Consider the following 57,671-nt stretch of genomic DNA (forward strand, 5'->3'; position numbering starts at 1 on the left):
TCCTCTTGCCAGTTCTGGAAGGGAATCCGTATGGCGCGGTAACCCGAGAGCAGTCCCAGTTCAGCTGCCAGTATTGATCGGCCACTGTGCTCTTGTCCGCGCAGAATCAGAAACTCGCTCGAAGTAAGTTTCTTGCACAAATCAGGCAATATTTTTCGCGTTGCAGCTGGGAGTAATTCCCGCTCATGAGAGTCGAGTTCCTGGACGCCTTGCCAGCGATTGTGCTTGCTCTTGAGGATCGACCAGAGTGGAACAGAGATTGCCAATCCCTGGAGGCTGAGTGGGCCATTACCTGATACGGTGACCACGGACTCATTAAACAGAGGTGTGTTGATGAGGTCGAGAACATCCCAGTCTGTCGTATCCGGAAACAGAAACTGAACCATATCAAGCACCAGGTGTACACTCAGCCGGGCCTGTTCGGAAGGCTGTTGCAATTCATTGATGGCAAAGGCAATTCTGGGCTGCGTCTCCATCATGCCGGTAATAAACAGAACGAAGGCTTCGGCGGGAGATAAATTAAGGGTTTGGATCAGACGCGAAGTTCGCCCGTTAAGATTTTTCCACTGCGCTTCAATATCACGAGTCAGTGTCTGAAATTGAACGCCTGAAGGAAGTGGAGCAGTAGCTTCTTGGGTTAGCGATTCTGTATAGAACACCAGACCAGCCTCAGTCCATTGTTGAAGCGGATTGAAACAGTCTGCCTGAGGCTTTATTACAGCGAGATCATTCATGCTGCCCTCTCTTAACAGGCGTAGGTCGAAAGCCATGTTCGAATTGGAACTGGACGGCATATCCAAGCCATGGAAGCCAGCCAGGATTAATGTCCAGGCCGTGTAGCCGGGCATTGATATTGGCCTCAGATAGATCAGCACGTACGACAATGCGGTCCTGAGAAATACCAATGTCAGACGAAAGAGACAGCAATTCGGTATTCCATAAATGGCGTGGATACAGAGTCTCTGAAACTTGCCGTAGCTCACAGATCAGTTCTGGGCTTAAACAAGTTGTGTTGATAGGGTGTGTACCGGCCTTTGTGCGCGCTGGATGTGTGCGGTGAATTATGTAGTCATATAAAGGGTCATTCTTTAGTACTGAGTTGTTGTCGAAAGTCTCTACTGCGCCTGATAGCCAGGTCCAAACGCCAGGAACACTTCGCCAATGTTTACGGATGATTGCCTGTACTGGTTGGCGATTTAAGAAGTTAAGCAGGTAGAGTATTCCCCCGAATTGGCTACCAAAGCTCCTATCGGCATCCTGATCTTTATTGAAGCTATTAAGAAGGTCTGAAACAGGTGTGACTTCCGTGTCATCTTTTACTGAACGAACTGCCTGTCTTATTAATGACTCTCTACCTGATGATTCACTCTCAGAAGAGATATGTAGTGATATGGACTCGTCGGCGATCGTCGTGTCTTTGTCGGCGGATTTATCCGAGCCATGGTCTGTAGTCATGGTCGATTTTTCTGAATCTACTACTGGCTGTCGGTATTTATTTTCGTGCTCTCCCGAAAAGTCTGACTGCGGTTGATAGCTCTTGTTCGTATACTCCTGATTTTCAGGTCGTTCAACCGATATACCCGTATCAAAAACAGATCTATTGAGTTTTTCTGCGACCACAGATAACACCTCTTCTGTTCGATTATGTAGTGGAAGAGGTAGGTGTTCCTGAGAAATCAAAAAGGCGGCAAGCGCCAGGTGTGCTCGTGATACGGTATTGGCCAATGCCGTTTGCCAGATACGAAAGTGATGTTCGGGGATTTGATTTAATGAGTATCCCTTATCGAAGGTAAAATCATCCGAGTCTGTATCAGATATTCGATTCGGAAATGCGGATGCTGGATCATTTGATTCTTCGTCCAGCCGAGGGTTGTCTTCTTCTGGCGTGTTCCTGATAGCATGACTGCCACGCCCCGTTGCTGTAAGGCTATTTAAGTAACTTGCATTCAGAGGGTATCCCGAGTGAGAGCTCAACAGAATGAGTAGTTCGCCAGCTTCTCTTTCTGACAACGCTTCCATGATTACCGCAGCTTTGTTTTGTTTTGCCAGAAATGTCAGTGCAGAGCTTATGGTCGGAATATGCTCTGATAATATGCTCATCACAGGACTATGCGCAGAGCGAAGCACGGTTTCATTCCATTTTCGCCAATACCAGTGATGACCCAGCTCGCCTTTTGCGGCATCCATCAGTAACTGAGCAAGCATTTGATGAGTATTGGGAAAAATACGCACATTATCGCCAGGTTGCTCACGGATCTGACGAAGTGTTTCTTCACGAAGAGAATGAGCGATCTCGTCGGCTGATCCCGTAGCGGTAATCTTCCTGATGAATATGATCCTCTCATCATCCGTAGACGGCCAGTCAGCTGTGGTTACGTCCCTTTCGATCTTCGAATGCAAAGCTTCCGGGGCTTTAATAGTCAAAGCCCGTATGCGAGTCGTCTCTGCTCCCTGATAATCAAACATCATGCTCAGCGAACCCGGCCAATGACGGTGATGTTGTCTTCAAAGTCGATGTCTTCCCGCAGAACCTTGGTAATTTTTACTCGGGTACTGGATTCATCGTGCTCTTCAATGGTCAGTTCAGCCGCAACTTCCTGTTCTCTATTGAGTAATTGCAGCGTCTTACCTATGCGCACAATCTGGTTAAGGCTGACGCTGAAGCGCTCGCCGTAAGCGATACGGCGTGGTGGGCTGAAGATACTGCCTTTCACTATTTCCTGTGGGTTACCGAGTGAGGCATAGATGACTGCCGCACGAACCATGTCCCGCATGGCCTGACGACTGTCACTGTCTGCATTTTCGCCGAGTTGCTTAAACCACCACTCAATCAGTTCTGCTAATGTGCGGGTAGTGTTGAAGTCGAGTTCCTCTGCTTTTTTAAGCCCGGGCCAGCGACTGATCGCTTCAACGGGTAAGCGGTTGTCCTCTGCGAGTTGTCCCCAGCGTAGCCGGATTGACCCCGGCAGTGACCCAAGTACTTTCTGAAGGCAAAGCTGGCACTGCTCCAGCTTTTCCTGGAGCGTGCGGCTCGCTCTCCTGAGTATCCGATGACTGTGGTTATTGAGATCTTCCAGCGAAAGTACTTCAGCTACTTTATGGGCTGGAATAAAATCAGTCATCGGAAGTGGAAGTGACGCCCAACGTTGAACTCTTTTCTTGCTATTCGCTGCCAGCTCGACGAAGGCGGGGCTGTCCTCAATAGACCGCATGGCGGCATTCGCATAAGCGGTTGCGGCTTTTGCTTTCAGAACCGGCAACTCAGGGTACGCCTTAGTCATCCGTACCTGTCTTAGCTGTGCGAGATAGTCGATATTCGGTTGGGTATTAAGACGTGCAGCGAAAGGCGATATTGCGCGCCAGTGTCCTGCAGGAATTTCCAGTGTTGCCTGCCAGAAGGGAAGAAGGGCCTCAGCAAGGTCGGCATCGTCGTCAGCCGAACAGCCGGGAACAAGATCTTCAGCATTATCACGGCGTAACGGCAATGGGTCTGGTAATGGTCTGCTGATTTCAACCTGCCGTACCCGAACGTAGTAAAGTCCTTCAACCTGAGTGGTGAGGATGTGCGCGCGCTCCCTATATTCTTCGTATACGCGCTGCCAGTCTTCATTAATCAGTTGCTGAGCAACGGTGTAATCACCGAGTGCCTCATCGGCAATACTGTCGAGGTGGCGAAGAGTCTGGCGGGTACGTACAATTTCAGCCTTACGTTTTTCTTGCGTCGCAATCAGTTCTTTCTGAGTTCTTAACAGGGCCTGAAGCGCCTGTTCGCTGCCGTTATATTGATTTTCAACCACGCTGATCCAACGAGTGAGAATCTTGCCTGCGGTAAAGATTGCTTCGTATCTTCGCTGGTTGGCGATCAGATTACCGAAATGCGCTTTAGTTGGCTTACCCTCTGTCGGTAAGGCTGCATATTCTCTATCGGTTTCAGAAGTAATCTCAGTCTCCAGATCCGACGGTGATATCAGCTCCGTACTCAGGTCGGTTAACTTGGTATGTAGATCGGTTGCATCGGGTTCTTCGAAAATATCCAGAACGGTCGTCAGGAGGTCTCGCATCCCCGAGTAGATTTTTTTGTACTCGTTAATGTCCGGGCTGATGTGATCCATGACACCAAAGCTGAATTCTTTGGCGTTAAACGCAGGCTTGCTGACGGATGCTGTAGGAATCTGCAACCGGTCTATCCGGTCTTTATTCAGCGTCAGTTCGAACGCAGAATATTTATCGGGCTCTATTTTTGTATACGTAGTACCTTTAATTGCTTCCGTATATTGATAATTGCGGGTACCGAGTAGTTCGAGTTTTTTCTGCTCTTCGAGTGATAACATCTCTCTCTCAGCAACCCGATACTGAGTATCAGCTGTCTTCTTTGACTCTGTCGCTACCTTAACGGACGACGTCGAACTGGTCGCCACTGACGTCGCAATACTACTTGTTTCGGTCGGCAGCTTATCCGTATTCAGACTGGCGTAAGGTAACCAGCGAGCCACCTGCATGCCTTTACCGTCGCCTGCTACGCCACCGGCCAGCGCCGCCAGCGCGACGGTTTGAGAGTCCAATTGCTGACGTTTTAAAAGAAGAATATCCCGTGTCGCTTCCAGCTTTTTACGCTCATCACGTATTTTCTCTTCGGTGGTATCGAGATCTTTTTCCGTGATGGCGTACTGACCAATAAGACCGTGCTTATCCGGGCGCTCAGGTATCGGAGGCATACGTTCTTCATCAATCTCTGGCGCCCACTTATCGAAAAATTCAGGAATTTCGAACTCGGTTCTGTCGTATGGGTAAGGGGCGTTTTCGGAATCTACCAACGCAAAGCGATTCATAGCCGCAGCGATCAGGCGGTTGAACAATGCATCAGGGAGCAGAGGTGATTTCGCGGGCTCAGGAAGATTAAGACTTTTAACGTCTTCTGCGCTCAATTCGTTGTCGTACTTCGAATCTGATTTCGGAGCGATGTAGTACAGGCTGTAGAATACTTCTTTCCAGTCGTACCAGCGCATGTAGGCTTTCTGGCAGTAGCGGTAAAGGTCTGTCTCGAGCTGTTTGTCTAGGCCTGGAATATCCAGTAGATCCGGCTTATAGACTGAGCGCTTCATGGCTAATAAGAGGCGAATACGATCTCCCGCTGGTTGCGTCAGGTCAATCACACGACGCGGAAGGTGCCTGAAGACTAATTCATCAATACCATCTGCCGCGACGGGTATGACGTCGACGCCCAGGTAAGCAGGAAGACCATGCATTTTCGGTTTTTTGCTGGCTATGTCCTCCAGCCAGGAAAGCGGTAACTGGCCCGACGCTGGTAAATAGTCCAGCTGCAGGTGCTTATCGAGAAACTTCTTCAGAGTTAATTGATGGTTCGAGCCTTCATTGCGCAGAGTGACCAGCTGACGCAATGCTGCCTGTGTCTGATTTAATAGCGTCAGGTAACCCGAAGCACTATTTGATTCGTAACGCCCGGCCTCTTCTGACACCCAAAGTAGGGTGGTTTTATTCTGATCATTAATAGCAACGAGTGCGAGCGGAACAGAATTCGGAAACTGACGTGCAAAATCAAGGTCGACGCGATCAGCACAGATCGTATTCTGTAGCCGATGAGGGTGTTCTGTTTTTATCTTTTGACTATCGATATCTAAGCGGCGCAGCCTTAGCGACGCGAGCGTGACCAGGCGTGTATCCCGTGTCGGGTCGAAAGCTGTGCGCTGGCATGGGTCGACGTTGGGTGGGTCAATATGTAATTGACTCTGGTGTAAGGTCAGATAGAAAACACCGCTGGCATCACTCACTTGTTTGCGGTCGCGATACTCTTCGACTAAATCTTGCCAGGTACAGTAGAGAGGGGATTCCAGTGTGAGGGCTGCACCCTTGGGAGTGATAGCACTGCCTGGACTGACTGCCAGCTGGATATCATCCACTGGCCCACGCTCACCTCGGGATCGCACATGCAAGCCTGAAACTACACCCGGCAACTGCTGTTTTAATATGGGTGCAAGACGAGCTTCAGCATAGTTCTGTCGTTGGTCGAACTCGTCTTCTCCCAGATGTCGTCCCGCGAACAGATGCAGTCGTTCAAGGTCTGGGTGGCTTGCAACGGGACGGTGCAGCAGGATAGTCGTCATGATCGTCTCCTTACGCTTTTTCCAGTTTCATGGCTAACTCTTCCCACTGTTTGAGTAGAGTTTTACTGACGCCCTGACTGGCCATGAGCTTAACGAGTAATTTTGCCGTCATCACCGGGTGACCCGTTTCATTGTCGGACAGAATTTCCTGCGCTTTTTCAATCAGGTTTTTCTGAAAGAGTGCTCTGATCGTGCGCCACAGTACCGGGTCATACCAAGGGCTGATTCTTAACAACAGAAACAGTATTTGCTGTAATGCTTGCGCTTCCTGCCCCGGTTTTTCTTCTACCCAGGTGAAGGCCTTTTTCTCGACCTCAGTTCTTGGCATGCGTAGTTCACCAATGGCACGCAGGCTCAGGAAGCGTTTTATAACGTCGTCTTCATCAACAATAACGCCACCCCGATCGGTTGGTGAGTTGGCAATGGTGAGAATGTTATTATCTGACGTGCTGACCGTGGTATTGCTGCTTGTCGGTTTCTTGACTGGTGGGAAATCAAACCCGTTCGCTAAAACAATACCGCTTACCTGGGTTTCGGCAGCACGTAACGGACGTCGAACATAAAGCAGGGTGTCTTCTTCAGTCGCATCAAAAATAGAGCGCCATACGGCTTCATCGGTATCCAGCTGGTGTGGCGCTGGTCGTGGGTAAATAGTCAGACGCAATGGATCAAAGGCTCTTAGCTTGCGCTCGACGATATTGGGGTCACGCTCAAGCTGAGACGCATAGCGTCCGTAGTTCTGATTGCTGAGTGGTACCAGAATCATAATATCGACCACTTCACTTGAGGTCAGATCGACTGCGGGAAGTGGCAATGATTCCTGCAGAAGCAGATCGACCTCGGCCATTCTGACCGGGGCAATATGAATCTGATAATTATCCGGAAAGTAACTTTGAACAGCGCGTTCAGGATCAATGCAGGCTTTTGGCATCGAGCCGGCTGCGGGCATCAGGCTGAAGTAGTCAGTTGCAGAGAACTCCAATGGCAAGCCGCCAGACTCGCGGTGCTCCAGCACGTCATAGAACAGATTTTCGTGTTGCCGGTACAGGTCTTGTTTCATCGAAAAAGCGCTGTCATCGCGGCGATTCGGGTGGCGCAATAATTCAGAGTCGAGCCACAGCGGTGTGTCGTCGCGCACCGCTAAAATACCTAATGGCAAACTATCACCAGGAATCATATCTGCCACTAGCTTATTATCCTGAAGCGCTCGGATAAGACTGGCCCGGGTATGAAGTTCACTCTGTTGTGCAAGTGGTACCGGAAGCGGAACAAGTCCAAGCTGAACCGCTTCAGTCACTGAGGCATATTCGGCGCCGCGTTTACTCGCAAGATCGGTAGGGAAAACTTCCGCAAGATCCGTCGCGACTTCGACGTAATTGAGAACCACGGCGTACAGCCCGCGGTTAAAGCGGCGGTACTTGCCTTTATTCAGCTGAGATATCAGAGCGGAGTCTGTGACGTTGACGGTTAGTTGTTCATCAAGCTGAAGAATCCGCCCGTGTCGGGTCACTCCATAACCGGCTTCCAGAGTAAGCAGACCGGAGTAGCGGTCGAAGCTGAGTTCGAGGCCCGAGGCAACACCTTCACCAAGCACCTTACCGGCCTCGCGGAGACGTTCATCCAGGTATATCTGATCGCGCTCAAGATCTTCAGCCGTCAGCAGGCGTCCATCGAAGTAATGCGTTCGTGTCAGACGCGAATCTATGTCAGCAATTTTTTCCATCGGGCGACTGGCGGCCAACGGATTACCCAGTGGTTGGAAGAGTATCTCAGTCATGGTGTCTCCTTGCGCTCTGTGAGTCCGTTAGTTGTTATTCTGTGATTGGCGATTCAGCCAGGCGAGTTGGCTGGGCGTTGTTAAAAACGGACGCACAAGATTATTAATCTGGATTCGCATCGGGTTGATAATCGGGTCTCCGGGTTGGCTGGTTTCAATCCGGATCCGGGCAAGCAACAGTCTTGCGCCAGCATCTAATTCATCAGCGAGGTTCGTTGTGCTGAGTCCACTTCCATCGAGCGCATGAAGCAATCGGGCGTGCATCTTCAGCTGAGCCTCAGCTTCGGGGCTGGTGGCTGTTGCAGCCTGCAGAGTCTGCGTTTCAATACTGCTTAATGGCGGCATGGCATCACTGACGGGTTCGTGACTGGACCACGGGTGATAACGGTCATCCTCGGGTGGTAGTCTTTCGGGGATGAGTTCCAGCTGAACACTGTCGGCAGTACGAGCTGGTTGAACGGCGTCTGTACTCAGATTGAGTTTCCGGGCTAATACCGGCTGGCGGGCAATTGCGCAGTCTTTGTGACGGATGCAGACTTTAAGCCACAATACTTCTGGCCCGCCGTCATAGCCTTCGAGCAGGTGCGCTTCCGATTGAGCTTCAACCCATTGTTTCAGATCTATGCAGTAAGCTTCGTGCAGCATGACTTCGCGGCCAAGCCCATCGATGGCGACACCGGGGCTTACATGCAGACGCACACTGACGTCGTCGTTGGCATCCGGGTGAGTCTCTGGCGTCATAGTGACGTTCAGACCTGCAAGGGTACCGAAGCCCTGTAGCCAGTACTGGTGACGTGTCAGCCTACGGCGATGATAGGCCTGCTCGTCACGGGTTGCTTCAAGCCCAAGCATCATGCCTGCTTCGTAAGACACCCGACGCAGGGGCTCAGCCAGTTGGTCGTCCTGTTCTAGCGTCGGTAGATCATCCATCTCAGACATAAGGCCTCCTTTTAACTCTGCCTTTAATTTTGTGTTATCAACTCAGGCGTTGATTGATGTCGCTGGGTGAAAATGCCAATGGGTTCATCAGCAGATCGGTACGACCAATATGGGTTTTATTAATCTTCACTTGCTCATAACCCGGGCGTTGCTCAAGCCAGGTATCGATACTGAGAAGAGGTGATGTCCCTAAAATAAAGGGTTGTTCTGTTTCGATAATTCGCCATTGAAGGTGCGCGGGTAGTTGCGCTTCCAGCATGGATTCAATTTCCTGACGTTGCTTACGGGCATCGCCGTGCAACAGGATGCTTACTCTGTGCGCGTATTTCTCGAAGAACTCAGTCACGGCCTGACGCTCATCTTCTGTTGCTATTTCTGGTGCGAACAGCGCAAGGAATTCTTTGGCGCCCATTTCAGAAAGAATCAGGCTGTCACCCACAATGCTGTTCCCACTGATTCCGGTACCAAGCGTAAGCGGGTGATCTGAATCATCCATGTGTACCCCGAGAATGGTGGCCATGGTTCTGCGCAGGCGGAAATTCTCAGTCACGACCACGCTACCATTCTGAACGCCGCCATCTGTGACGATATCCAGCGCAAGATTCAATGCGGGCAGGGTGCCTTTGCGCTGTTGTATCAGGGTTGCGTTTTCCAACCAGCGGCGACGGCGTCGCTCTGGCCAGTGAGACGGAATTGCCTCTCCTACACTCTGTGCCAGCCAGTTCAGATTTCCGGTAGGCGCCGCCATCGGGTGAAGGAGCTGGTCTGCTGCCGCGACCCGGCCCTCCAGGGGGGTGAGAATACTCTCGAAGCTCGCCAGCAGACGCTCCCTGACATCGGCACCGTTAGCAGGGCCGATTGAATTTTCGGGCGTCGGGCTTTCTTCCTGACGAAACAGCTCGGGGAGGTACGCTTCCTGATAAGAAAACCGCGGAGAATAAACGCGGATGGCATGAATCTCTGGGGTCCTCCGGCCACTGCCAGTCAGATGCAACTGCAGCTGCAGATAGCGTCCTTCGAGGTTTCTGACCCGCCCCTCCGGGCGTTGCAGGAGAACTTCGAACAGTCCGCGTCGATCTTTTTCATAACCAGATAATGCCTTCTGAAAAGGATGCTCTGAAGGCAGAGGGTTCCATACTGGAACAGGCTGCATATGAATATCAGCCTGGCTACGGGCGTCCTCATCATCGAATACCCGTGCACCAATTTCTACACTGCAGCCAGCAGGGATACAGGCATCAATATATACCCTGTGCCAGACAGTACCGGGCGTGCCCGAGTCCAGAACTTCCCGGAGCAATGCTGAGGCGCTGTCTTCATAGCGTGGCTGGCGCAGTACATGCAATTCACGCGGTCTTGGTGAGAACCCCGGATAATCGTCATCTTCGGGCGCTTGATAGCGAAGCTGACCGTCTGCGCTACTGGCAAAACGAGGAACCGCGAGGTTGACCATGGGGTAGCGTTCGTAAATCAGCCGGGCAGACCCTGGCCCATCATCACCGGATGCCTCAAGGCGAACGACCGGACAGTCCCGCTGAACGAAGCCAGGATCATCACTTTGTCTCGGAGCCAGTAAAGCGAGGCGACCCTGGCCAGCCAGACCAATATCAATAGCAAACGGACAATCCCCGTCGACAGAGTAGGTATGCAAAGGAGAGGCTGGGTTATCGGTCAACGAACGAGCAAGTATTTGCTGGCTCCCAGCGCCGTTGTGCACTAACACGTAAAGGTATTGCTCGTCGCAGCATAAGCCTAATGGCGACCAGCCTACCGGTAGCTGCTGTTGCCAGTGGCACGTCAGTGGTGCAGGGTTAATTACTTCGGGTTCGAAGCGCGACGAATCAGGCGCGTAGGGTGCGGGCAAAGGTTGCCCATCGCAGAACATCAGACTGGTCGCAGACACCACCCATATACGTTCTTCGTTATCTACCTGGCTTCGTACGGGTTCTTCGGGCAGAGTGCAGCTAGTTAACCAACGCTTGCCCAGATGAAATACAGTCAGTCCATGCAGTTCATTTTTATCTGTGTAAGGCAGCGCCATGCGACCGCTGGAATTCAGCGTCATATCGGTAAACTGGCAGCCCTCGGGACATGAGAAACTTGTTCCCGTGTCGTGATCCAGTGTCTCCCAACCGCGTCCTCCGTTGCAGATCACAGTATCGCCGTCGTTGTTGAGCAGCGCGACCTGATAGTGCTGATCAACTGCCATGGGTGCAGCGTTCTGCCATTGCGTCAGAGCATCTGCCTGAGTATCCGGAAGCCGCAACGATTGTTTCTGCCGTAGCATTAACGCCTGTTGACCCGGGTGCCACTCCATTCTGCTGGAGCCTTGCCGCAGTTCATCTTCGGTACGGAGTAAAAAGTAGGGAGTATTGTTCGCGTCCATCAGCACACATCCGGAACAACAGGTATCGCAATTTCGTAGTCGCCCTGATCATCGCCAGTAAGACCGTCGCGAATTCCTTGAGGGAATGGCGGTAACAGATGGTTGGCATTACTGCCGTGTCCATTCGGCGAGCCCGGTGATCCGTCACCAGCAGAACCACTGGCGCCCACGTAAATACCAGCAAGTTCAGGAAGTTGGAAATCATCGAGCATCAGGCTCTCATTTGCCGTTAGTCTGCGCCAAGCTGGTTTTCCTTCGTCATTAGTGCCCTGCGCAAATAATGAAATTGCATTAACCGACAAAACGCCGGGAATACGTGCTGCCTGAGTCATTAATTCATTCGCGCGGACTGTCGCGCCGACAGGCCAGCCGGTACCTTTACTTCCACCCGGAGCGAGAGGCGACAGATATTGAGTGACGGTTTCGGCTACTGCATTTAATGTTTCGCGTTCGGTGGATGGGTCCCGGACTGTGACCAGAATACTGACCGCCATAGGTACAAATTGCGGGCTGAGTACGTACAGCTCGGTGCCCACCATGCAGCGGTTAATCAGATAATTAAAAACGTCTTTCAACAGTCCTCTGGTAGGGCGAGGCCAGTTATTAATGCTGACCTCTGTCGGCGGCAGTACAAATATACTGATGGCTCCGGGAACGTCGCGTTGCGCTGCGGCGAGCGTTGCGCCGGGTAAAAAGCCTTCTTTTACTTCGGCACGGGCAACCGGGCTGACTGGGTTGTTCAGGCAGAGCGCCTGAAAGTCGGTCGCGGTAACAGCGCGGTTGCGGTGAGTGAGGAACTGGGGGATACGGCTCTCGGCCTGAGCGAGTGACTCGGCATCGCGACCGCCGCTCAATGGCCACTCGTGACGCACCCGTAAACGGGAGCTGCCATCAACGATCTCTTTAATTTTCCCCGCAGGGAGATTACCTGATTCTCCTCCTCCCGAACGATAGGATGCGACGCGTACGCGAGCACCTTTGGGGGGGCGGAAACCAGAATCCAGACCATCGCCAAAATAGACAAGACCCGATGCTGCATCGAGGCGATAAACCCGGGCATCCTCACCTTGACCTGACGTGAAATCCATACCACGCCAGGTCGACCAGACACCATTTTCTTCGACCTGAAGCTCCAGAGATGCAGCATCAATATCTGTATCTGGAAGTTGAAGCACCTGCTCAGGCAATCCTGTGCCTGTGCCGATCAGTAGATCATTACGTTGCCCCTGAGCGACGACATCGACCGCATTAATGGTGAGGTAAGCAAGCTTCAGGTCGGGTTCATCAGGAGAGCGAAGGCGGACCCAGAAGGCCACTCGCTCTGCGGCCTCATCGTCCTCAGGAGCCGGGGGCAAACTGCTCGTACCGTTAAACATCGGGTCTGCATTAGCAAAACCACTGAATAAATCCGGATTCGCCGGTAACCTGAGTGTAACAACACCGGTTTTACGCCCGCCCATGGAGGAGTCACGGATAACATCCAGAGGGAGAAAACGGGTTTTTCCGTCTGGCGTTTCAGACATCAGCTCCCAGACCAGATGACGCGGATACAGGGTACTTTCACTGTCGACGATAAAGTCTTCTTCCTGAAGCGAATCTGCAGGGGCTATTCCAACATTAAGCCGCAGTCCTGAAAAAGACGAGCGCAGTGCGGTCATCTGATCTGATAAGGGTTTCGGTGCAATACAAGCCAGGTAGAAACTCTTATCCAGTGTATTACCAATACTCAGGGTTTCCTGCCCCAGCGAAAACTGGCGGGCGCGAAACGGTTTAGGCATCTCGCCTGCACGTAATCCGTACTGCTCGTGCAGGTCCTGGAGTGTCATTCCCATGGCTTCGAGGTCGCCGGGGCTGAGCAATTCTTTAATCAATACACTCAGACTCAGGCAGGTAGGCTGCACCTCGTTGGACGTCGATAACGTGACTTTCCCCGCACGTAGCTGACTCCCCGCCGGAAGATAATCCTGTAACGTCAGACTGTTAGGGCTGGCATCAATCGCTACAAAGCCAGTCGCAGGTACCGCCGGGCGAACAGGAATCTGGAGGAGGTTTAAAAAGACTTTGCGCTGGCGTTCAGGAATAAGGTTGGCGCGATAGATAATGGTTTCGGTAAGCCAGGCAAACAGATCAATAAACGCATGTACCGGATCTCCCGGTGCAATTTGGGTAAGCTCCGGCAAGTGACCGGCAAGGCGTGTTCTGGCCTCAGCAACCAGATCATCAAAGCGGCGATCGTCCAGATTTGGAACAGGTAATGGCATAGCCGTAAATCCTCCTTACACGCCCAGGTTCAGGCGTAACCCCAGCGACGCTGGGGTCTGGTTATGTCGTAGACGGTAACGAATATTGATGTGCACTTCGGCCAGGTTGTCTTTTGCTGTCGTGACATCGACGCCGTCTACCTGTACGCGTGTCTCCCACACGGACAGTGATTTTTTTACGACGCCAGCAATCAGGTTGCGGGTCGTTTCATTGTTAGGCTGATGAATAAACTTGAGCAGCCCAGCGCCAAACTCCGGACGTTGAATACGTTCGCCGGGGCGGGTTAGTAGAATATTGAGCATATTCTCGCGAATACTGTTGTCGTCTTCCGACCAGCTCAGGCTGCCATCACTGTTAATTGAACCCAGAGGCCAGCTGATTACTTTAGGTACCGGTGTACGCAGCGTCATCCATCAGATCCTTTTGGCATTTTCGGGAAGGGCAGGCAGACTTTTACCCACGGCATCCAGAAGAAAATAATATTTAGCAGCGACACCATGATCATTAACAGGATCATGGCTACGATGGTGATAACAGGCAGGCTGAAAGAGCATATCCATTGAATGCCTGCTCCGAGATCAAAATTGCCACTGACTGTGTCTTCGCTGATGCCTTTTTTGAATTTAAGCGAGTTGACCAGAGAGAAGGTGTCTCCCGGTGTCAGGATGCTTGCGCCTTTGGCCAGACCACGTTTTAAATCGCGCATTGAGGGCATTGGAATCAATGAAGGGCGACTCGCCTCCGGGTCAAACGTGGCAGCGACACGGAAGGTCGTTGACTGAGAGTTCTGGTCAGCCCAGGTAATCTGCTCGTGCCGCTCGTCATTGACGGATCTGACGAAGGGAATAATCCGGAATAAATCGTCAGGTCCCTGAGCAAATTTCGGCAGTGGAATTTCGAGTGAGGTTGCCAGAGTCAGATCACGCAGGCGTTGACCGAGTGAAGAACGCATTGATTCCGCCTGACTCTCGGTAAATGCCAATGAATCGCTAAGGCTTCCCTGGCCGTTATGAAGTGGCAATTTAGGAATATTGCCAAGGCGATTCATGCCACCCACTGCATCAGCCATATCGCTGACCTGAGCGGCCCAGCGTACCAGGGGATTATTTTCTTTATCGGCAAAGCACAGGCGCAGGTAGTCAATCAGGCTGGTGGTGCGGTAAACGGGAATAAACTCTGCGTGAGAGAAGTCGAATGGGTTATGAATACCTGTGCGCATTTTCTGCATTTTCGGTAGGTAAATCGGAATACGTCTCCAGGCATCAGGATCATAGAAATAGATTTGATCACACAGGGTTTCGAGTTGTTGGTTATCCGCTCTGTCTTCCTCTCCGAGGTGATAGCGATGGATCAACTGCATTAAGAGTTCTGCAAAGGCCGCGGTTGGCCGACCACGGTCAAGGTGAATGCGGTCCTGTTCAGGATTCCATGTCTGGTTCGCCCCATTTGAATAGCCAAATGGCCAGGGCAGATTTGCAACAGCAAGGTTATTAATTTCCTGAACATCACTGGTATCAAACTGAACGTTTCTTTCGTAATAGAAGCCACCCAGCGGTACATATCCAAAGAGCAGGGTGCGGCACTTTCCCTTGCTGTCTTTGACTTTAACAGGATGAAGTGGGTGTACTTCTTCACCACTGAACACAGGTGATGAAGTCCGTTTTTGCAGTAGGCCGTTAGGGCATAGCCGGCGGTTGATATCCGGGTCAGCTATGGGGCGTTGGCGGCTTTGCCATCCCACGGCTTCCCCTTCTTCTATGATCCAGGCCTGCTGTCCCGTTGGTTTTTCTTTGCGGATTACAAAGCCCGCCGAGCTGATTTTCTGTGGGTCCAGTGCTGGCATTCCTGGTCGGTGACAGACAACCTCGCAGCAGACAATATGAAAGGCACGGTGGGTCGGTAGTCTGAGCACGGGGTGTCTATCGTGGTGACTGTGGCGTTCTTCCTCTAACCAGCGGCCGAACTGAACGGCATTAAACCGCTGTTGCTGAATATCCTGCTGAAAACGATTAATAAAATCAGGGTCAAGGTAGCGTAATAATGTCGCTTGCTGGCCATCCTCGAAGAAGGCGGGCTGGAGTTTTACATCGTGCAGAGAGTGTCGTTTATTCATCATTATCTATGCCCCTTTACCAGATATTTCCGGCACCCGGCGTGTAGGTCGTCCCTACTACGGAGGTGGCAATGATGGTGTCGCACTGCACGACGCCACTGAATTTAGACATACCAGCGTCGACCTGAACCATGGACGCACTGACGTTTACGGTAGCGGCGTTGATATTCACCGGCCCTGAGCTGTCGATATCGATACTCGATGTGCTCAACGTTACGGTTTGTGTGCCTCTTTCGATACGAATTTCGCCACCACTGCTTTCATCAATGGTGATGTTGTATCCTGAGCGAGTTGTCAGGGATGCTTTAGGCTCTTCATCGCTGAATTCAAATACCGTTCCTGATGGTGTTTTAACTGCGTATTTTTCTTCGACGGGAGTGGCTTCTTCGGGCTGACTTTCTGCGCCTTGCCAGACACTCCCGAGCACCATGGGCACGTCGTGGCTGATGAAACTGACGACCACGATTTCATCGAGACGCGGTAAGAAGCTGGTACCGTAATCCTGACCTGCTGAAGGCACGACAACACTGGCCCAGAGTTCGAGCGAGCTGGCCTGCATTCTGACTTTGACGCGCCCGCGTCTGTCCGGGTCCTGGTTATCAATGACCTGTGCTATCTGTAATGCCTGTAATTGTCCGGTGGAGTGCGTATTCATTGCGTACTCCAGTCGGCTTTATTTACTTTCAGATGTGTTTCAAATCCAGAACGTCTATCAAACCTGTGCGTGCAGTGAATAACCTGATATTTACCAAGCAGCCTTGAGGACACACCGCTCAGCTCGATCTCGCGGCCTGAGGTCAGTTCTGGAATGCCCTGACATGCAATATCACCGGATATAAACCGCTTTGCCTGACGTTGAAAATGAGCTTTAGCGTAAGCTTCTGCTTCGGCCTGAGACCGGGCAAATGGGTGAGGCAGAATCTCTTCGCCATCCCAGGATAATTGGTTGAGGCTTTCAGCAGCCGAGGTCTCGCCCGGGGCTGGTGTCATACTGTCGCCGTCGAAATTTACTTCCTCAGCCGTGGCGAGGTTGTAACCCTGAGTACGCGATTGAGTAATCTGATGATTAAGGTCGGCCAGCAGGCGCAGTTGTAAAATATTGTCCTGAACATCTAACGCAACAGGCGAGTTGTCTTCCGCTTCAGGCCGGGCCCGCAAACTTGATCCGTCCAGGCGCGGAGAGATATCGAAGCGCTGACAGAGTCGCAGGACAAAGGCGAGATCACTCTCATTGATCTGATGCCAGGTATCGGTAATAGCAGATACCTGAATATCACTTTGTAGGCCGGCGTCACTGGCAATGGTTTGAAGTATGTCGTCAGGAGACTGATCTTCCCAAGCCTGGCTGCGGCGATGACGAGCGAGGTGATGGAGTTTATCCTGCAGTAATAGCGTCAGTTGAGGAGCACCCTGGCCATATTCCTCTTCAACTGCGGTAATTTCGCCACTGAAAATGAGTTCGGGCTCGGGCTGGCCGATATGAATTTCAATCGCTGCTCCGGGCAGGATATCGCTGAACAGAAAGTCCGGTTCCTGGGCGTCTTTGCTGAGTCCCCAGTTGTTCACCTGTAATTCCGCATGTGCACATCCGCTAAGACCCAGATTAACCACCATGCTGCCAATTGCATCGCTCAGGTCTTCACGGTTTTCTCCGTCGACGTTGATCGCCGGAGCACTGCTGTAAAATGCCTCAGGAATCCCCATTGCTATTAATCCACCTGCAAGCGTTCTTGGCGCTGTTGTTGTTTTTCAAGCAGGCGCAGCATGTCCTGCGCGACAGGAGGCACAGTTTGCTGGGATGATGGTCGTTCTGCTGCCGCCTGAACAGGGGTTGCAGGAACATCCGCGATAACTTCATCAATGATGACGGGCATGGTTCTCCCTTCCTTTGAATATCGACGTGAATTTATTCAAAGCCAACTCCGTTATCCGTTTTAATTCGTGATTTAACAGAGGTGGAAATCTTTGCTTCTACGTTAACAGTGACGGCAGCTTTCAGTGCTGCTGACAGCCCGGCTCGTGGCTTACAATCTGGCGTAGGCGTCGCTAATACAGGTACACCGGGCATACGTGGATTTTCGATGCCGTTGTACTCTGCGGTATCACGCCAATTGTTTTTGCCTTCACTCGGGCCCGGAACAGGCTCTGTTTCCTGCTCTTTAGCTTTCGGTTTTGCCGGGGGCTGATTGTTGTCTGGATCTTCCGGGGTATCAGGTTTCGCTCCTGACTCATCATCCGTATCTTTTCCGCGGGGTGACAGTTGCGGCATGGCTGGTTTTGTAGGGTCTGAAAAGTCGCTTGTCTGGCGGAACTGAAAGCGATCTTCTTTCAGTTTCAGTGCCAGCTTGGCTCTTAGCGGGGTACCGCCCGGTGAAAAGTAATCCAGCGTTTCATCGTAGCTTTCGATCATGCCAATAAATTCGAACGCGCCCCATTGAAACAGGCATCGTTTAGGGGCCTTCAGGTCGCTGCCTGATTTTTCAGGTTGGATAAATTGTGTTGCTATTTCACCCGTCAGGTTACGAACGTCGGAGCCCTGCTCGTAGTTCGCATCTTCTTCTTTCCGTGTGGTGTCAAAAATCAGCTCAAGGCTCAGACTGGATGAACTTTTCTCGACGAACTGAGCAGCGCTGCTGCTGCCGCTTTGTTCACTCGCTTTCAATGTGTTGGACAGATTTATTTTCAGAGTCACCGGATTGAACTGCACATCAATGGCGTTCTCCATATCCGGTTCATCATTTTTTCCCGTTACCGGGATTAACTTACCGCGCTCAGGTACCGTCATGGCAGAGCCCCCTGAGTGTCAGAGTTCGCTGCGGAAGATTGATCATCCGCCTGCTTAGTCCGTTCGAGCTCCAGTCCTTCGTGAACCAACTGTACTTCTTCAATCGCGACCTGGCTTGCGGTTGAGTTCAGGTCGGGCCCTTTAAACTTGGTTGCCATCACTCCGGTGAGCTTCCACGTCATAACCGGATTGTCTTGACCGTCCTGGGTTTGGTGCCCGAGAACAATAATTTCACCGCTGAGGCGATACCCGTAATTTGCACCGCGTGTGGTTGCATCAAACCAGCTCCATAAATCATTGACGCTGGTAACTCCGCGTTTGAGTGTCATGGGCGCAAATTTGGTCTGGCCTGAGCGGTGAACTTCGCCCCAGTTGCGGCCACCTTCCTGAAACGTTTTGGGTTCCATAGTCAGCTCAAAACCGCTGACTTCGCTGAACTTCCCGGAGCACAATAATGTGTTCTGCTCTGAGTCATACAGATTGACTTTAAACCGGAAAGGCACAAATACATCGGCAAGAGGGTTAGGCACTTTGCACCTCCGTCTGCCAGTCGGTACCCATGTTTGTGAACGTCAGTCGAATGCGGTCAATAGGAAGTGCCGGCGCAATTTCTATCTCCAGAAGCAGGGTACTTTCACCTGCAGGAATCTGACGCAAGCTAAAGGCGTGTTCTGAGCGTTCTCCACGCAAAGCACCCCTTTGCCAAAGCTGTCGCAAAAAATGCTCGATCAGGAGTTTCGGCCGCGGGTCGTTAACATCGGAATTAAAAACGAGTTGCTCACCAAATTGGCGTAACTGACGGCGTAGATATCCCATTAAACGCATCAATTCTGCGGAGCGATATCCATCAAATCTTTCCAGGCTGGCTGCGTGTCGATAATCATCGGCAGGCAGGGCAGGTACGCAAAGCCGTTCATCGTCCAGTTCGACCCGGTTGTTACGTAATTCAAGAATCGAAATCCCCGGTGTTTCCCTGAGGCTGACGACACCGGCCCGTTTCATGCGGGGGTAGGGTAGGTTTTTAGACACCATGGGCTGCCCGGCAATAGATCGCCATGGACCTGCCGATCTGGCTGTCGCCGCCTGTTTACCAGATACAACACCAACCGGTGAGAGTAGAGCTCTCCCCTGACCACGAAGGTAGGGGTAAAAAAACTGTACCTGCCGCAGATGATGCGCAGCATCGGACAGCTGCATGTTGGTCAGTAATTCAAGAGCCTCCGGATCGGCATCCGGGCTGTCAATTTCATTAGCGTAGGCGAGAGGCAGTGTCAGCAGGCACTGAATATCCGGGCGATAGCGGGTAAGCCAGTGTAATATTTCGCGCAAAACCCGCTGAAATTCTATCGGTTCGGGAAGATCATCCAGCGCCATTTCTGAGGTATTCCGCCGTTCGCGATGATCGTCGTCGAGTGACTGAGAGCAGGGTAAAAATGCTGGCTCTGGATTATCCAGACGGACACGAGGAACGTCGGGCAGCCGCGCCGGAATCTGTAGTCGCTCAAGATCGGGCAGACAGATAGAACCCACAGAGGGCACTGCAAGCAGAGTCGCAATGCCACGTAGTGTGCTGGTGTCGGTCAGATCCGTACTTTCAGCTGCGAAAAAGCCTTGTTGTGATTCTTCTTCAGGTATTACTACTATCCATAGTCGATGACCTCCATTAGCAAAGAAATCTTCGACACAGGGAGCCAGCCAAGCGAGGTTTCCTGCCAGTGAGCTTCGATACTGTGCGGGCGCGCTGACTGCATCCGGAAAAATATCGTGAAACTCAGACGCTGAATGCAGAGGGAGCGGTAAATGATACAGGGAAGCACTGGCCGGATTGCTGAGGATCTGATCAATGACCTCCCCGAATCCTGCCTGACGAATAGCTGCAAGAGCATCTTTCAGCGCGAGTAACCGCTCAGGGCGTACACGCCCCGGGCAGTGTCCGAGCATAGCGACTTCCAGCGGCAGCGCAGAGTCGTTCTGCGGCCTGGGGGTCAGCTGAATCCGTCGTGCCAGTAAATCCTGCATCATTGAAGACTTATTCCTGCTCGATATGCTCAACAGACAGAACAAGTTCTTCCATCGCAACATCACTTCCGCCCTTGGCGGTTAATGTTGGGCCTGTCCATTTAATCGGCATGGCGCCGCGCAGTTTCCAGGTGACAACTGCCGCAGAGCTGGTTGGGTCTTCGTTTTTTAATTTGATCGTAACGTCGCGCTTGGACATCACGTTACCGCCACGAACTTCTTCCAGCCATTCGTAGATATTGCCAGCGCCGATGACTCCACGTTTCAGAGTGACGTCCCCGGTTTTGTGCAATGCGGGCACTTTGTTGACGTAATTAACGGCTGAATTACCGTTGCGGTATTCGGCGACCGTGACTTCGGCGTTCAGACCAGAAACTTCTGAGAAGCCTCCAGCGACCTCACCTTCGGTGCCGTCGTCCAGGTTGACCAGATAGTTAAAAACGCCGTAAGGGGTTTCGCGAAACTGTGCCATGATTTGATTCCTTCTTTAGTCCCAGCGGCTTCAGCAGAAGCCGCTGTCGGGATGAATATTGTTTAGCTATCGGCGGTTTTCTGACCGATGCGGAAAATCACAAACTCTGCTGGTTTCAGAGCGGCGACACCGACCTCACAAACCAGGCGACCGTTGTCGAGATCGTTCTGAGTCATGGTGCTCCGGTCACAACGCACGAAGTAGGCTGTTTTCGCAGTGCCCAGCAGGCGGCCGTTTGCCCATTCGTTGTAAAGGAAGTTTTCGATGGTAATCCGGACGTTGTCCCACAGGCGTTCGCCGTTAGGCTCGAAGACGACCCACTGAGTGGATTTCTCGATAGAACGTTCGAGGTACAGGAAGTAGCGACGTACATTGACGTACTTCCACTCAGGGTCACTCGACAGCGTGCGGCCGCCCCAGACACGATGACCACGACCAGCGAAAGAACGCAGGCAGTTCACACCGGCTGGGTTAAGCAGCTCCTGCTGGAACTGGTTGATTTCCTGAGTGAAGCCCAGTGCACCAATCACAGGTTCATTGGCTGGTGCTTTGTGCACACCGCGTTGAACATCTGTGTTGGCATAAACGCCGGCGATAAAGCCTGCAGGTGGGAGATTCACCGTAGGCTGAGTGCCACGAGGGTCAGCGGCAACGACCCATGGGTAGTACAGTGCAAGGCGGCTGTCGTCGAAATTGGAGCGGAATTCGCGCACCTCAGAAAGTGACATCCCTTCACGGCTGTCGACAATACCGACGCGGTACCGCATCTTGCGGCAGTGTTTTTGCATTTCGGCGACAATCGCCTGGTGATTTGTTTCATCGGCAGCGGCCGCCGGGCACATCACGATTGAAATGTCTTCGATATCTTCAAACGCAGCAAAGCCCGTGCTGCCGTTCACTTCGTCAGATTCACCACCGTAATTCACTGCAACCGGAGTGCTGCCATCATCGCCACCGGACAGAGTGATCAGGTAGCGTGGGCCTTCAACGGACATCGGCCCTGGGTTCATTGCCCCTGAGTCGAACATGTTATAAAGCGCAGCAATGATCTGATCACCGGTGACACTGTTTGCCAGTGTGCAGCTGACGGGGCTGGTAAGCTCGTCGTAGCGCTTCGCAGGTGATGCACTCATGACATTACTCAGGCTGTTCTCAGCGTCCGGTGCAGAGGAGATGTCGGCGTAGGTGTAAATAACCGCGCCGTCGGCACCGCCATTGCGAACGTTAATGTTAAACGAACGCTGAACCATCATGGCGCGAACACTGCCGGGGGCTGCTGCCAGTGCGCTCAGGTAAAGTTTGATTGGGGCTCCTACGACGGCCGGATTGCGCGAAGAGTCTTCGATTATGAACTCGGTTCCTGCGGCGTTCAGCGTGCCATAGAGGGTCGTCAACGTCCCCCAATCGCCTTCATGAAATCCATTCAGTCCTGCGATCTCACTCAGCGAGAGCACAGCCTCGGTCCCGTCAGCAAGCGCACCGCTGGATGGTCTGCGAGCGGTGACTTTGGTGAAGGTAACGCTGGTTGAGCCATCGTTCACCAGTCCTGCAGCTTCGAGACCATAATCGCCAACTTCAATATCCGTTACATCTACGCTGTCGCCATTCGTATCGGTAATCACTGCGAGGTCGTCGACAATTTCATACTGGCTACCGGCTTTACGAACGAGTCCGCGGAAATCAAATGGGTGGGCTCTTGCGGAGGTGTCTGCGGTGGTTGCTGTGTTGGTCAGGCCTGTCGCTTCAAGGAACACCACCTCACCGTCAGCGGGGGCGCTGGTGATCACAGAGAGCAGAAGGTTTTCACTGTCGCGCCAGTCCAGTTCCAGAGTCAGGTTACCCATGGCGCCGGGGAACCGGCTGGCAAAGGTGACATGGTTGTTGGTGTCGGTCGCTGAGGCGAATCCCGACGAGGGTGTGCTGAAATTAGCAACCCGGGAAACAAACAGTTGTTTACCGCCGCCATCGAAGAAAGCTTTGGCTGATAGAGCCGTATGGTTCAGTACCGTTGAGCCAGAAAAACTCAGGTCCTGAACATCGCCGTAAATGCGGGTGAATTCAGCGAAGCTGGTAACAACCTCAGGCTTACCCCGCAGCGGACCGGTACGGGTCGGGCCTGCTATGGCGGCGACACTTGTGCCCACGCCTTCGATTGATTTGGAGCGAAAGCTCACTTCCTCTACAAACACACCCGGGGCTAAGTATTCAGGCATGGTCTTCTCCTTTCAGACGGGTCATACAGGTTTCAGGGCAAGAAAACTCCTGCCATCAGACCGCAGGGTTAAAATGTCACCGGGTACTACTGAGAATCCGATGGTTTGGGAAAAACTGGTGCTGTTCAGCTCGCCAACATCAAGCGGGCTGAAGGTGTCGGGGTCAGCGGGAACTTCACTGTCAGTGTCGAGCCTGCCGACTACTTCGAGGGTAGCGCTGTAATCACTCACGCCTTCCGGTAATGGTGGAAGACGAAGGAAGGGCAGTAACAAGTCGCCATGTTGATCTGTCTGTCCCCGGTAGGTTTGTGATCCCAGCCCGGGGATGGTGACGGTTACTGTCACAATTGCCCAGGGAAGCGCTGAATCGTCTGCGTCGCGTGCGAGCGTCATACGAAGTCCGCCCGCAGAGTTAAAACGTACGGAAACCGGCGAGGGATAGAGCACAATCGCATGCCCGGTCGGAGGGGCATCGCCAACGATCAGAGAGAAGGTGCGCGGCAGAAACTGGCCCTTGGGGTCGTGTACTACACCGGCAAATGTGTATGTGCCTGAGGTAGCAAAACCCTTCTCGCTTCCGGTTGGTTTACCTGCGACAAATGAATCAACTGAATGTCGCCATAGGACAGTCTTTCCAGCGCCCTCACGAATATGAAGGTCGGAAGGCTTTTCAGTAATTTCGGTGCGGATCTGACCGTTGACTCTGCGCATGTCAGACACGCTTTCAGCAGAGCTGCCATCGAGCCAGAATATCTGGTCACTTCCGTGCAGAATGGTGGATTCGAGTACATTCACCGAACGCATCAGACCGTTCCTCCCGATATAACCCGCGTAATCAACGGGCTGCCTTCCGTGCGCTGCGGCTGCAATCTCAAGCGAACGGTTTTTGCAACGTACGCCATAGTGGAGGTGTAAGGGGATTCAAAAACATCCCAGATTCTCATCAGGTCTTCGGTCGATGTATCTTCGGGAATGATGGTAAGAATTTCTGACTCTCCCCACTCTGAATCCGCCGTTTGCAGGTGAGAGATATCAAGCTGAGTCTGGTTGGCAAGTTCCACCATCGCCCAGCTCATCAGGTCTGCTTCAATGGCGGCGCTGTTCGCATTGGCGATGAGCAGGAAATGCAGATTCAATGGCAGCTCGGCACTGGCATCGGATGTATCAGTGCCCTTCGGTGCAAAGTACCGGCTGCGACCGTGATCATCGATGGTCATTCTGTGCAGATAAATACCCAGCAGGTTGCCGGTCAGCCGGTTAGCAATATCAGCACTACCGAGTACTTCGACTTTGGCATTTGTAGGGCCATCGCTAAGCTCACTGGGCAGACGGCTTTTAAAAAACGCCTCCAGTGCGGTCAGAACGCCTTGTACTCCCTTGTACGATGCCATGCAGTCTCCTTTGCTGCGTTACCGACCAGTTCAGAAGGTCTGCCTCTATGGTCGGGCAAAGATAGAAACACGGTAAAAAATAAGGGGTCAAGGGCTATTTGGACTATGGCGACATTGCCTTGAAGGCGCAATATGACTAGTTGTTTTGATGTCTGAATAACCTGAGTAATTGTTTATCAAAACACACTCTTCAGGATTGATTGCCGGTCAGTGTTCTCGGTTAGGAACGTTTTCCCTAGAACAATCAGACGCTTGCCATTAAAGAAATATTCTTTTGGGGTGGCAGTCTTCTCAGACTTAAGGAACCTGTGATTTATTCTTTATGCTTGATTCTTGTTTGTTTATTGATCAAAGAATGAGACGGTGTGCGTCATTCATTTGTCGTGAGGGGACGGGAATTTTTTCATTCTGGCGCTCCAGGTCTAGATGTTTTTTCATAATGGGCCAGAGACCGAACGGCTCTTATCGCATGCGATGGTAGTTGCGCTATCTATCCATTCTTTATCAGAAGTGGTTGAAATTTCACCAATTGCACCTATTTAAGGAGAGTGTGGTAAAATTTCGCGCTTATTTTTTCTCTGCGCTTTGTGATCTGAGCGCTTTACCGTGATGAACTGATTCGATAGCCATGACTCTGACCCCGGAAAATGTAGTTCGTGAATACTGGGCCCGCAGCCAGGAACCCCGCAGTGACGCAGAAAAGGCGGCGCTGATAGAAGAAATCCGTGCACTCCTTAAACAGGAAGATGCGGCGATTGTGGCTCATTATTACACCGACCCTGAAATTCAGGCATTAGCCGATGCTACCGGAGGCTGTGTTTCAGATTCTCTGGAAATGGCTCGTTTCGGTCATGATCACCCAGCCAGTACTCTATTGGTTGCCGGCGTTCGCTTTATGGGTGAGACAGCGAAAATTCTGAGCCCGGAAAAGCGCATCCTGATGCCGACACTGGAGGCAACCTGTTCACTGGACCTTGGTTGTCCGGCAGAAGAGTTTTCTGCTTTCTGTGATCAGCATCCTGATCGTACCGTCGTTGTTTATGCCAATACCTCGGCCGCTGTGAAGGCGCGTGCAGACTGGGTGATCACTTCAAGTATTGCTTTAGATGTCGTCCAGTATCTCCATGATCAGGGCGAAAAACTGATATGGGCGCCTGATAAGCACCTGGGGTCATATATTCAGAAGCAGACTGGTGCAGACATGATCCTTTGGGACAGTGCGTGTATCGTTCATGACGAATTCCGTTCTAAAGGTGTTCAGGACCTTAAAAATGTACACCCGGATGCTGCAGTGCTGGTGCATCCTGAGTCACCGGATGCGGTGGTCGCTCTTGCCGATGTCGTCGGCTCCACGAGTCAGTTGATTGCTGCAGCACGTGACCTGCCAAATGACACTCTTATTGTCGCTACCGACAAAGCCATCTTCTATAAGATGCAACAGGAAGCACCGGGCAAGTTGCTGATTGAGGCGCCGACGGCGGGGAATGGTGCGACTTGCCGAAGCTGTGCTCATTGCCCGTGGATGGGGATGAACCAGCTGGAAAATATCCGGGACGTTCTTAAAAATAGCGATCAGGAAATTCTGGTCGATGAAGGCATCCGCCGTAAAGCAGTGCGGAGCCTGGACCGCATGCTCAACTTCCGCAAGCCTGTCAGCGCCGCCTGACGGCTTCAGCCTCGTGGTGGACGCAACAGGGCGTCTACCGCTTTTAACCTCTCTTTTAACGCCAGTTCCCGCTGCAGGTCGTTGGCTTTTTCTGCCTGTCTGATGGCATTTCGGAGTTGCTGGGCGGCGTCCTGATTTCTTCCTGTTGTGAAGTAGTATTCGGCGAGCGCTCGGGAGGCGAGGATCAAATCGCCTTGCTTGCTCGCATTCTGACTGAGTGCCTCCCAGAAGGCGGGGACATCAGGGTAGGCTTCAGTCAGCTTCCGCAAGACTCGGGTTGCCTCGCTGTAGTTACCGCTTTCTGCAAGCAAGTCAGCGTAAGCACTTTCAAGAGGAAGGCTGTTGGGATGAAGCTTTCTGAGCGATTCCAGTGCCGCCCGGGCGCGCGCCGGCTCACCTGCGGAGGCCGTGATACGCTGATCTAACACCTTCACCAGAAGATGACTCTGATCTGCCAGAGCCAGTTGCTCCGCAGCTTCCGCGTACTGGCGTTGATCATGATGCAAGACGGCAATCATGTAGTTGAGTGCGTCCGCTTCTGTACCACTGGCGTCTTTGAGACGTTCTTTCAGCTCGGTCATGGCACCATCGCCAAGTTGATATCGGGTTTCTGCGCTGAGTTTCAGTATACGGAAGCGGAAGCTGGCCGATGGACTGACGCTGCGGAAGGCGCCAGCCCGGCCTGCGGCATCCGCGACCCGGGTTGCTGTCAGTGGGTGGGTCTGAAGAAATTCGGGGGCTTCTCCACGATACCTGGCAGCATCGAGCATATTCTGAAACATGGCGGGCATCGCTTCAGGAGAGAAGCCAGAGCTGACCAGCGTCGACATGCCAAGCCGGTCTGCCTCACGTTCAAACTCTCGGGTATAGGCCAGCTGATCCTGAACTGCGGCAGCCTGCGAGGTCATAATTCCAGCAATGCCTGCTTCGCCATTGCTGGTTGCGATCAGGATCAGACTGGCCAGCAGTGTCGCCAGTGTTACAGGGTCTCGCTTTCGGGCGGCTTCGACCTGGCGCGCGAAATGTCGTTGACTGAGGTGAGCAAGTTCGTGAGCGAGTACAGAAGCGATTTGATCTTCATTGTCAGCGTACAGGAGTAGGCCATAATTAATACCGACGATACCACCGGGTACCGCAAACGCATTGAGTTGAGGGCTGTCGACCGTGACAAGGTGCAGGTCACTGATTTGTATGTCAGAGTCGGGAACAAGCTGATAAATAAGATCGTGGAACCACTCGAGAAGAACCGGGTCATCCAGCGTCGGTGCCTGGGATCTCAGGTTTCTGAGCCAGCTCTGACCCAGGGCCTTTTCTTCCTGCAGGGAGATCAGCCCAGAGGTAGCATCGCCGAGAGACGGCAGTTGCTGAGCATCCTGTGCTGATACATGTTGCACCGGGCTATAGGTGGCGCAGAGGGTTACGCCCAAAGCAGATAGCCAATTCCTGATGTTCAATGCCCATTCCTGTCTGTTGTCACTGGTTATGTCGCCTGATATTGCCTAGTTAGCACCGCAGTCTTATCGTGAAGCGATAAATTTTTCGACTGATTTCAGCGTCTTAGGTTCATTGTCGCGGTTGTTTCCGTATAATCTGAGCATGACAAACCCTGATACAAGTGTCTAACCCCATGACGCCTGACTCGACTCTCGACGCGAGCGGACTTCAGTGTCCCATGCCTCTTCTTAAAACTAAGCTAGCCCTGCGTGATCTGTCACCCGGACAAGTACTTGAGGTGATGGCAACAGATGCAGGTAGCCTGGTCGATATTCCGCGTTACCTTGAGAAGAGCCCTCATACTTTGCTGAGTCAGAGTGAGGCGGACGCCGATCGTTACATTTTTCTGATTTCCTGCGGAGTATGACATGTTAAAGGTCGTAAAAGGGTGGATAGATCGTTACTTTTCAGATGAAGAGGCATTAGGGCTTCTCTTTATTCTGATCACCCTGATGCTCGTCATCATGTTGCTCGGCAACGTGTTGGCCCCCTTCCTGACAGCGCTTGTGATTGCCTACCTGCTGCAAGGGACGATGAATTATTGTAAGGCGCGTGGTCTCAGTCACCTTACCGCGACCATCGCCGTATTTCTGTTGTTCATGGCTGTGATGCTTACGCTGCTTTTGATTATTCTGCCCGCGACATGGAACCAGCTGATTCAGTTTATATCTGAAGTGCCGCGGATGGCTTCGAAAGGGCAGGAACTGCTTCTTTTGCTGCCTGAACGTTATCCAGAGCTGGTATCCGTTGAGCAGGTAAAAGAATGGACGAAACAAGTGGGAGATGAAGTCGCATCGCTAGGACAGCTGGCGGTTAGCTTCTCTCTGACAGGTATCACAGGTTTGATGGCGGTATTAATCTATTGCGTACTGGTGCCGATTCTCGTGTTCTTCCTGTTGAAAGACTCGACGCAGATTCTCACATGGATTACCGGCTTTCTGCCTGCGAAGCGCAGCCTGCTTAAAAATGTCTGGTCCGAAATGGACGAGCAGATAGCTAATTACATCCGTGGTAAAGCACTTGAGATCGTGATTGTCGGCGGTGTCACTTACATTGCGTTTGTTATCCTGGGCCTCAATTACGCCGCTCTATTGGCGATAGCCGTTGGCTTCTCAGTGCTCGTGCCATATATAGGTGCTGCGGTGGTGACCATACCCATTGCGCTTGTCGCTTATTTTCAATGGGGGTTAGGTGATGAGTTCACCTGGGTACTGGTTGTGTACGCCATTATCCAGGCCCTGGACGGAAACGTTCTGGTCCCATTACTGTTCTCTGAGGTTGTAAACCTTCATCCAGTTGCAATCATTGTTGCGGTGCTGGTCTTTGGTGGATTATGGGGCTTCTGGGGCGTATTCTTCGCTATTCCGCTGGCGACACTGTTTAAGGCGGTATTGCGTGCATGGCCGGTTGCTCTGTCAGCTGGTACAGAAGAGGCACAGTGAGTGTGATAAATTGGCTGGCTCTGACCCCCGGGCTGACTTGTCAGACATACCGGGCACCTTTAGACTTGCGCCCCTTATCACCACGTAATGCCTCGTATAACAATAAATCAGGAGATAGGTAACTATGATTACCGGTAGTATCGTTGCTCTTGTTACTCCAATGAATGCTGATGGCTCAGTAGATTGGGAGAACCTTGATCGATTAGTTGATTTTCACGTCAAGGAAGGGACGGACGCCATCGTCGCGGTCGGTACGACTGGTGAGTCGGCGACTCTTGAAACGGACGAACACGTTGCGGTTATCGAGCGCGTAGTAAAAACAGCAGCAGGGCGTCGTCCGGTGATTGCAGGTACCGGTGCGAACAATACCTCGGAGGCGATTGAGTTGACTCAGGAAGCGAAGCGCGTTGGCGCAGATGCTTGCCTGTTGGTGACACCTTATTACAACAAGCCACCACAGCGCGGTTTGATTAAGCACCACGAAGCCGTGGCGGCGGCGGTTGATATCCCGCAGTGGTTGTATAATGTGCCGGGCCGTACCGGTATTGATATGCTGCCAGAGACGATTGCTGAGCTTGCCAAAGTGCCGCAGATTACGGCGGTGAAAGAAGCCACCGGCGACATGGATCGTGCGCGCCAGCTGATCGATCTGGTGGGTGACCAGTTAGCCGTTTACTCGGGCGATGACGCAACCGCTTACGAGCTGATACTGCTTGGTGGTAAAGGCAACATCTCTGTGACCGCCAATGTTGCGCCCGCAATGATGCACGAACTCTGTATGCTGGCCCTCGATGGTAAAGCAGACGAAGCTCGTGAACTGAATGAGCGTATGATGCACCTGCACAACGCCATGTTCGTAGAAGCGAACCCAATCCCTGTTAAATGGGCTGTTGAGCGCATGGGGCTGAGTGGCTCAGGTATTCGCCTGCCACTGGTAACCCTTGATGAACGCCTGCAGCCAAAAGTAGAGCTGGCTCTGAAAGACGCTGGCATCATCTGACGGAAAACAATGCGACTTATTCTTCTCTCTGCTCTGGCTGTATTCTCAACAGGATGCAGCTGGATTCTCGGCGACAACCAAGCGCTTTCGTATCTCGATGCTCAGGAAGCTGCTGAAACGCAGGTCCCTGAAGGGATGACCCTGAACACTTACGATCGCTTCCCTGTGCCTGATCTTGAAGGTAATCCGGGGCCGGGGGAAGAGTTTAAGATTCCTGTTCCTGCACCGCTGACGGTGGCTCGCGAAGATTCTGAGCCAACGTCGCTGAGTGATTTCAAACGCGAGTTGAACCCGCGTTTTGTGCGTGATGGCGCGGGCACTCTTACGTTGCAGATTGATGCGCGCTTCGCTCTTTCTTGGTCGCGCGTCGCTGATGCCTTGGCGGCCACCGATGTTAAGTTGACAGACCTTAACCGCAGCATTGGTACCTACTTCCTTGAGTTGCCGAATCCGGCAGCCGAGGAAGACGATCGTAGCTGGTGGGGGCGTCTGTGGGGTGAGAAAATTGAAGAGTTTCTGCCTTATCAGCTGAAGATGGTCGAAGCCGGCGATGGCGTTTATCTGACCCTGCAGGAAGATGCAGAAACGCTTGCGGAAGACAGCCTGACGCGGGACCTTCTGACACAGGTTAAGCTCCAGCTCGAAAAGTGAGATTCCGTTCTTTAGGCAGTGGCAGTCGTGGTAATGCCACTCTGGTTGAGTGCAATGCGCAAGCGCTGTTGATTGACAGTGGCTTTGCCAGACGCACTATGCTCCAGCGCCTGACTGAAGCGGGTGTTGAACACAGCGCTCTGAAAGCTGCCTTTGTTACTCATGAGCACAGCGATCATGCCAAAGGCATTCAGTCGCTGTGTGAGCACCTGAATATCCCTTTCTACGCCTCGTTTGGAACTGCACGCCGCATGGAGTGGACTGGCCATTCACTGTGGCGTTGTCTGGTCAGCGATGAACCGGTAGATGTTGCCAGTATGCAGGTGACGCCTGTCGTGGTTCCTCACGATGCACACGAGCCTCTGCAATTTGTTATTCAGAGTGCAGAAGGGCGGCGCCTTGGTATATTATCCGACCTCGGATCACTGACACCGCATGTTGTAAACAGCTATCGTGATTGCCATGCGCTTCAGGTAGAAGCCAATCACGACCCTGTGATGTTAGCGAATGGCCCATACCCACCGAGCTTGCGAGCACGCGTCGCCGGTGCCTATGGTCATCTCAGCAATGAACAGTGCGCTGACTTTATTCGCCGGGTAAAATGGCCCGGATTGAAGCATGTGTCTGCTGGGCACATCAGCGAAAAGAACAATGACCGGAATCTGGTAGCTCAGGTTCTGGCTGAAGCAATTGGTTGCTCCCCTCAGGACGTTCCCCTGCTGTCGCAGGATGAAATGTCAGACTGGGTTGCACTGAACGATTAAAACCGACCCTCATTCCCGGAGAAACCCATGGAAAAACGCGAACTTCTTTATTCAGGCAAAGCCAAGTCTGTTTTCACAACAGATGATCCGGACTACATGGTGCTTGAATTCCGTAATGACACTTCCGCGTTTGATGGTAAAAAAGTAGAACAGCTCGATCGCAAAGGCATGGTAAACAACAAGTTCAATGCCTTCATTATGACCAAGCTGGCTGAAGCTGGTGTTCCGACGCATTTCGAGAAACTCCTGTCAGACAACGAGTCGCTGGTGAAGCGTCTCGATATGATTCCACTGGAGTGCGTAGTCCGTAACGTCGCTGCGGGCAGTCTGGTACGTCGTCTGGGTGTGGAAGAGGGGATGGACCTGAATCCGCCAACGTTTGAACTGTTCCTGAAGAACGATGAACTCGGCGACCCTATGGTGAACGAGTATCACGCTCAGTCGTTCGGTTGGTCAGACGAAGCGACGATCAACAAAATGAAAGAGCTGACGTTCAAGGTAAATGGCGTTCTGAAAGAGCTGTTCCTGAACGGCAACATGCTGCTGGTTGACTACAAGCTTGAGTTTGGTGTCTTCAATGGCGAAGTGGTTCTGGGTGACGAATTCTCACCAGACGGTTGCCGACTCTGGGACAAAGACACGCGCGAAAAACTCGACAAAGACCGTTTCCGTCAGGGCCTTGGTGGTGTTGTTGAAGCTTACGAAGAAGTCGGTCGTCGCCTGGGCATGGAATTTTAATCCAGGCACCGATCTCCTTATGTATCCGACAAGGCAAACCTTGTCGGATATTGCCATAACTATTGGCTTTTCATGATTCTCTGTGCACACTAAGGACGCTGGCGATTAGCCGGTGCTCTGGAACACAATAAATTACGGGAATAATTCATGAAAAAGACAGCACTTGCGGCTTTTCTGGTCGCGATGACTCCGGTCGCCGCTCAGGCTGACCTGCTTTTCACAGTAGGTGCTAAGGCAAACTCCTGGACTGCTGAACCTAGTGGCCAAGTAGATGATGGCTTATCCGCTGACAGCGAAACCAACGGTCTTGGTCTCGACTCTGACTCTGGCACTAATCTTACTGTGTTCTTCGAGCACCCTGTACCGGTTGTTCCAAACCTGCGTATACGCCAAACGAATCTTGAGTTGGATGGCAGTGGTACCATCGTCACTGAAGAATTTAATGGCATTCAGTATACCGGCGAAGTAGACAGCTCAATGGACCTGAGCCATACAGATGCAACCCTGTACTGGGGCCTGCCTCTGCCAGTGCCGTATGTTGATATTAATCTGGGTCTGACCGCACGTATGTTTGGTGGTGACGTCATCGTTGACGGTGCCACCGTTTCTGGAAATCGTCGCGAAGAAGTCGAACTCGATTTCACCCTGCCAATGGGCTTTGTTGAAGCGCAGGTCGGCACACCTTTCGGTATCTACGCCGCAGCAGAAATCAACGCAATCGGCTATGACGGTAATTCACTGACCGATACTGTTCTGACGCTGGGCTATGATCTGCCTGTGCCAGTTGTTGATCTGGGCCTTGAAGTAGGTCACCGTGCATTGAGCATGAAGACCAACAAAGACACCACCGATATCGAAACTGATTTTGATGTTTCAGGTATCTTCTACGGTGCGTCATTTGCTGTAGGTTTCTGATCGCATTGTTAATGCCGATCTGAAAGAAGCCGGGCTGAGCCCGGCTTTTTTTGTGCGCCTGGCCCCTCGGCGATTAATCCGACGCACTTTCGATACGCTCTGTGCGTGTTTTCCGTTCCGGGTGTGTGCTCAGGTATTCCCGCCAGCTATTGGTTTCGCGCTCGCTGCCGGGCAGTGAGTTAAGTGCACTGGCCAGAAGGTCTGGTGACATGCCTGCTGCTTTCAGGTGCTCGACGGCGAAGTCATCTGCATCGGTTTCCATCGTCCGGCTGAAGGCATTTTCGCCGAGCGAAATTCCGGTACCCAGTACGACTTCTGATAAGCCTTCAAGGTCTCCAAGCAAGAGCCCATAAACAATGGCACCGGCACTGGCCTGAACCATCATTTGTGCGCCGTGCCGGCGGTCTACATGGCCTGCCTCATGAAATAGCACAGCTATCAGTTCGTCGCGACTGAGAATATTAACCAGCTCATCAAATACCACGATGGTGCCATCGGGCAGTGCGAAAGCATTGGGAGCGATGGCGCTGCGGAAAAGGATTCGATAGTCATTATCCAACCCCGCTTTTTCTGCGGCTTTATTCCAGTCTTTTATGATCGAAGCCTGCTCATACTGGGCGAGCGTCGAAGGCTCCAGAGAATAGTCGAGCGTCTTCATCGATGAGCGGCCAACCCGATTCAGCACCTCTTGCGGCACTAAGGGCGCTGTAGCCTTTGCGCCTGCAGGAATAACCTGGGTAAACATCAGCCAGAAGGACAGCGGAACCAGCAAGGCGGCCGCCAGAACCATCACCATATGGCTTTCGAGGTAAGCCAGAAAGCCACTGCGCGGTGTCCATCTCAGGTCCGGGTCTTCGGGAATAAAGTAGTCACCACTGTCAAAGTGCAGCTCAACTGGAATACCGGGGAGGATATCGCCTTGTCTGCATTCTTTCAGCGTTGTCGAGGTCAGCTCGTAATCGAAATCGGTCGCAAGGACGCGGAGTGAGCCGTCGTCCCTGAGGAGAAGAATGGCAGGACGCGTATCGCTGCGACCTGCCATACAGTATTTGCCAGTGATCCTTTGCATCAGACGATGGAAAGGTCAGTATCGAACATACCGGCAGCTTCTTCACCAAAGGCGCTTTCCTTGCCTTCAACCTGATTGGCCATATGATCAATGCGCGGCGTCAGGAATACCGTCGTCTTCGAGGCGATATAGCGCATCTTGATGACTTTAGCCGCCGGGAAGGCAAGGCCGAGAGTAAAAAGAATCAGGACGGCGTTAAGCAGAGTAATACCCAGATAACCAGCAACCGTAATGCGTGACTCGAAGCGAACAAGCTCATCTGCTTTGAGACTTTCAGCAATGTGGTTGCGGATCATGGCATTGAAGACAGACTGGACGAGAAAGCTGAAGAAATACATGACCAGAATGATAGGTAAAAACGACAATGGGTTCGGGGCTTCACTACCCTGCATGGTCGTAAGTGTTCCGGCCATGGATGATGCAATCAGGATGAAAGCAATAATAGAAACCAGGAAAACGACCAGCGCCGCTTTGTAATACTGACCTGTGCTGGTATTCAGTTGCAGTTTTTCACCGCCGTATTCGCAGTTACCAAACATGAATTGATGAATTTTTTTGATGACCCAAGGTAGAGCAAGATACAGGGTGACAGCAGCTACTAATGGCAAAACGATAAAGTGATACAGAGCGCCCATATAGTCGCCTTTAAAATCAAAGCGAACATTACGGTAAGCGGTATTGCGGTAGGTAAATTTAAGGCCCTGAACTATGAGCCACGGGCTCAATGGGATCAGAGCAAGATACATAATGCCTGCAGCTATGGGTTCGACCATGGAAACGCCCACAAAAATAAGAAATACGCCCAACGCTAACAAGCGACCCAGCAAAATCTGCTTAGGCGTTGCCAGGTATTGCAGGCGATTATCCTCGATGCTGGTGTGGCCGTAGAGGTATTGGTTATTCCGTACTTTCGCCCATGCCCCATAAATACCCAGCGTGGCCAGGGTAAGAAGCATATTTACTAACCAGAGCTTAGTGTAACCCCATGGTGTGGCAGTAAATTCAATAGCAGCGCTACGCTCGTTGGCGAAGCTTTCAGGCGTCGTCATAATTACGTCCTTGTAGTGATCTGCAGGCTGTTCATTCAGCCATGGTGCAGGTTTGGTTTATTTGTCCTCGCGGACGAATTCGGCCAGAACCCGGTCAGAAGCCCGGCTACCAACCAGAATACTCATTACATCTGTGCGAATCGCACTGATCGGATGTTTACGATATTCATGTTCCAGGCGGCAGCGCTGAAGCGGACAGAAACGGAATCCAATCTGCATCGTCAGTGCACGCTCACTGGTGTGCTCGTAAGCTTTTTCTGGGCTGATGTACCAACTCAGGTCTTCAAACAGGCCCGGCTCCCAGCGCCAACTGCTTTGCATGGTGGCGAGCACATCGTAGTCTTTGAAATTCAGCGTCGCAGCAACCCAGCGCTGGCCATCTTCACGCTCAACCATCTGACCCAGACGGTTTTCAATTTGCTGATTTTTGAGGGTGAATTCCAGAACCGATTTGGCTTTCTGGCCTGGCTGGTAGGCGGCATTTTTATCCGGGAATAACGGGCTATAGACCGTGCTGTTTGGCAGGTTGCGCATACCAACAATAACAAAGCTCTGTTTACGATCGCCGTAGTTATATTTGGCGGCCTGAAGTTCGAGTTCGATGTAGTAGGTTTTTCCGGCACGGAGGTCAGAAGTAATGTCGCCGCTGAATAATGTATCGATGTCGGATTCAGAGAGGTACTCAGCGCCGGACCAGGCATCGCGGGCGTCGTTCAGACGCTCTTGAACCCGTGCGTCTCGCTCAGCGGCGAGTCTTTCGGCTTCAAGACGCGCTTCTTCCAGTCTCTGGGCTTCCAGCAGTTGCTGACGGCGTAGTTCTTCTTTGGATGGCCCACAGGCAGAAATGACAATAGCGCAAAGCACCAATACAGCGAGACGGAGCATGTTAATTCCTTACTTATTATACTGACCCGAACTGAGTATTGCTGAGCCCAGCTGGGTAAAAAGCGGTTACAGTATACCGTCGACGAATGAAAAAGGGGACTCGTTGAACTCATTCAGTGCCCTGTGGACAAAGAATAGTGACTATGACACTCTTCGGGCTGTTTTCAATGATTGGGGACGTCTGAATTGCGAGCTCTGCTGATATTAGTGATTACGTTTATAACCGGATGCAATCTGGTAGAACGCCCTTTTGCGGACACGCCCGACAGAGAGCTGAGAGAACGTAATTACCGGTGTCAGATGACGGGTTCGCTATCGGCAGCGGAAATCCAGGTATGCAAAAATATTCGAAGGGAATGTGATGCGCGTGCCGAGAGAGGGAATTTCGTGTGCTGACCCAAGCTTGGGTACTGAGATCTTAAACTGCCATCAGGAAATACTATGAAATTGAATAAACTGGTTCCAGCGATTGCGTTGGGGACACTGTTATTGGCTGGTTGCGGCCAGGAGGAAAAAGTGAAACTTGAGACCACCGCTCAGAAAGCGAGCTACGGTGCAGGCCTGAACATCGGTCGTCAGATCGAACGTGAAGGTGCAGACATTGATCTTGATGCATTGGTTGCGGGTATCCGTGATTCTGTTTCTAAAGCTGAACAGCAGGTCAGCGACGAAGATATTCAGGCGGCATTCATGTCACTGCGTGAAGATGCTGAGCGCAAGCAGAAAGCTCTGGATGATGAAGCAGCTCAGGCGAGCGAAGAATTCCTGGCGAAGAACGCAGAACGTGAAGAAGTAAAAGTTACTGATTCAGGCCTGCAATATGAAGTTCTGACTTCTGTAGAAGAAGGTGAGTCACCGGCAGCAACCGATACTGTTCGTGTTCACTACCACGGTACGCTGATCGACGGAGAAGTTTTTGACAGCTCTGTTCAGCGCGGTCAGCCTGCCGAATTCCCGGTAAACGGTGTGATCCGTGGTTGGGTCGAAGCACTCCAGATGATGAAGCCAGGTGAGAAGTGGAAGCTGTTCATCCCGGCAGACCTGGCTTACGGTGCTCGTAGCCCAAGCCCTAAAATTCCAGCGAACTCAGCGCTGGTGTTTGAGGTAGAACTGCTCGAGATTGTTAAGTAATAAATACAGCCTCGCAGAAAAGGCCCTCTTCGGAGGGCTTTTTTGTGCCTGCTCATCGAGTGTGCGTATAGAAAACAGAAAGCCCGAATGCGTCAGGTTATTGAGCGACGGCTTCTTCTAGCTCTTCAGATACTTCGTCTTGTTGACCGCCGCGGAGTCCGCAGCCAGACATGTGGGAGAGTGTTCTCTCAAGACTTTCAAGTTGTTGGTCGGTCAATCGAATCGTATTTCCACAGACGCGACATATGGATTTGCGATCTATCCGTAATTTCTCAGCAGGCTGTGATGTGTAATTTTTACACTCAGGACAAGGCAGCGGGTACTGAACAACAGAAGCAACAGAAGACATAAGCAATAATTAAACAAAAACCAGTGTTGAAGCTGATTTATACAGCATTAAAGGTATTGTTTGAAGGGCATTGCGGGCGAAGTGTGAGAATGGTCGGGGTAGAGAGATTCGAACTCCCGACATCCTGGTCCCAAACCAGGCGCGCTACCAGACTGCGCTATACCCCGAATGCTGTGTTGGCTCCCCGAGCTGGACTTGAACCAGCGACCAATAGATTAACAGTCTACTGCTCTACCGACTGAGCTATCGGGGAACATCTCAACAGCGGGACGAATATTACGGATTTACCCGGATGTCGTCAACACCTTTGTTTCAAAAAATCATAGAAAACAAAAAGATAGAGGAAACATCAGGGCTGCGCGGCAGCCCTGATGCGTATCCTCAGACGAGGGCTTATTTGCCCTGTTTGAAGATATTCTCGTAGACATAGTTGGTCGCTTCAACGAAACCGTCGATGCTACCGCAGTCGAAGCGGGTACCGCGGAACTTATACGCCAGTACACAGCCTTCCTGAGCCTGCTTCAGCAGGGCATCAGTGATCTGAACCTCACCGTTTTTGCCCGGAGGTGTATCTTCGATCTTGTCGAAGATGTCCGGTGTCAGAATGTAGCGGCCAATAATCGCCAGATTGCTTGGTGCATCTTCTTTGGCTGGCTTCTCAACCATATCGGTTACGCGGAAGAGGCCGTCTTTCATCTCTTCGCCAGCAATCACGCCGTACTTATGCACTTCGTCTTCAGGCACTTCCTGTACTGCAACAATAGAGCAGCGGAACTGAGAGAAGACTTTAACCATCTGAGCCAGTACGCCTTCACCGTCGTCACCAGCAACACATAGGTCATCGGCCAGAACAACGGCAAATGGCTCGTCACCCATCAGGTATTTGCCGGACAGAATCGCGTGGCCCAGACCTTTCATATGGTTCTGGCGTTTGAAGGCAAATTCGTTTTCATCGATGAGGGTGCGGATAGAGGTCAGCAGGCTTTCCTTACCAGAACCTTCGATTTCTTTTTCGAGCTCGTAAGAGATATCGAAATGGTCAGCAATGGCACGTTTACCACGGCCTGTGATGAAACCTATGCGATCAATACCAGCCTCAGTTGCTTCTTCTACGCCATACTGTACTAGCGGCTTGTTAACGATCGGGAGCATCTCTTTAGGCATTGCTTTGGTTGCTGGGAGGAACCGGGTTCCGTATCCGGCGACCGGGAATAGGCATTTGCGAATCATTGACGTCTTTCCTTGTTCAGACATGTAGTTTGTAACCTCTGATTAGGGGGCAGATTATGGCAGATTTGTTACCGTTTTGCGTCACCCTGCAGTATCGCCCTGATTTTTTTCGAGCACAGAAACGCTCGCCCTGAATCACAATGGTGCAAGTATGATGCCGACGGTATGGAACGTGCTTGTTATCAGAGTAGAGCCGGCCTTTGCCCATGAAGCATTCTATGCGAGCGCTCAGGAGAAGCAGGCTGGCTTCAAGTATTGATTGGAAGGTAAGTGGAAGCCGTGAGAGGATGAAGCTACGCCCCAAAATGAAACACCGGAGGTAATGAATGCACATTGATGCACCGTTTGAACTGGTTCTGTTCGGTGGGTTGGGAGATCTGGCCTTACGCAAGCTGATGCCCGCTTTGTTTTTACTGGACAGAGATGGTCGTCTTCCGGACGGGGCTATCTATGCCGTGACCCGCCGTGAGATGGATAGAAACGAGTTCATAGGCAAAATCGAGAGCTCAGTAAAATCGCATGTGCCCTCTAATTACCTCGAAAAGGAACCGTTGGAGCGGTTTCTGGACAAAGTGCATTGCCTTACTCACGACGTAAATGATCATGAGGGCTATAAAAACCTGAGTAAGACGCTGTCGTCGGAAGACATCAACCGGCTTTACTACATGGCCACGGGGTCTGACCTGTACACGCCAGTATGTAAGGGACTGCATGACGCCGGCCTGATACAGAGTCACAGCAAGATCGTTCTGGAGAAACCGATCGGTCACGACCTTGATACTGCTCAGGCGATTAACGACACCGTTGCTGAGTACTTTAAAGAAAAGCAGATCTACCGTATCGACCACTACCTCGGAAAAGAAACGGTCCAGAACCTGATGGTGCTGAGGTTTGCGAATTCGCTGTTTGAGTCGCAGTGGAACCAGAATTACATCGACCATATCCAGATTACGATTTCTGAGCAACTTGGTGTTGAGCAGCGCGCGGGCTTCTACGAGCATGTCGGGGCAATGCGGGATATGTTTCAGAATCACTTGCTGCAACTGTTATGTATCACCGCAATGGAGCCGCCGGCCAAGCTTGAACCAGACGCCGTCCGCGACGAGAAAGTAAAAGTACTGAAGGCGCTCAAGCCGATTACAGGCACCGCGATTAATGAGAATGTGGTGAGAGGTCAGTATGATTCTGGTGTCGCCGAGGGGAAACCCGTTCCACGCTACCGTGATGAACCCGGTGTGCATCACAAGTCTCTGACTGAAACCTTTATTTCAGCGAAGGTAGAGATCGACAACTGGCGCTGGGCCGGGGTGCCTTTTTATCTTCGTACCGGTAAGCGCCTGGCTGAGCGTGCCTGCGAAATCGTTGTACAGTTTAAAGAAATTCCGCACTCGATTTTTCCACTCCAGCATAAAAATACCATGGCCAATAAGCTGATATTCAGACTGCAGCCGGATGAGGGGGTGCGCCTGATGTTGTGTGAAAAGCGTGTTGGCCCAGGTATGAATGTTCGCCCTATGAATCTCAGCCTGAATCCATCGAATCAGCGGCAGACGCGCGTCCCGGAGGCTTATGAACGACTCCTTTTTGATGCGCTTAGCGGAAACGCTACCTTGTTTTTACGGGATGATGAATTGCTGGAAGCCTGGCGCTGGGTGGACCCGATTATTAAACACTGGGAAGAGCAGGAGCAACGTCCAGAACCTTATACCGCAGGTAGCTGGGGCCCAGCGGCCGCTACTCTGTTACTCGCACGCGATGGTCGCTTGTGGGATGAGAACAGTTGAGTTCGTCGATAATAATAATGGAGATACGATAAATGACAGACAACAGATTTAAATCAGCAGATGCACTGGCTCGCCAGCTGGCTGACGACCTCGCAGGAAAAATGCGTGAAGCGATTGAGGCGCGTGGCCGCGTGTGCATCGCAGTAAGCGGTGGGTCAACGCCGGTACGTTTTCTTGAAGAACTTTCAAAGCGAAAGCTGGACTGGAGTAAAGTACGTATCACTCTCGTTGATGAGCGCTGGGTACCTTTGGATGACGCTGCAAGTAACGCTGCGCTGGTGCGTCGCCACCTGCTGCAGAACGAAGCAGAACAAGCGTATTTTCTGCCATTAAAAAATGCTGCAACTAATCCTGTCGACGGTTTTATGGAGTGTGAAAACAGCCTTCACGAATTAATGGTCAGGCTCGATTTTGCCGTTCTCGGTATGGGCAATGATGGCCATACTGCGTCCTGGTTTCCAGGTTCTGCAGCGCTACCTAAGTGCCTTGATGAAGGAAATGCAGCCTGGTGTTGCCCAGTCACTGATGAACCCGTGGACCTGCCGCGCATGACGCTGACCTGGGGGCTTCTGTCTAATTGCCGTCATCTGTACCTTCATTTTGAGGGGGATGAAAAAAATCGTGTTTATGCCCAGGCTCAGAAAGAGGATGAGCGGCAGAACATCAGCGCGATGCCGATCCGTACCGTGCTGTACCAGTCTCAGGTTCCATTAAGTATTTTCCGGAGCGAGTAATGACGCATCGCATTATTGAAGACGTTACAGAAAAAATTCGTCAGCGAAGTCTCGATACGAGAGCCAGGTATCTGTCTCAGATGGAAGACGCTGCGCAGCAGGGGCCGGTGAGAACAGCTTTAAGCTGTACGAATCTGGCGCATGATTATGCTTCTGCCAGTGACGATGAAAAAATGATTCTGACGAGCAGCAGTCGCGGCGCTAACGTTGCCATCATTAATGCGTACAACGATGTGCTTTCGGCACACGCACCTTATCGCCACTATCCCGAAAAATTGAAAACTTATCTGGCAGAAAAGCATCACGTCGCGCAGGTTGCAGGCGGAGTTCCGGCAATGTGCGATGGTGTCACTCAAGGTCAGACCGGGATGGAAATGTCTTTGTTCAGCCGTGATGTGATCGCCATGAGCACTGCGGTTGCACTGTCACATCAAGTATTTGATGGCAGTCTGATGCTGGGCATCTGTGACAAAATTGTTCCGGGGCTGTTGATGGCGGCACTGCGTTTTGGCCATTTACCCGCGGTATTTGTTCCGTCTGGCCCGATGCACAGTGGTATCAGCAATTCGGATAAAGCCAAGACCCGCCAGGCATACGCCCGGGGGGATGTTGGCGAGGCCGAGCTACTCAAAAGCGAAATGGGGTCCTACCACAGCGAAGGCACCTGTACCTTTTACGGTACCGCGAATTCCAACCAGATGCTGATGGAGATCATGGGGTTGCAGTTACCCGGATCGTCTTTTGTCAGCCCGAACGGCCCATTAAGAGATGCCCTGACCCGGGCCGCAGCGCATCAGTTGGCTGAAATCACCGCCTTGGAACCCGGCTATATGCCGATCGCCAGAATCGTTGATGAGAAAGTCATGGTGAATGCCATGGTGGGTCTGCTGGCGACCGGTGGTTCTACGAATCACAGCATCCATCTCGTCGCCATTGCCCGAATGGCCGGCATTGTTATCGACTGGCAGGACATGGCGGAGCTATCCGATGTTGTGCCATTGCTGACCCGTATGTACCCCAATGGCAGCGCCGACGTGAATGCGTTTGAGGTGGCGGGTGGTATGCCGTTCCTGATCAGAGAGCTGCTCGATGCGGGGCTTTTACATGAAGACGTGAATACTATCCTGGGTGAAGGATTACGCCAGTGGTGCAGAAAGCCTGTGCTTGATGCTTCCGGTGAACTTGCCTGGACGGACATGGCTGCTGAGTCCGCAGACCTGTCTGTGTTGGCACCTGCGCACGCGCCGTTTCTGCGCGAGGGGGGTATGAAGCTAGTAAGTGGAAACCTTGGGCGCGCCGTCATGAAGGTTTCTGCAGTGCCTGATGACCGTTGGGTCATTGAGGCCCCAGCGCGTGTCTTTCTGGATCAGCAAGAGGTACTGGCGGCGTATCAGGCTGGCGAGCTGAATCAGGACGTTGTTGTTGTGGTGAAGGGGCAGGGACCAAGGGCGAACGGGATGCCAGAGCTGCATCAACTGACCCCAGCATTGACCAACCTGCAGGAAGCAGGATATCGGGTCGCACTGGTGACTGATGGCCGCCTTTCCGGGGCATCAGGAAAAGTGCCGGCAGCGATACACCTCAGCCCTGAGGCTTTGGTTGATGGCCCACTTCACTATATTGAAGACGGTGACATTATCCGCCTGGACGGTCATGCCGGATCACTTGAGGTGACAACGGCGGGGTTTGAGGAACGTCTTGCAGAAACGCGTGATTCGCTCGATGTCAGTGCTTCGTCGCACGGTGTCGGGCGCGAACTATTTGCTGGATTCAGAGCTTTGGCAGGGCCAGCGGATGAAGGTGCAATCAGTCTTGGAGGCGTGTGATTATGGAGGGTGATAAGTATGTGGGATGAGTGGCTTACAAAATCAAAGCCTGTAATGCCGGTGATTGTCATTGATGATATTGATACCGCTGTACCTATGGCTCAGGCGCTTGTTGCCGGCGGTGTGACATTGCTTGAAGTAACCTTGCGGACGCCAGCCGCTCTTGCTGCTATCAGTGAAATCAGCCGTAATGTGCCAGAGGCGATTATCGGTGTCGGCACCGTAACGTCGCCAGATCAGTTGCATTCTGCACTGAATCGGGGCGCACAATTTGCTGTAAGTCCGGGCTTTACGCCAAATCTGTTGGCCGCTGCATCGGAGTGGGGTGGGCCTTTTCTACCGGGTGTTGCTACTCCGAGTGAAGTTATGCAGGCACGCGAAGCCGGCTTCACAAAAATGAAATTCTTTCCTGCTGTTCCGAGTGGCGGTCGCTCTATGCTGAAAGCCATAGGAGCCCCCATGCCTGAGGTCAGCTTCTGTCCTACAGGTGGAATCAGCGCTGAGACTTACCACGATTTCCTTGCACTGGATAACGTATTTGCCGTGGGAGGTAGCTGGTTAACCCCTCCTGATCTGATGTCGGCACGGAACTGGCAAGCAATAAAAGACCTGGCTTCAGATATATAAGGGAAACGCATGACTCAGGCGGCACTGGATCAATTTACCCAACGTGTTACAGAGATTTATGGTGACGCGCAGAACAACCAACAGATCGCGCGGGAAATTCTGACCATCTGTCAGTGTTTTGCAGATAAAACATCCCGCAGCGTGCTCGAAGTACCCACCGCGACCGGGCATAAACGTTGGTCAGAGGAAGACATCATTCTCATTACCTATGGTAATAGCGTTCAGACCGCCGATGAAATGCCGTTGAAAACGCTCTCCGATTTTCTTAGAGAGCGACTCGCGGATGTTATAAATTCGGTCCATATTCTACCGTTTTTTCCGTATAGCTCTGACGATGGTTTTTCTGTTATTGACTATCGCCAGGTACACCCGGATTGGGGCACATGGGAGGACGTTGCCTCGATCGCTGATAATTTTGATCTGATGATTGATCTGGTGATTAATCATTGCTCGCGCGAAAACCTGTGGTTTATTGATTACATCGGTAACCGGGAACCCTACACAGATTACTTTATTGAAGTTGACCCGGCCACGGATGTCTCACTGGTAACACGGCCTCGCAACACACCACTGTTGACGCCTGTGCACACGCACCGGGGTGTTCGCCATGTCTGGGCAACATTCTCTGAAGATCAGATTGACCTTAATTTTGCGAACCCCGAGGTCCTTTTCGAGTTTGTGAAAATCTACCTGTTTTATATCGAGCAGGGCGCGCGCTTTATCCGCCTCGATGCCGTGGCATTTTTATGGAAGCAGTTAGGCACGACCTGTCTGCACCTCAGTCAAACGCACGCTGCGGTAAAATTACTGCGTGATATTGTGAATTTCGTTGCGCCGGAAGTCGTCGTTATTACAGAAACCAATGTGCCGGTAAAAGAAAACCTGAGCTACTTCGGTAATTCAGACGAAGCTCATATGGTCTACCAGTTTGGGTTACCGCCACTGGTGCTGCACGCATTAAACCGCGGCAATGCCTCCTTTCTGAGTGACTGGGCTGATGCGATTCCACCCCTCCCTGAGGGCTGTAGTTACCTGAATTTTACCGCGTCTCACGACGGTATCGGTGTCCGTCCTGTCGAGGGCTTGCTACCTGAGCGGGAAGTTCAGGATCTGATTGATTCTATGCACCGCTTTGGCGGTTTCGTCAGTATGAAAGCCAACAGTGACGGCTCTGAAAGCCCGTATGAAATTAATATCACCTTGTTCGATGCCTGTATGGGAACCCGTCGTGGCCCGGATCATCATCAAGTACAGCGGTTCCTGTGTTCTCAGGCAATAATGCTGGCCATGCAGGGGATTCCTGCGGTCTATATTCACAGTCTGACGGCGTCTCCGAATGATCTGGAGCATGTTGAACAGACGGGGCGTACACGCTCGATTAATCGCCGCATCTGGGAAGAGCATGAGCTGGAATACCTGCTCTCGAATCCAGTGACGCCTCAGGCCGAAGTCTTTACCGAGCTTACCCGTATGCTGAGAATTCGTCGGGCCCAGCCAGCCTTCAGCCCGGATGCCCGCCAGGACGTGGTCAAAATTAATACCGACCTCTTTATTCTGAAGCGCACCAGCGAAGATAACAGTCAGCGTATATTCGCAATTTCCAACGTGACCGAGCGTATTCTGAAACTACCTCTGGCTACGCTGGGCTTTCTTGAAAATGGCTTGTCTGATTTGCTTGCGCATGAGAAACGTATTGTTGAAGACGAGCTGGTACTGTATCCGTACCAGACGGTGTGGTTATCAAACACCTGAGTTTCAGAGCTTGATAATGACCTGATAAAAAAGCCCCGCAGTGCGCAGTGCGGGGCTTTTTTCTGAAGCTACCTGAGTTATCAGATATCCCCAAATTCGCTGTTGTCAGCTTCTACCGCTTCATAAAGACGGTCGAGAATATCAGGTACTGCAGAAATCACCCGGTTCCAGCTAGGAATAAATGGTGTCTCCATTGGGTTCGCCAAAAAGTGCTCACCGGCATTCATGATATTTTCAGCAAACAACTCGACGGCTTTTTCTTCTGAGTGACGATCCAGTTCGAGGCCGTTCATACGTGCATCATTGTGGTAGGTTTCGATAAAATCGAGTGCCACGCGGAAGTAGGTTGCTTTGATCGTACGGAAGGTTTCGGTTGTGAAAACTTCGCCCTGGGTTGCCAGCTTACGGAAGATAGCTTTACAGATGTCTGTGCTCATCTTCGACAGGCCTGCGCTTGCATCTGCTTCTGACAGAGGCTGGTGTTTATGGTCGTAAACATCTGCAATATCGACCTGGCAGATACGATTGGTTGCATAGTTACGCTTCATTTCTGACAGAACACCAATCTCGAGACCCCAGTCGCTCGGTATGCGAATATCGTTAAGCGCATCTGCGCGCATAGAAAATTCACCGGAAAGTGGGTAACGGAAGCTGTCCAGGTATTCAAGAAAATCGAGTGAACCATAGACTTTCTTGAGAGCGCGAAGCAGGGGCGTTACCAGCAACCGGCTGACTCGACCATTCATTTTTTGCTCAGCAATGCGTGTGTAGTAACCCTTACCAAAGACGTAATTAAAACCAGGGTGAGCAACCGGATAAATCAGGCGTGCCAGCAGGCTACGGTCGTAGGTAACAATATCGCAGTCGTGAAGCGCAACAGACTCGGCGCGGCCACTGGCGAGAACGTAGCCGTAGCAGTACCAGACATTACGACCTTTACCCATTTCCGTGGGTGACAGGCCTTTTTCCGCCAACATTTCATCCAGCTTGCGCAGACGTGGACCGTCGTTCCAGAGGATGCGGTGGTGCTGTGGTAACTTGGAGAAGAATTTCTGAGCAAATTCATATTGAGATTGATCTGCGCGGTCGAGGCCAATCACGATCTCATTCAGGTAAGGCACCTGGGCGACTTCATCGATAATGTTGGATAGCGCAGGGCCCTCAAGTTCCGAGAACAGGGATGGCAGAACCAGCGACATAGGCCGCAGGCGTGAGAAGCTCATCAGTTCGCGTTCAAGGTCTTCCACCGGACGGTCGGTCAGGTTATGTAGCGTGGTTACAATGCCGTTCTGATAAAAATCAGCCACCGCAATTCTCCTTAAGCAGTTTTTCTAACAATGGTAGTAAGGTGTTATTCCAGCCCTTAGGGCCCTTAAATTCAGCGGTCTGAGCTTCAGGGTTATTCAGCTCAAGAGTATCGGATTCGCCCGGTATCACAACCGGGTAGTCCGAGGCTTCGAGCATGGCACGGTCATTCTCCCCATCGCCGAGTGAAATCACCAAAGGAGCTTCGTTGAGCCCCCAGTGTTGACGATAGAAGTCTTTAAAAAAAGTAACGGCAGACGCTTTATCAGCATCGCCCATCACATGATAGAAACGGCCGCCTTTGAGTAGCCTCAGGCCGTGTGCCAGCAATGCTTCGCGGAATACAGTAATTTCGGATTTTTCACCGCGCCAGAGCAGAGGTTCGGTGGCTGCTCGCTGGCGTGCGTGGTGCGCGTCATCGATCGACAACCCTGTAATGGCTGCGACTTCGGTGTCCGTCATATCGTTGAAACCCCGGAAATTAAATCCGTCTTTACGCAACTGATTGAGCACTTTCAGTATATCTGTGTAACCTGCGCCGGGGAGTTCACAATGCCATTCGTCATCGCTGTCTACGTGGTAAATAGCGCCACCGTTCTCGCACACATAGGGAGATGTATTAGCCAGCTGACGCCGTAACTGAATCACTTCTGGCTGCGTTTTACTGGTATTGAATATCAGCGGAATATTATGCTGCTGCAGAAAACTCAGAGCATCACGTGCGGCTGATGTGCTGTAGTCGTGATGGTCGAGGAGAGTTCCGTCGAGATCGGTGAGGACAATCACAGGTAACGTTGGAATAGCGCTCATTACGATGGTTTTCCCGGTTGGACGTCAGCAACCTTGTGCGCGTCGTTAATCACAAGTACCAGATTGGCAACATCCGGGAGCTGGGTCAACGCTTGTTGGGTCAGTCGTTCATAATGTTGAATGAAGCGTCTTATTCCCGCCTCGTCGAGGCTGCGGTCGGTTTCTCCTTTCGCCATTTTTTTATTGCCTACTTCCTGCTCAGTGCGCCACCGTTGGACAGCACTCATGTCAGGGACTTTGAGCATCAGCAGGTAATCAATCATGCTGAACCAGGTTTTATAATCGCCCGCGAGTTGCTGGTTTACCCAGCCACGCCAGGTGCCATCCGGATCTTCATTTGCTTCAAGATCATTAATGGGAGCAGTGAGCAGTGCGTCATCAACCGACTGGCAGCCCACACACCAGCCTTCGAACAGAATGGCATCAACAGGGCCTTTGACTGTGTGCCATTCTGACTCGGGCAGGCGGTCATCACTGGCTTTGTCGAATGCCGGTATCTGGCATTGTGCTCCTGCATCCAGTGCACGTAAGGTTTCAAACAAGCTTATGCCGCGTTCGACTTCATGAGTGCCCGGAACGCCACGCGTCTGCAGAAGTGGGTGAATCGTCTTGCTAAGGTTCGTACGGTCGGCATGGCTGAGATAAAGATCGTCAATGGAAACAACCACCACATTCCAGTTGAAGGCCTGTTCATAGATATCTTTCAGGGCGAGAGACAGTGTGCTTTTACCTGATCCCTGGCCGCCATGAACTCCGATAACAGGTGGGACGCCAGAGGCTTTGATCGTCTTTGCAAGATACGCCGCCAGAGGGGCCCAGATGTCTTCCCACTGACTGTGCCAGCCGGAAGGAATTCGTGCATCACGCGGCGGGTACTGCTGTATTGTTCGCAGCGTTTCCCCATCGGGTTGCAGTGAAGCGGGCCATCCGGGCATAGCGAGACTCCGAGGTTATTTTTTTCATTGTTTGAATTGTTTGCACGCACTATGCCACTTACGAGGGCGCTGAGATACACTGATGCAATCAGGCACCGCGCGCGGCTTCCGGAGCAAAGCGGGATTGCGGTGCAAGGTTTCTGTGCATTGTTTTGGTGCATTCGGTAGGTTTGATTTTAGGGTGCACAGTTTTGGGGCGTTGTTATGAGTAGAGTGGCATATCAGGGGACAGCAGGGGCTTATTCTCACCTTGCCTGCACTAAGGTCTTTCCGGATTGGGAGTACCTTGCCTGCGACGATTTTATCGGTGCTCTTGATCTCGTAAGTAATGGATTTGCCGAGCGGGCGATGATTCCGTTAGAAAACTCCACGGCGGGCCGTGTAGAAGAAATATACCGCCTTATTCCGAGAACTCAGCTGTTCGTGATCGCGGAGCATTTCGAACCAGTAAACCATTGTTTGCTGGCACTCCCAGGGTCATCACTTGAACAACTCAAGCGCGTTCGCTCACATCCGCAGGCATTGGCTCAGTGTCATCAGCGAATGATTAATCTGGGGCTGAAGCAAGAGGCAGCAGTGGATACTGCCATGTCTGCGAAAGGTCTGGCTGAACAAGGCGATCTCAGTGTTGGCGCTATTGCGTCTTCTCTCGCAGCGGAACTTTATGGGTTGCACATCCTGCATGAAAATTTTCAGGACGTTATGGGGAATACCACACGCTTTCTTGTGTTTTCCAGGGAAGCCGAGCACCAGCACTACGATGCAGAAAAGAGATATATGACAAGCTTACTCTTTTCTGTGCGGAATATTCCTGCTGCTTTGTACAAGGCACTGGGCGGCTTTGCGACCAATGGCGTGAATATGGTGAAGTTGGAGAGTTATATGGATGGTGGCACGATGGAGGCCAGCCATTTCCACCTGGATATCTACGGGCACCCGGATCAGCTGCCGGTAGCGAATGCTCTTGAGGAGTTACGCTATTTTGCCCGGGATGTTCGCGTACTGGGCAGTTACCCTATGCATACGTATCGCAAATCGGCAGCGTTTGTATAAGCTCATTCCGTTTCAGGTAGCCAGATACTGAACAGGTTACTGAGCGTACTCTTACGAATCGGTTTAGTGACCAGATCATCCATGCCCGCCTGGCGGGCCATCTGTTCGAACTCACCGCCAAGGTGTGCCGTCAGGGCAATAATTGGGGTGCGGCGGTTAATATTGTTTGCATCGCTGTCCTGCAGACGACGGATTTCGCGGCAGGCGTCATAACCGTCCATGACCGGCATTTCGCAATCCATCAGAATAAGATCCGCTTGCTCAGGACGTTTACCGTAAGCCGCAAGAATCTGGGCTCCGTTAGAGAATACCTCACATTCCATATTCAGATGGCGGAGCATTCCCGAGATTACTTTCTGATTGACGATATTATCTTCTGCCACCCAGATCGTGCCTCTGCGATACCCGGTGACAGCCTCTGTTGACTCCGTCTGGACCTGAATCAGGTTAGATATCTGATGCAGAAGAACATGAGAACGAAGAGGACGCTCGCTCTGGCGTTCAACACCAATACGTGGCCAGTAGTCGTCAACAACACAAATGAGGTTTTCAGGGATGGTTTTATCGGCTGGCAGTGCATCGACGATCATGCAATCCAGAGGTGTGTGGAAACGACTGGTGACTTCCTCCAGACCAAGGCGGGCAGTGATCATTTTGACGAAGCGTCGCTCGACAGGGTTCGATAATTCGATAAAACATGTGCGGCCAGACAGATCTGATATTGCTTGAGGTGACCCAGGAGCAACATCGGGCAGTCTGACAGTGAATGCAGAGCCAGCACCCGGGGAGCTGCTCACTGAGATCTCTCCCCCGAGTAAATGAGTCAGTTTCTGGCTGATGGTCAGCCCAAGACCTGTACCGCCATAATATTTGCTCGTGGTTGGTGTCGCTTGTGTGAAGCTGTGAAACAGGCGGCGCCGTTGCTCCTCTGAAATACCAATGCCGGTATCAATGACATGGATCTGAAGTTCGGGCTCCCGCCACTCCAGTCGGATTTCAACGTGTCCCTGCTCGGTAAATTTAACGGCATTATTGATCAGGTTATTGAGCACTTGCCTGAGTCGCATCTCATCCGTACTGATTGTTGTGTACAGCGGTGTGCCTAAATCAGCGGTTAAGGTCAGTCGTTTATCCAGTGCCTTCTGGCTGTGTAGCATCAGACACTCATTGATTAAGGGGGCCAGCTCAACCTGTCTACGCTCAATGATCATTTTTCCGGATTCAATTTTAGAGAGATCCAACACATCATTGAGAAGCGAAAGAAGATTCTCACCTGAGCTGGCGATGGTACTGATATAGCGTTTTTGTTGGTTGTCGAGACGTGTGTGCTGCAGTAATTCAACCATGCCAAGCACGCCATTCAGCGGTGTCCGGATTTCGTGGCTCATCATGGCCAGAAACGCAGACTTGGCATTCGCTTCCGCATCTTTTTCTGCCAGAGAAGCCTCTGATTGACGCAGTTTTTCTTCACTTTGAAGTGAGCGTTTTCGTGCAGCAATAATGTCTTTGCGTGCACGAATCTGTTCAAGCCGCTGCTCATACAGGCGCAGAACAATCGCCAGGCTATGAATAGCAATCAGGCTTACGCCACCGATGTGTGCGGCATATGCAATGATGTCATTGGTAGGAATAATGCTCTGACGGGCCAGGCTGTGAACAACAATAGCGATTGCGAGCGAATATACTCCCAGGGTATAGACGGCTCTGGATGCCGACGACAGTGGTTGCGACAGGCTCGCAGAAATAATCAGGAATACAGGCGTCAAAAGGGTGACAACCCTCATAATGATTGCCGTGGTGTGGACATCAGTAAACAGGGCAGAAACAGCCCCAGCGCCCGTGAGTAACACAGCGATTTTGTACACCAGTGTCAGCGCGCGTCGGTTAGGGCCAGCAACTTTCAGAAAACTCATGCTGAACAATATGATTAACAGCATGGCAAAGCAGGACGTCAGGAAACTCGACTGCTCCTCGAAACCTGCCCAGTCTGGCCACAAGTATCGGTAACCCAGCCCCGTATGTGCCCAGAAGAACAGTAGATACGTCGACACGAAGCCACAGAACAGGATCATGTAGCGTTCACGGATAACCAGATAAACCGCCAGGTTGTAAAGCAGCAGTGCGAACAGAAACCCGGTATAGAGCCCGAAATAGAGTTGTTTCTGCTGCTGGGCGTCGCGTAAGCCTGCATCTTTGAAGAGACGTAACGGGAAATTCAGCAGTACATTGTTTTCAACCCGGAGGTACAGTACATATTCGCCCGGCTGATCAAAGGGCAATTCAAAACTGAAAGACAGTTTTGCTCGCTGGGGTGCGTCTGAGTGAACCGGGTTGCCGTCTTCGGAGGAGGCGATAAGGGTTTTACCGCGGAACAGCCGCATATCAATACGTTCTATTCTCGGGTAATCCACGTCGGCGAACCAGCGCTCTCCGGTCTTGCTCACTTTGAGCGGCAGGCGATACCAGTGAGGTGGGCTTGAAACACCGGGGTTGGGCACCATCGCTCTGACCTGAGTCCAAGGCAATGAGTGTGAATGTATATCGTCCGGGCTAATCTGCTCTGATTCAGACCACTCCTGAAGAGAAGTACCCAGTAGACGTCCTTCCAGATCGTCCGTCAGCGAAAGGGCGTGGGCGGCACATGGAGTCAGAATGAAAAGAAGCAGAAGTATCCTTACCGCCACAATGTGTCTCTCGTAAATGGTCTGAGTTTAAAGTTTAGTTTCGCTGCTGTCATTGTCACTCAGTGCTTTGGCCTCAACGGCTGCTGTTTCTGCGTCGGAAATTTGCAGGTGAATCTCCGGTCCAGCGAGAGAATGCTCGTGTGAAGGCACTTGTCTCCGAGAATCCTGACGCAACAGCGATATCTGCAATGCTTAACTCTGAGCCAGCTAGTAAACGCTTGGCTTCCATCAGTCGTACGTTGTCTTTAATGGTCTGATACGTTGTTCCTTCCTGACGGAGACGGCGCCTCAGGGTTGCGCCAGACACAGATAGAGCGTCGGCCATGCCGGTAAGGTCGGGCATCTGATCGCTGGCCAGGCTCATCAGTGCGTGTCGAACTTTCGCACTGGTGCTCTCGTGTGGATTAGGCCGGGCAAGAATATCTGCTGGTGAGTGTCCGAGGAATTCCTCCAGGCTTGTCGCTGATTGCACAACTGGAGCATGAATCGCCTGCAGGGGAATGGTCAGAGACAAACTATCGCAATTGAAGGTGACCGGCGTTGCGAACAAATCATCGTATAAACTAACGTGACCTGGCGGTGCATAAGGACATTCTACTTTCAATAAAGGAATGCCGCGGCCGATCAGCCAGCTACAGAAGCGGTGCCAGATGACCAGTAAAGACTCACTGAGAAAGTGATCGGGGTCGTAATCTGATTCATGGGTTATAAGGAGCCTGGCCCTGTGTTCACCTTTTTCCACGGTAATCTGTGGGGAGTGAGGTTGCAGCCTGTAAAACGAACTTGCTCTGCGAATCGCGTGTTCGAGTGTGGCACAGGTGATGATTGACCGACCCATCATAGCGAAGGTGCGGAATACAACGGGTTCTGGATTCAGCCCCATCGCCTCATCGTTGGTTTTCCGCCAGATAGTGAGCATCAGTCGGGCGTATGATTCAGGAGCCAGTGATCCATCCGGGTTGAAAGATCCTGCTTCAATACCGGCTTCACTCAGAATTATGTCGCGGGCGAAGCCGTGACGTTCTACACCTTTCAAAGGTGCATCGATGAATGCGGGTGGTATCGAAAAAGAGGCCATAACAGCAAGCAGGATCAGGAAGTCTGCTGCGTATGATAGCAGGTCACCGTTTAAACAGGGATGTGCGGTTGCGGCCGCTTTCCTTTGCGTGGTAAAGCGCTTTGTCTGCGTTACTTAACCATTCACTGGCGCTGGGCGTATCGGCAAGGCGTTCTGCAACCCCGATGCTGGCGCTGATCGTATGCTGCGAGTTTTTTCCCAGGCTAAAAACTGAGCGACGTAATTTTTCGGCGATCTGCATGGCTTCCTCGGCCTCTTTTTCAGCAAGAATGACCGAGAATATTTCGCCACCGAATCGAGCTGCGTGCTGTTCATCGCCCAGAGTTTTTAAGCCTGCGCCGATCCGCCGTAGAATCTCATCACACTGTTGGTGACTGAGAGCATGGTTCAGGTCGCGGAAATGATCCATGTCGAGTAAGAGGAGGCAGCCCTGTTTCTGACTGGCGTAATAACTTTCCAGAACAGTCAACCAGGCAGATTTGTTCATCAGACCCGTTAGTGAATCGCGGACCTGAATTTCGCTAAGGGTCTGGTTTGCCCGGGAAATATCGAGCTTACCAACGGCCGTATCTGTAACGTCGTAAATAATTACGCATAGATGATCAGCTTGGCGGGTAACGGACTCCAGTGGGATGATACTGGTGTTCTGATACATAAACTTGCTGCGGCCAGTAATCGGGCGCGAATTCCTGAAGTGGAAAAGATACGGGCGCTGCTCCCAGATGGTGAAGGTCCGGGTTTTGAGTTGGAATACTGGTTCTGCTTTCTGTTTAAACCAGGCTTCATCAAGGTCTGGAAAAAGCGAAAACAGGTTCTTGCCTTTCGCCAGCTGCGGGCTGACGCCACTGTGCCCCTCCATAAAGGCATTCCAGAGCTGAACCTCGTAATTGCGATCAAGCACGACAAGGCCGACGTCGATATTCTGAAGAATATCCATCAACCAGTGGATGTCTTTAATCGTGTCTGCCTCGCTCTTGTCGCTCATCTGTCTGGTGTCTCTCTCGGTCGGGTGCCGGTGTTAATCAAGAAGGTAGTCAATCTTCTTATTCAGTGCTCGTACAGACTCCTCGGTGAATAGCAAGAGGAGCTCACACTCTATATTTACGTGCTCAATCGTATAATGGATTTCTATCGCCAGTGCTTTATCCCAACCATTGTTGCCGTAGGCCACCAGGTCAGCCATACCACAATGCTGACCCAGAACCACGGGATGCCCCTGGTTAAAAACAATTTCCAGCTGGTCACCGATACCATGAATACAGGCGCCGATTAACACAGAGGCGGTATCCATCAGCAGCTCTAGTTCGGCGGCCTGTGTCAGTGGGCCCGAGTACTTCATCAGAGAGGCCAGACTGGCAAACGAGGCATCATTGAACATCAGCATAGCTTCGCCAGAGATGCCAGCACCGATAAAGCCCTGACACACAGCCGAAACACTGCTGTCGCTGGTGGCGCCTTGCAGAGCCATATTCAGGTCACTGTTCTCAATGACGCTGATTTTTGGGATAGGAAGCACGACGTATGCATTCAGCAAGCGAGCCAGGCGATCAGCCGCCTGACCCATAGCTACGTTGGTAAGTTCCTGATAACAGTCGCGCTGGTCTTCATTAATAATCGCTGCTGCTGACATTTCAGGCCCCCGTCATAATGCCGTATTCGGTCAGCACGGAGCGCGCTTTGTCGGCATCAATCGGTTTTTTGATAAACGCCATCGCTCCCAGCTTTTTGACTCTCTCCTGGGCGTCGGGCTGGATATCGCCAGAGACAACAATAACCATGGCTGGAAGGTCGTCCCGACGGATAGTTTCGAGTACACCATAGCCGTCCATGTTCGGCATAGTCAGGTCGAGAAAAACGACATCACCTTTACCCTCACGGATCGCATCGACGCCTTCCACCCCATCACCAGCAAAGTGGACCTCCACCTGCCACTCTTCAGGCAGTGCTCGCGCCATCTGTTTGCGGGCAAAACTCGAGTCGTCACAAATCAGTACATTAAGGCTCATTCCGGTTCTTCACTTCCTGTAAGTCTGGTGAGAGGCTGCTAGTCACATAGAACGACGTCGCTGAATACATCGCCCATGCTTTAAGTAATAGTTGCTCTCAGTGATTACAGCAAGGAAGAACCCTGTAAAGATCAGCTGCGTTTGTCGTAAACCACAACCAGCTGGCGCGACAGCGCAAGAAGGGAGCCATCGGCACGGAAGATACGTGCGGTTGTGTGGGCGTAGCCACCGTGCGCTTCGGCGATGTCAACTTCGTAATAGAGCCAGTCATTCGCCTGTAAAGCCTCACCACCGGTAGAGGGCGCAGAAGGCGAATCGAGGAGTTCGAGGCTCCAGGTGATACTGGCACAGGGAGCGACCGACTTGAGCTTCTGAAGAGTGGCGGGAGGCCAGGAGTCGATCAATGCAACGAGATGGGCTTCGGTAAGAGGACCAGCACAGTCATTGAAGCGCATCCAACCATGGATGTGGTTGTCTTTGCTGTTCGAGAAGGGCAACCCGCCGCTGACATAGCTGAAGTCAATATGACGCACGAACTCCGGAGTCACGCCCTGGATATATCCCAGGCGGGTGCCACTGCCGGGTTCACCCGGTTCGCGCTTGTCTGCATGGACAATTACATCAGATTCCCGAGCCTTGCCATAGCAGGCACTGACTACGGTGGCACAGTCCTCGTTCTGGATGACCTCTGCCTGTAAGTGTGAAACTGAGCGGCCGGCTCTGAGCTCCCGCGTAGCAATATCGTATGGTTGCTCGGTCGTCAGTGCTCCACAGAAATGAATACTCAGAGATCGAAGCGGCGCAGTTTGGGGGTAGTCCCGCTCAAGAGCAGCTAATGCAAGCGCTGCTGACATACCGCCAAAGGTGGTCTTTCCCTGACCCCAGGTGGCATCGACAGCAGGCATCTCGCCATTGAGAAGGGCTTGGTAGTAGTGATCGAAAGAGGTCATTACGAGTCCTGTTTTACTATAAAGATCACCTGCTTCTGCGTGTGATGATCATATATGTCAATTTAATAGCTCGGATACAGCATTGCTCATCGATTGAGTGACAAGTACCTTAACCATTCTGGTTTTTAGGAGCCCTTCATTATGTCAGATCAGCTGACGCAGAGAGCTACCCGGTTTGTATCGGTTCTGCCGCATTGTCGCGTACTCAACATGACGGTGGAATACGCCGACGGTGAAAAAGTGATTCTCAAGTTACCGTACAGTGAGGCCATTATAGGCAACCCTGACAATGGCATCGTTGCGGGTGGCAGTCTCACGACCTTGATGGACACAGCATGCGGCACAGCCGCGTTTAACTGCTTCGAAGACGGGGAAGTCTGTCCAACACTGGATTTACGGATGGATTATCACCGCGCCGCTAAGCCCGGTGAAAACCTGATTGGCGAGGCCAGAGTGGTAAAGCGGGCGAACAGCCTGGTGTTCACACAGGGCGAAGTACGGCAGGAAAGTGACAACGTCGTTGTTGCTACTTGCACCGCTAACTTTATGCGCATTGGTTTGCGCCTTGGTAGTAAGTAAGGGAGCGAAACAATGACTGAAGCCATGCGCAAAATTCTGCAGCATTGCCGAGACAACGGTGATTTTGATGCTGTGATTGATGCTGTTCCGTATGCCGGGCTACTGGGTATTAAGCTGCACGCGATGGATCTGCAACCAACATTTATTCTGCCCGCAAATAAAGACAATATCGGTAACCCGATGCTACCAGCCATTCATGGTGGTGTGATTGCGGGGTGCATGGAAACCTCAGCGGCGCTGCACCTGCTGATGACCATGGAAAGTATTGCTCTGCCTAAAATCATCGACTTCTCGATTGATTATCTGCGTGCGGGGCGTCTGCAGGATACCTTCGTCAGCTGTCAGGTATGGAGACAGGGCAGTCGGGTTGCTAACGTGGCCATTAACGCCTGGCAAACCGATCCCGGTGAACCTATCGCTACGGCGCGAGCACATTTCTTGTTGGTTCAGGAGTGAGATTTTCCGACCGCTAAGAAAAATCGCACAGGGAAATGAGTGCGGTTATTCAGAGGTGCTTTAATTTCAGAGTGCGCCTTGTAAAGAAAGGGCGAATCACCATACACTGTCAGCGAATTATCTGTCGGGGTGCCTGACCGGTTATCAAAGATAACCACACAGGCTGAGATCGCGAATGCGGGTCCCGTTGAACCTGATCTGGTTAGTGCCAGCGTAGGGAACAGAGATGA

The 57,671-nt window shown here is 51.9% G+C and carries 50 protein-coding genes, 2 tRNA genes and 1 riboswitch (2 of these 53 running past the window's edge); of the genes, 17 read left to right on the forward strand and 35 right to left on the reverse strand.

All coding sequences use genetic code 11. The annotated features are described in order from the left end of the window. The 19 genes from B3007_RS11505 to B3007_RS11595 all read right to left on the reverse strand — a co-directional run. Positions 1 to 734, reverse strand: the 5' portion of a protein-coding gene (locus B3007_RS11505; RefSeq protein ID WP_301377450.1) for an ATP-binding protein. 1,189 nt of this gene lie to the left of the window's left edge; the window shows 734 of its 1,923 coding nt (coding positions 1-734); it begins with the start codon at positions 732 to 734; its stop codon lies off the left edge, out of view. Further along, positions 727 to 2,469 (reverse strand): hypothetical protein, encoded by a 1,743-nt coding sequence (locus tag B3007_RS11510; RefSeq protein WP_301377449.1) that lies wholly within the window; start codon positions 2,467 to 2,469, stop codon positions 727 to 729. Before B3007_RS11510 ends, B3007_RS11505 begins: the two co-directional genes overlap by 8 nt. Before the next feature lie 2 nt (positions 2,470 to 2,471). Beyond that, positions 2,472 to 6,122: a hypothetical protein gene (locus tag B3007_RS11515; RefSeq protein WP_301377447.1), complete on the reverse strand. Its 3,651-nt coding sequence runs from the start codon at positions 6,120 to 6,122 to the stop codon at positions 2,472 to 2,474. Between the two features lie 10 nt (positions 6,123 to 6,132). After that, positions 6,133 to 7,899 (reverse strand): hypothetical protein, encoded by a 1,767-nt coding sequence (locus B3007_RS11520; RefSeq protein WP_301377446.1) that lies wholly within the window; start codon positions 7,897 to 7,899, stop codon positions 6,133 to 6,135. A 27-nt stretch (positions 7,900 to 7,926) separates the two neighbouring features. Further along, a complete protein-coding gene (locus tag B3007_RS11525; protein ID WP_068436191.1) occupies positions 7,927 to 8,838 on the reverse strand; it encodes a hypothetical protein in 912 nt (303 codons plus the stop codon). Between the two features lie 37 nt (positions 8,839 to 8,875). Then, positions 8,876 to 11,224: a phage tail protein gene (locus B3007_RS11530; protein ID WP_301377444.1), complete on the reverse strand. Its 2,349-nt coding sequence runs from the start codon at positions 11,222 to 11,224 to the stop codon at positions 8,876 to 8,878. After that, a complete protein-coding gene (locus B3007_RS11535; protein WP_301377443.1) occupies positions 11,224 to 13,485 on the reverse strand; it encodes a putative baseplate assembly protein in 2,262 nt (753 codons plus the stop codon). Before B3007_RS11535 ends, B3007_RS11530 begins: the two co-directional genes overlap by 1 nt. A 15-nt stretch (positions 13,486 to 13,500) precedes the next feature. Beyond that, positions 13,501 to 13,896, reverse strand: a complete 396-nt coding sequence (locus tag B3007_RS11540) for a GPW/gp25 family protein (protein ID WP_068438512.1) — start codon at positions 13,894 to 13,896, stop codon at positions 13,501 to 13,503. After that, on the reverse strand, positions 13,893 to 15,602 hold the full coding sequence (locus tag B3007_RS11545) for a hypothetical protein (RefSeq protein WP_301377441.1): 1,710 nt from the start codon (positions 15,600 to 15,602) through the stop codon (positions 13,893 to 13,895). Before B3007_RS11545 ends, B3007_RS11540 begins: the two co-directional genes overlap by 4 nt. Before the next feature lie 13 nt (positions 15,603 to 15,615). Next, positions 15,616 to 16,254, reverse strand: coding sequence for a phage baseplate assembly protein V (locus B3007_RS11550; RefSeq protein ID WP_301377439.1), 639 nt, complete (start codon positions 16,252 to 16,254; stop codon positions 15,616 to 15,618). Further along, entirely contained in the window at positions 16,251 to 17,303 is a 1,053-nt protein-coding gene (locus B3007_RS11555) for a phage late control D family protein (protein WP_301377437.1), read from the reverse strand. The genes B3007_RS11550 and B3007_RS11555 overlap by 4 nt, the downstream gene beginning before the upstream one ends. A gap of 5 nt (positions 17,304 to 17,308) precedes the next feature. Beyond that, on the reverse strand, positions 17,309 to 17,473 hold the full coding sequence (locus B3007_RS11560; RefSeq protein ID WP_301377435.1) for a hypothetical protein: 165 nt from the start codon (positions 17,471 to 17,473) through the stop codon (positions 17,309 to 17,311). A 32-nt stretch (positions 17,474 to 17,505) separates the two neighbouring features. Next, positions 17,506 to 18,384, reverse strand: a complete 879-nt coding sequence (locus B3007_RS11565) for a hypothetical protein (RefSeq protein WP_301377434.1) — start codon at positions 18,382 to 18,384, stop codon at positions 17,506 to 17,508. Beyond that, positions 18,381 to 18,914 carry a phage tail protein gene (locus B3007_RS11570; protein ID WP_301377432.1) on the reverse strand — a complete coding sequence of 178 codons (534 nt, stop codon included), beginning with the start codon at positions 18,912 to 18,914 and terminating at the stop codon, positions 18,381 to 18,383. The genes B3007_RS11565 and B3007_RS11570 overlap by 4 nt, the downstream gene beginning before the upstream one ends. Next, a complete protein-coding gene (locus B3007_RS11575; protein ID WP_301377430.1) occupies positions 18,907 to 20,406 on the reverse strand; it encodes a hypothetical protein in 1,500 nt (499 codons plus the stop codon). Before B3007_RS11575 ends, B3007_RS11570 begins: the two co-directional genes overlap by 8 nt. A gap of 7 nt (positions 20,407 to 20,413) precedes the next feature. After that, positions 20,414 to 20,875, reverse strand: a complete 462-nt coding sequence (locus B3007_RS11580; protein ID WP_068435592.1) for a phage tail protein — start codon at positions 20,873 to 20,875, stop codon at positions 20,414 to 20,416. Between the two features lie 62 nt (positions 20,876 to 20,937). Continuing rightward, positions 20,938 to 23,088 (reverse strand): phage tail sheath subtilisin-like domain-containing protein, encoded by a 2,151-nt coding sequence (locus B3007_RS11585; RefSeq protein WP_301377428.1) that lies wholly within the window; start codon positions 23,086 to 23,088, stop codon positions 20,938 to 20,940. Positions 23,089 to 23,109: 21 nt separating this feature from the next. Continuing rightward, a complete protein-coding gene (locus B3007_RS11590) occupies positions 23,110 to 23,892 on the reverse strand; it encodes a hypothetical protein (RefSeq protein ID WP_301377426.1) in 783 nt (260 codons plus the stop codon). Further along, positions 23,892 to 24,479 carry a DUF4255 domain-containing protein gene (locus B3007_RS11595; protein WP_273088442.1) on the reverse strand — a complete coding sequence of 196 codons (588 nt, stop codon included), beginning with the start codon at positions 24,477 to 24,479 and terminating at the stop codon, positions 23,892 to 23,894. Before B3007_RS11595 ends, B3007_RS11590 begins: the two co-directional genes overlap by 1 nt. 628 nt (positions 24,480 to 25,107) lie before the next feature. On the opposite strand from B3007_RS11595, the gene nadA reads away from it, so the two are divergent. Then, positions 25,108 to 26,145, forward strand: coding sequence for a quinolinate synthase NadA (nadA, locus tag B3007_RS11600; protein ID WP_301377423.1), 1,038 nt, complete (start codon positions 25,108 to 25,110; stop codon positions 26,143 to 26,145). A gap of 5 nt (positions 26,146 to 26,150) precedes the next feature. Here the strand turns inward: nadA and B3007_RS11605 are convergent, their stop codons facing one another. Further along, a complete protein-coding gene (locus tag B3007_RS11605; RefSeq protein ID WP_301377421.1) occupies positions 26,151 to 27,599 on the reverse strand; it encodes a M48 family metalloprotease in 1,449 nt (482 codons plus the stop codon). Positions 27,600 to 27,772: 173 nt separating this feature from the next. Between B3007_RS11605 and B3007_RS11610 the strand changes: the two genes are divergently transcribed. The 7 genes from B3007_RS11610 to B3007_RS11640 all read left to right on the forward strand — a co-directional run bounded on the left by B3007_RS11610 (position 27,773) and on the right by B3007_RS11640 (position 33,149). Then, positions 27,773 to 28,006 carry a sulfurtransferase TusA family protein gene (locus B3007_RS11610; RefSeq protein ID WP_068435582.1) on the forward strand — a complete coding sequence of 78 codons (234 nt, stop codon included), beginning with the start codon at positions 27,773 to 27,775 and terminating at the stop codon, positions 28,004 to 28,006. A gap of 1 nt (position 28,007) precedes the next feature. Beyond that, positions 28,008 to 29,081 (forward strand): AI-2E family transporter, encoded by a 1,074-nt coding sequence (locus B3007_RS11615; RefSeq protein WP_068435580.1) that lies wholly within the window; start codon positions 28,008 to 28,010, stop codon positions 29,079 to 29,081. A gap of 124 nt (positions 29,082 to 29,205) precedes the next feature. Further along, complete coding sequence (dapA, locus tag B3007_RS11620; protein WP_068435579.1) at positions 29,206 to 30,081, forward strand: 4-hydroxy-tetrahydrodipicolinate synthase; 876 nt, start codon at positions 29,206 to 29,208, stop codon at positions 30,079 to 30,081. 9 nt (positions 30,082 to 30,090) lie between these two features. Then, on the forward strand, positions 30,091 to 30,732 hold the full coding sequence (gene bamC, locus B3007_RS11625; RefSeq protein ID WP_301377418.1) for an outer membrane protein assembly factor BamC: 642 nt from the start codon (positions 30,091 to 30,093) through the stop codon (positions 30,730 to 30,732). After that, entirely contained in the window at positions 30,729 to 31,496 is a 768-nt protein-coding gene (locus tag B3007_RS11630; RefSeq protein ID WP_068435576.1) for an MBL fold metallo-hydrolase, read from the forward strand. Before bamC ends, B3007_RS11630 begins: the two co-directional genes overlap by 4 nt. Before the next feature lie 27 nt (positions 31,497 to 31,523). Then, complete coding sequence (purC, locus tag B3007_RS11635; protein WP_301377414.1) at positions 31,524 to 32,234, forward strand: phosphoribosylaminoimidazolesuccinocarboxamide synthase; 711 nt, start codon at positions 31,524 to 31,526, stop codon at positions 32,232 to 32,234. A gap of 147 nt (positions 32,235 to 32,381) precedes the next feature. Continuing rightward, the gene (locus tag B3007_RS11640; protein WP_076516137.1) at positions 32,382 to 33,149 is read left to right on the forward strand and encodes a TIGR04219 family outer membrane beta-barrel protein; all 768 of its coding nucleotides are present in this window, start codon (positions 32,382 to 32,384) and stop codon (positions 33,147 to 33,149) included. Between the two features lie 73 nt (positions 33,150 to 33,222). Here B3007_RS11640 and B3007_RS11645 read toward each other — a convergent pair whose 3' ends face one another. Genes B3007_RS11645 through B3007_RS11655 form a run of 3 tightly spaced genes read right to left on the reverse strand, consistent with a single transcriptional unit; the run spans position 33,223 to position 36,152 of the window. Further along, complete coding sequence (locus tag B3007_RS11645) at positions 33,223 to 34,191, reverse strand: M48 family metallopeptidase (protein WP_301377412.1); 969 nt, start codon at positions 34,189 to 34,191, stop codon at positions 33,223 to 33,225. A gap of 26 nt (positions 34,192 to 34,217) precedes the next feature. Then, complete coding sequence (locus tag B3007_RS11650) at positions 34,218 to 35,267, reverse strand: YjgN family protein (protein ID WP_273091538.1); 1,050 nt, start codon at positions 35,265 to 35,267, stop codon at positions 34,218 to 34,220. A 57-nt stretch (positions 35,268 to 35,324) separates the two neighbouring features. Beyond that, complete coding sequence (locus tag B3007_RS11655) at positions 35,325 to 36,152, reverse strand: hypothetical protein (RefSeq protein ID WP_301377409.1); 828 nt, start codon at positions 36,150 to 36,152, stop codon at positions 35,325 to 35,327. A 441-nt stretch (positions 36,153 to 36,593) separates the two neighbouring features. Here B3007_RS11655 and B3007_RS11660 point away from each other — a divergent pair, with 441 nt between their 5' ends. Further along, complete coding sequence (locus B3007_RS11660) at positions 36,594 to 37,283, forward strand: FKBP-type peptidyl-prolyl cis-trans isomerase (RefSeq protein ID WP_068440860.1); 690 nt, start codon at positions 36,594 to 36,596, stop codon at positions 37,281 to 37,283. Between the two features lie 439 nt (positions 37,284 to 37,722). Here the strand turns inward: B3007_RS11660 and B3007_RS11665 are convergent. The 3 genes from B3007_RS11665 to galU all read right to left on the reverse strand — a co-directional run bounded on the left by B3007_RS11665 (position 37,723) and on the right by galU (position 38,862). After that, a tRNA-Pro gene (locus B3007_RS11665) sits at positions 37,723 to 37,799 on the reverse strand. Positions 37,800 to 37,809: 10 nt separating this feature from the next. Continuing rightward, positions 37,810 to 37,885, reverse strand: a tRNA-Asn gene (locus B3007_RS11670). 140 nt (positions 37,886 to 38,025) lie between these two features. Beyond that, on the reverse strand, positions 38,026 to 38,862 hold the full coding sequence (galU, locus tag B3007_RS11675) for a UTP--glucose-1-phosphate uridylyltransferase GalU (protein WP_068440867.1): 837 nt from the start codon (positions 38,860 to 38,862) through the stop codon (positions 38,026 to 38,028). A gap of 326 nt (positions 38,863 to 39,188) precedes the next feature. Between galU and zwf the strand changes: the two genes are divergently transcribed. Genes zwf through B3007_RS11700 form a run of 5 tightly spaced genes read left to right on the forward strand, consistent with a single transcriptional unit; the run spans position 39,189 to position 45,585 of the window. Continuing rightward, positions 39,189 to 40,646, forward strand: coding sequence for a glucose-6-phosphate dehydrogenase (gene zwf / locus B3007_RS11680; RefSeq protein WP_301377406.1), 1,458 nt, complete (start codon positions 39,189 to 39,191; stop codon positions 40,644 to 40,646). Positions 40,647 to 40,678: 32 nt separating this feature from the next. Then, a complete protein-coding gene (pgl, locus tag B3007_RS11685) occupies positions 40,679 to 41,380 on the forward strand; it encodes a 6-phosphogluconolactonase (RefSeq protein ID WP_068440872.1) in 702 nt (233 codons plus the stop codon). Further along, positions 41,380 to 43,206, forward strand: coding sequence for a phosphogluconate dehydratase (edd, locus tag B3007_RS11690; RefSeq protein ID WP_301377404.1), 1,827 nt, complete (start codon positions 41,380 to 41,382; stop codon positions 43,204 to 43,206). The genes pgl and edd overlap by 1 nt, the downstream gene beginning before the upstream one ends. Before the next feature lie 18 nt (positions 43,207 to 43,224). Then, entirely contained in the window at positions 43,225 to 43,833 is a 609-nt protein-coding gene (eda, locus tag B3007_RS11695) for a bifunctional 4-hydroxy-2-oxoglutarate aldolase/2-dehydro-3-deoxy-phosphogluconate aldolase (RefSeq protein ID WP_301377402.1), read from the forward strand. Positions 43,834 to 43,842: 9 nt separating this feature from the next. Then, positions 43,843 to 45,585, forward strand: coding sequence for a sugar phosphorylase (locus B3007_RS11700; protein ID WP_301377400.1), 1,743 nt, complete (start codon positions 43,843 to 43,845; stop codon positions 45,583 to 45,585). Positions 45,586 to 45,665: 80 nt separating this feature from the next. On the opposite strand, the gene B3007_RS11705 is transcribed toward B3007_RS11700, so the two are convergent. The 3 genes from B3007_RS11705 to B3007_RS11715 are packed head-to-tail and all read right to left on the reverse strand — an operon-like array spanning position 45,666 to position 48,635. Beyond that, positions 45,666 to 46,892, reverse strand: a complete 1,227-nt coding sequence (locus B3007_RS11705; RefSeq protein ID WP_076516155.1) for a glycosyl transferase — start codon at positions 46,890 to 46,892, stop codon at positions 45,666 to 45,668. Beyond that, a complete protein-coding gene (locus tag B3007_RS11710; RefSeq protein WP_301377398.1) occupies positions 46,885 to 47,700 on the reverse strand; it encodes an HAD-IIB family hydrolase in 816 nt (271 codons plus the stop codon). Before B3007_RS11710 ends, B3007_RS11705 begins: the two co-directional genes overlap by 8 nt. Beyond that, positions 47,700 to 48,635 (reverse strand): hypothetical protein, encoded by a 936-nt coding sequence (locus B3007_RS11715; protein ID WP_301377396.1) that lies wholly within the window; start codon positions 48,633 to 48,635, stop codon positions 47,700 to 47,702. The genes B3007_RS11710 and B3007_RS11715 overlap by 1 nt, the downstream gene beginning before the upstream one ends. A 204-nt stretch (positions 48,636 to 48,839) precedes the next feature. On the opposite strand from B3007_RS11715, the gene B3007_RS11720 reads away from it, so the two are divergent. Continuing rightward, positions 48,840 to 49,688, forward strand: a complete 849-nt coding sequence (locus B3007_RS11720; RefSeq protein WP_068440891.1) for a prephenate dehydratase — start codon at positions 48,840 to 48,842, stop codon at positions 49,686 to 49,688. A 2-nt stretch (positions 49,689 to 49,690) separates the two neighbouring features. Here the strand turns inward: B3007_RS11720 and B3007_RS11725 are convergent, their stop codons facing one another. The 6 genes from B3007_RS11725 to B3007_RS11750 all read right to left on the reverse strand — a co-directional run bounded on the left by B3007_RS11725 (position 49,691) and on the right by B3007_RS11750 (position 56,406). After that, positions 49,691 to 52,372 carry a hybrid sensor histidine kinase/response regulator gene (locus B3007_RS11725; RefSeq protein WP_301377393.1) on the reverse strand — a complete coding sequence of 894 codons (2,682 nt, stop codon included), beginning with the start codon at positions 52,370 to 52,372 and terminating at the stop codon, positions 49,691 to 49,693. A 73-nt stretch (positions 52,373 to 52,445) separates the two neighbouring features. After that, positions 52,446 to 53,450: an AraC family transcriptional regulator gene (locus tag B3007_RS11730; protein ID WP_301377392.1), complete on the reverse strand. Its 1,005-nt coding sequence runs from the start codon at positions 53,448 to 53,450 to the stop codon at positions 52,446 to 52,448. Between the two features lie 43 nt (positions 53,451 to 53,493). Then, the gene (locus tag B3007_RS11735) at positions 53,494 to 54,435 is read right to left on the reverse strand and encodes a GGDEF domain-containing protein (protein WP_068440901.1); all 942 of its coding nucleotides are present in this window, start codon (positions 54,433 to 54,435) and stop codon (positions 53,494 to 53,496) included. 33 nt (positions 54,436 to 54,468) lie between these two features. Continuing rightward, on the reverse strand, positions 54,469 to 55,080 hold the full coding sequence (locus B3007_RS11740) for a histidine kinase (protein ID WP_301377390.1): 612 nt from the start codon (positions 55,078 to 55,080) through the stop codon (positions 54,469 to 54,471). Position 55,081: 1 nt separating this feature from the next. Continuing rightward, positions 55,082 to 55,456: a response regulator gene (locus B3007_RS11745; protein WP_068440908.1), complete on the reverse strand. Its 375-nt coding sequence runs from the start codon at positions 55,454 to 55,456 to the stop codon at positions 55,082 to 55,084. Between the two features lie 131 nt (positions 55,457 to 55,587). Then, entirely contained in the window at positions 55,588 to 56,406 is an 819-nt protein-coding gene (locus B3007_RS11750; protein ID WP_273090919.1) for an acyl-CoA thioesterase, read from the reverse strand. A gap of 141 nt (positions 56,407 to 56,547) precedes the next feature. Here B3007_RS11750 and B3007_RS11755 point away from each other — a divergent pair, with 141 nt between their 5' ends. Both B3007_RS11755 and B3007_RS11760 read left to right on the forward strand, forming a co-directional pair. Continuing rightward, positions 56,548 to 56,985: a PaaI family thioesterase gene (locus tag B3007_RS11755; protein WP_068440913.1), complete on the forward strand. Its 438-nt coding sequence runs from the start codon at positions 56,548 to 56,550 to the stop codon at positions 56,983 to 56,985. A 12-nt stretch (positions 56,986 to 56,997) separates the two neighbouring features. After that, on the forward strand, positions 56,998 to 57,441 hold the full coding sequence (locus B3007_RS11760) for a PaaI family thioesterase (RefSeq protein WP_301377386.1): 444 nt from the start codon (positions 56,998 to 57,000) through the stop codon (positions 57,439 to 57,441). 115 nt (positions 57,442 to 57,556) lie between these two features. Beyond that, positions 57,557 to 57,671, forward strand: a riboswitch (TPP riboswitch); it runs 7 nt beyond the window's last position.

This window comes from Thalassolituus sp. UBA675 (assembly GCF_002297765.1).
Taxonomy (GTDB): domain Bacteria; phylum Pseudomonadota; class Gammaproteobacteria; order Pseudomonadales; family Oceanobacteraceae; genus Thalassolituus.

Bases quoted from the DNA above. Each gene is read 5' to 3' on its own strand.
- B3007_RS11510 (WP_301377449.1), bottom strand. From the start codon at position 2,469: ATGATGTTTGATTATCAGGGAGCAGAGACGACTCGCATACGGGCTTTG.
- B3007_RS11515 (WP_301377447.1), bottom strand. From the start codon at position 6,122: ATGACGACTATCCTGCTGCACCGTCCCGTTGCAAGCCACCCAGACCTT.
- B3007_RS11520 (WP_301377446.1), bottom strand. From the start codon at position 7,899: ATGACTGAGATACTCTTCCAACCACTGGGTAATCCGTTGGCCGCCAGT.
- B3007_RS11525 (WP_068436191.1), bottom strand. From the start codon at position 8,838: ATGTCTGAGATGGATGATCTACCGACGCTAGAACAGGACGACCAACTG.
- B3007_RS11530 (WP_301377444.1), bottom strand. From the start codon at position 11,224: ATGGACGCGAACAATACTCCCTACTTTTTACTCCGTACCGAAGATGAA.
- B3007_RS11535 (WP_301377443.1), bottom strand. From the start codon at position 13,485: ATGCCATTACCTGTTCCAAATCTGGACGATCGCCGCTTTGATGATCTG.
- B3007_RS11540 (WP_068438512.1), bottom strand. From the start codon at position 13,896: ATGACGCTGCGTACACCGGTACCTAAAGTAATCAGCTGGCCTCTGGGT.
- B3007_RS11545 (WP_301377441.1), bottom strand. From the start codon at position 15,602: ATGATGAATAAACGACACTCTCTGCACGATGTAAAACTCCAGCCCGCC.
- B3007_RS11550 (WP_301377439.1), bottom strand. From the start codon at position 16,254: ATGAATACGCACTCCACCGGACAATTACAGGCATTACAGATAGCACAG.
- B3007_RS11555 (WP_301377437.1), bottom strand. From the start codon at position 17,303: ATGGGGATTCCTGAGGCATTTTACAGCAGTGCTCCGGCGATCAACGTC.
- B3007_RS11560 (WP_301377435.1), bottom strand. From the start codon at position 17,473: ATGCCCGTCATCATTGATGAAGTTATCGCGGATGTTCCTGCAACCCCT.
- B3007_RS11565 (WP_301377434.1), bottom strand. From the start codon at position 18,384: ATGACGGTACCTGAGCGCGGTAAGTTAATCCCGGTAACGGGAAAAAAT.
- B3007_RS11575 (WP_301377430.1), bottom strand. From the start codon at position 20,406: ATGATGCAGGATTTACTGGCACGACGGATTCAGCTGACCCCCAGGCCG.
- B3007_RS11580 (WP_068435592.1), bottom strand. From the start codon at position 20,875: ATGGCACAGTTTCGCGAAACCCCTTACGGCGTTTTTAACTATCTGGTC.
- B3007_RS11585 (WP_301377428.1), bottom strand. From the start codon at position 23,088: ATGCCTGAATACTTAGCCCCGGGTGTGTTTGTAGAGGAAGTGAGCTTT.
- B3007_RS11590 (WP_301377426.1), bottom strand. From the start codon at position 23,892: ATGCGTTCGGTGAATGTACTCGAATCCACCATTCTGCACGGAAGTGAC.
- B3007_RS11595 (WP_273088442.1), bottom strand. From the start codon at position 24,479: ATGGCATCGTACAAGGGAGTACAAGGCGTTCTGACCGCACTGGAGGCG.
- nadA (WP_301377423.1), top strand. From the start codon at position 25,108: ATGACTCTGACCCCGGAAAATGTAGTTCGTGAATACTGGGCCCGCAGC.
- B3007_RS11610 (WP_068435582.1), top strand. From the start codon at position 27,773: ATGACGCCTGACTCGACTCTCGACGCGAGCGGACTTCAGTGTCCCATG.
- B3007_RS11615 (WP_068435580.1), top strand. From the start codon at position 28,008: ATGTTAAAGGTCGTAAAAGGGTGGATAGATCGTTACTTTTCAGATGAA.
- dapA (WP_068435579.1), top strand. From the start codon at position 29,206: ATGATTACCGGTAGTATCGTTGCTCTTGTTACTCCAATGAATGCTGAT.
- bamC (WP_301377418.1), top strand. From the start codon at position 30,091: ATGCGACTTATTCTTCTCTCTGCTCTGGCTGTATTCTCAACAGGATGC.
- purC (WP_301377414.1), top strand. From the start codon at position 31,524: ATGGAAAAACGCGAACTTCTTTATTCAGGCAAAGCCAAGTCTGTTTTC.
- B3007_RS11640 (WP_076516137.1), top strand. From the start codon at position 32,382: ATGAAAAAGACAGCACTTGCGGCTTTTCTGGTCGCGATGACTCCGGTC.
- B3007_RS11645 (WP_301377412.1), bottom strand. From the start codon at position 34,191: ATGGCAGGTCGCAGCGATACGCGTCCTGCCATTCTTCTCCTCAGGGAC.
- B3007_RS11650 (WP_273091538.1), bottom strand. From the start codon at position 35,267: ATGACGACGCCTGAAAGCTTCGCCAACGAGCGTAGCGCTGCTATTGAA.
- B3007_RS11655 (WP_301377409.1), bottom strand. From the start codon at position 36,152: ATGCTCCGTCTCGCTGTATTGGTGCTTTGCGCTATTGTCATTTCTGCC.
- B3007_RS11660 (WP_068440860.1), top strand. From the start codon at position 36,594: ATGAAATTGAATAAACTGGTTCCAGCGATTGCGTTGGGGACACTGTTA.
- galU (WP_068440867.1), bottom strand. From the start codon at position 38,862: ATGATTCGCAAATGCCTATTCCCGGTCGCCGGATACGGAACCCGGTTC.
- zwf (WP_301377406.1), top strand. From the start codon at position 39,189: ATGCACATTGATGCACCGTTTGAACTGGTTCTGTTCGGTGGGTTGGGA.
- pgl (WP_068440872.1), top strand. From the start codon at position 40,679: ATGACAGACAACAGATTTAAATCAGCAGATGCACTGGCTCGCCAGCTG.
- edd (WP_301377404.1), top strand. From the start codon at position 41,380: ATGACGCATCGCATTATTGAAGACGTTACAGAAAAAATTCGTCAGCGA.
- eda (WP_301377402.1), top strand. From the start codon at position 43,225: ATGTGGGATGAGTGGCTTACAAAATCAAAGCCTGTAATGCCGGTGATT.
- B3007_RS11700 (WP_301377400.1), top strand. From the start codon at position 43,843: ATGACTCAGGCGGCACTGGATCAATTTACCCAACGTGTTACAGAGATT.
- B3007_RS11710 (WP_301377398.1), bottom strand. From the start codon at position 47,700: ATGAGCGCTATTCCAACGTTACCTGTGATTGTCCTCACCGATCTCGAC.
- B3007_RS11715 (WP_301377396.1), bottom strand. From the start codon at position 48,635: ATGCCCGGATGGCCCGCTTCACTGCAACCCGATGGGGAAACGCTGCGA.
- B3007_RS11720 (WP_068440891.1), top strand. From the start codon at position 48,840: ATGAGTAGAGTGGCATATCAGGGGACAGCAGGGGCTTATTCTCACCTT.
- B3007_RS11730 (WP_301377392.1), bottom strand. From the start codon at position 53,450: ATGGCCTCTTTTTCGATACCACCCGCATTCATCGATGCACCTTTGAAA.
- B3007_RS11735 (WP_068440901.1), bottom strand. From the start codon at position 54,435: ATGAGCGACAAGAGCGAGGCAGACACGATTAAAGACATCCACTGGTTG.
- B3007_RS11740 (WP_301377390.1), bottom strand. From the start codon at position 55,080: ATGTCAGCAGCAGCGATTATTAATGAAGACCAGCGCGACTGTTATCAG.
- B3007_RS11745 (WP_068440908.1), bottom strand. From the start codon at position 55,456: ATGAGCCTTAATGTACTGATTTGTGACGACTCGAGTTTTGCCCGCAAA.
- B3007_RS11750 (WP_273090919.1), bottom strand. From the start codon at position 56,406: ATGACCTCTTTCGATCACTACTACCAAGCCCTTCTCAATGGCGAGATG.
- B3007_RS11755 (WP_068440913.1), top strand. From the start codon at position 56,548: ATGTCAGATCAGCTGACGCAGAGAGCTACCCGGTTTGTATCGGTTCTG.
- B3007_RS11760 (WP_301377386.1), top strand. From the start codon at position 56,998: ATGACTGAAGCCATGCGCAAAATTCTGCAGCATTGCCGAGACAACGGT.